This window comes from Paracoccus sp. SMMA_5_TC, assembly GCF_009696685.2.
Taxonomy (GTDB): domain Bacteria; phylum Pseudomonadota; class Alphaproteobacteria; order Rhodobacterales; family Rhodobacteraceae; genus Paracoccus.
Window position 1 is genome coordinate 1,166,704 of record NZ_CP102355.1, and the last position, 54,939, is coordinate 1,221,642.

Consider the following 54,939-nt stretch of genomic DNA (forward strand, 5'->3'; position numbering starts at 1 on the left):
TCCTTGGGGGCACCGGGCTGTGGCCATTCGCCCAGATCGTCGCGCGCCACCATCACCTGACCGACGATCTCGCCCGCGGTCAGATTGCGCACCAGTTTCTGCGTGCCCGTGTGGCAAAAGGAACAGGTCAGCGTGCAGCCCACCTGGGACGAGATGCACAGTGTGCCGCGGTTTTCTTCCGGGATGTAGACGGTTTCGACCTCGTGGCCGCCGGCGATACGCAGCAGATACTTGCGCGTGCCGTCGGCGCTGATCTGGCGGGTGACGATTTCCGGCACGGCAATCTCGAAATGCTGTGCCAGCCTGGCGCGGTAATCCTTGGCCAGGTTGGTCATCAGCGCGAAATCGCGCACCCCCCAATGATAGACCCATTGCCAGATCTGGCCCACGCGCATCCGCGCCTGGCGTTCGGGCGTGCCGGCGTCGATCAGGGCCTGATGCAGCTGATCGCGGGTCAGGCCGACGATATTCATGCGCGCGCCTTGCGGCAGCTTGCGCGGAAGGGTCAGCAGATCCTGCGTGATCGGGGCAGCGGGCAAGGGGGCGGTCATGACGGGGGTCCGGGCTTCAGGGCAAGGCCCCTATATAGGGCAAGGCGGCGCAAAAGAAAACAGGGGCCGCAGCCCCTGTCGCCCTGTGCTGGCCGTGCCTGACGGTTATTTGCAGGCGGCTTGGGCCTTGTTGGTGGCGGCGGTGATGCCCGACAGGCTGAAGGTGTCCTTGGTCACGGTGCCGCGCGCCGAACGCCCGGTCACCACCGCCGAGGAGCCCGCCCGCAGGGCCGAGACCAGCTTGCTGTCCTCGGCGGGCGATCCGGTCCAGGCGCTTTCGCCTTCGGTGAACAGCTTGAACACCTGGCCGCCGATATTGACCTCGACGGCAGAATCCGGCGCGAAGGGATAACCGCCCGAGAAGGAAACCTCGCCCGCCTGACCGGGGCGATAGGCGACATAAAGGCGGATGTCGCCGCGGGTCACTTCCTTGGGCTTGCCGCTGCTGTCCAGGTTCTGGGTCGATTTCGGCGCCGATACCGCCCAGCACTCCTTGGGATTGGATGCGGAAAACACGGTCCAGTCGCCTTCGGTGCCGATCACATTGGACGATCCCTGGGCCAAGACCGGGGTGGAAAGGAAGATCGCGAATGCGGTGGCTGCAGCCGCCACACGCGGCGCGGATGTGAACATGCTCTGGCCTCCTGCCAATGTCCGGTTTTGTCCGGGCTTGTTGCCGATGGAAGTGGTGTTTTCAACCGTCTGCGGGCAAGATAATGCGAAAAAAGGGTGGCAAAAAAGCCCCGTTTGCAGAAAATCGCGCAATTGTCAGAGGAAACAGGGCCGTGACCGCAGCCAGACTTGTCGAATTGTGGCGTGGAGGGCTGTGCGAAAGCGCCCACTACGGACATGTGGTGATCTGTGACGCCGGAGGCGTGGTCGAGGCCTGGGGCGATCCCGGCACGGTGATCTATCCGCGCAGTTCGTGCAAGATGATCCAGGCGCTGCCCCTGGTCGAAAGCGGGGCTGCGGATGCGGCGGGGCTGGGGCCGCGGCATCTGGCGCTGGCCTGTGCCAGCCACAACGGGGCCGAGGTCCATACCCGCACCGTCGGCGACTGGCTGGCCGGACTGGGCTATGAGGACGCAGACCTGCGTTGCGGGGCGCATCTGCCCAACGATCCCCTGGCGCGGCGCGCGCTGATCTGTTCCGACCATGCGCCCTGTCAGGTCCATAACAACTGTTCGGGCAAGCATGCCGGTTTTCTGACGCTGGTGCGGCATCTGCGGGCCGGCCCCGAATATGTCGAGATCGATCACCCCGTCCAGCGCGCCGTGCGCCGCGCCTTCGAGGAGGTCACGGGCGAGACCGCGGCGGGTTGGGGGATCGACGGCTGTTCGGCGCCGAATTTTGCCTGCACGGTGCACGGGCTGGCCCATGCCATGGCCGGCTTTGCCAATGCGCGCGGGGATGCGCGGGGGCAGGCGCAACGGCGTCTTGTTCAGGCCATGATGGCCCATCCCGATCTGGTCGCGGGCGAGGGGCGCGCCTGCACCGAACTGATGCGCGCCGCCGGTGGCCGGGCCGCGCTCAAGACCGGGGCCGAGGCGGTGTTTGTCGCCATCCTGCCCGATCGCGGGCTGGGCATCGCGCTGAAGATCGTCGACGGCGGCACCCGCGCCGCCGAAGCCGCGATCACCGCGCTGCTGCTGCATCTGGGCGTGCTGGACGCGGCAGATCCCGTGGTTGCCAAATACCTGACCGGGCCGATCCTGAACTGGCGCGGGCTGGCAACCGGCGAATTGCGCCGCGCCCGGGGCTTTCCCGCCTAGACGAGCTGCCAGATCAGCCGCAGCGCCAGCAGGGTCGAGGCCGCCACCAGCAGCGGCTTGATGATGCGCGCGCCGATGTGGATGGCCAGCCGCGACCCCAGCAGGGCGCCGGCCACCTGCGCCGCCGCCATGGCCGCACCCAGCAGCCACAGCGGCTTGCCCACCAGTGCAAAGGCCAGCAGGCTGCCCAGGTTCGAGGCAAAGTTCAGCAGCTTGGTATGCGCGGTGGCCTTCAGGATGCCGAAACCTGCCAGCAGCACGAAGGCAAGCATCAGGAAGGCGCCGGTGCCGGGCCCCATCAGCCCGTCATAGAATGCGATCACCGGCACCACCGTGGCGCTGACCAGCAAGGGGGACAGGCGCCGGCTGCGATCCTGGTCGTCAAGCCCCGGTTTCAGCGCAAAGAACAGCGCGATGGCGACCAGCAGCACCGGCAGGCCATAGCGCAGCGCCTCGGTCGGAATGCGGCTGACCAGCAGCGCCCCGGCCAGCCCGGCGCCAAAGGCGATCAGCGCGGTTCCGCCCTGGGCGCGCAGATCGACCAGCCCGCTGCGGGCATAGGACAGCGCGGCGGCGCCGGCGCCAAAGACGCCCTGCACCTTGTTGGTGGCCAGCGCCTGCGCCGGCGGCAGCCCCGCCAGCATCAGCGCCGGCACGGTGATCAGCCCACCGCCACCGGCAATCGCATCGACAAAGCCGGCGGCAAAGGCCGCCGCCACCAGCATCAGCACAAGCTCGATCGAGATTTCCAGCATCCGCCCCCATTGCGGCGCGGCGACGGAATTGTAAAGCCCGGTCCGGCAGGCTCAGCCGCGGGGATGGGCGGCGCGATAGGCCGCCAGCAGATGCGCGTCATCGACCCCGGTATAGACCTGGGTGGTGGACAGGCTGGCATGGCCCAGCAATTCCTGGATCGTGCGCAGGTCGCCGCCCGCGGCCAGCAGATGCGTGGCAAAGGAATGGCGCAGCGCATGGGGCGTCGCGGTGGGCGGCAGCCCCAGCGCCTGCCGCGCCTTGCGCACCACTGCCGCGACGATGGCGGGGTTCAGCGCCCCGCCGCGCGCGCCGCGAAACAGCGGCTGCTGCGGCGCCGGCCGGTAGGGGCACAGCTCCAGATAGCGCGCCAGCGCCGCCCGCGCCACCGGCAGCACCGGCACCTGACGCTCGCGCCCGCCCTTGCCGCGTATGGTCAGCGCCTCGGGCAGGGGCCATTGGCTGCCGGTCAGGCCCAGGGCCTCGGAAATGCGCAGGCCGCAGCCATATAGCAACGTCAGCACCGCCACGTCGCGGGCGGCGATCCAGGGCTCGGCATGGCCCTCGGCCGCCAGGTCCAGCAGGTCGCGGGCCTGGTCGGGGGCCAGCGGTCGCGGCAGGGAGCGGGCGTATTTCGGCCCGCGCGAGGCCAGCGCCCGCGACGCATCGAACCCGTGCCGATCCGACATCCAGCGCAGAAAGCTGCGCGTCGCCGACAGCCGCCGCGCCAGGGACCGCGCCGACAGCCCGCGCGCCCGTTCGGCGGCGGCAAAGGCGCGCATGTCGGTCTGGGTCAGGTCGGCCAGGTCGGCAGGCAGGGCCGGGGCGCCGCGATAGCCGCCCAGAAAGGCCAGAAAGGCCAGCAGATCGGCCTGATAGGCACGGATGGTGTGGTCGGATCGGTCCCGGGTGGCGCGTTCGCTGTCCAGCCAGCGCGCCATGGCATCGGCCATCATCGGGGCCAGGGCCAGGGGCGCTGGCCTGTCGCTCATTTCCGCAGCCAGGACAGCAGCACCAGCCGGAACACCTGGGAAAAGAAGCGCAGCAGGTCGGTGCCCTGCGCCGGTGTGAAGCGGCCCTGTTCGGTCGATCCCAGCAGCAACAGCGCCGACAACTGTCCGGGGCCCAGATCAATGGGCAGCAGCGCCTCGGAGCGCAGGGGCGCGCGCGCCGGCCCGTGCAGGTCGCGCGTCGCCTCGGCCAGCGGCCGCAGCACGATGTCATCGCCGCGCGGCATGCGTCGACCAGCCGCGAGCAGCCGCCCGACAGTTCCTTCGGGGCGCAGGACCAGCGGGCTGCCCGCGGCAGAGGCCTCGGCCATTGCCTGGCCATCGGGGCTTTCCATCACCAGCCGCAGGGTCTCGACCCGCAGGATCGGCGCCACGGCGCTACCCAGATTGTCCAGGAATCCGGCGAAATCGATCGGTTCAAGCAGGGCCAGCACGGCGCGGTGGATGGTGTGCATCCCCGACTGGTTGTCATAGGCGGCCGAGATCACCGATTCATGCGCGGCTTCCAGCCGGTCCAGCCGCGCCTCGAGCGCCTGCATGGCACGACCGCGAATATCGATGACATTGCTGCCGATTTCCGCCTCGCGCGCGCCGATCAGCGCGCGCATCAGGTCACGGTCGGCCAGTATCAGTTCGGGCTGCGCCAGCAGCCGTGCCCGCGTCTCGGCCGACAGCGGCTGCGATTCGGCCGACATCAGACGATCTTCTGGCCGGTCTTGGCCCAGTCGGCGTTGAACTGTTCCAGGCCCTTGTCGGTCAGCACATGATTCGCCATCGCCTTGATGACCGCGGGCGGGGCGGTGATGACATCGGCGCCGATGCGCGCGACATCGGTGATGTGGTTGACCGACCGGATCGAGGCGGCCAGGATTTCGGTATCGAAATCGTAATTGTCGTAAATCTCGCGGATCTGGGCGATCAGCTCGACCCCGTCCAGGTTGATGTCGTCCAGACGCCCGATGAAGGGGCTGATGAATGTGGCGCCCGCCTTGGCCGCCAGGATCGCCTGGGCAGGGCTGAAGCACAGGGTCACGTTGACCTTGTGCCCGTCCGAGGACAGCGCCTTGCAGGCCTTGAGCCCGTCCCAGGTCAGCGGCACCTTGACGGTGATGTTGGGGGCGATCTTGACCAGGCGCTGACCCTCGCGGATCATGTCGGCGGCCTCGCTGGCGACGACTTCGGCGCTGACCGGGCCCTCGACCAGGTCGCAGATTTCCTTGGTCACTTCCAGGATGTCGCGCCCCGATTTCAGGATCAGCGAGGGGTTGGTGGTGACGCCGTCCACCATGCCCAGGTCGTTCAGTTCCCGGATGGCGGCAACATCGGCGGTATCGACAAAGAATTTCATGCGCGGAACCCTTCTTGCGGTTTGGCTGCGGGTTTAGCGCATAACAGTCCGCGCGGAAAGGGTGCCCTGCTTGCGGTGGTCGCGCCGCCGGTGCAAGATCGCGACGCCTTGCCGGAGCCTGCCCTTGGAAAGCCTCAGCCCGCATCTGTCCGACATCCTGCCGCTGCTGGCGGCGGGGCCTCTGCTGGTCGCAGACTGGCCGCTGTGGCTGCTGGCGGGCGTGATCGGCTGGCCGGGCCCTGGGTGATGCCGCCATTCTATCCCGAAGGCGCCCGCATCGCCGTGCTGACGCAAGAGGTGGTGGGGATACTGGATTACCTGGCGCCGCCGGGCGGGGTGCGGCTGGGCCAGCTGGTGGTGGTGCCTCTGGGGCCGCGGCGGGTGATGGGCGCGGTCTGGGGGCCGGGGCAGTGCGATTTCGACGCCGCGCGGCTGCGCGGCGTCCAGCGGCTGGTCGATGCGCCGCCGCTGACCCCGGCGATGATGGAATTCCTGGCCCGTATGGGCGACTACACGCTGACGCCCATGCCCTTGATGCTGCGGATGGCGACCCGGGCGCCGGACCTGGACCAGCCGCCGTCGGCGCGGCGGATCGTGGAACTGGCCGGACCGCCCCCCGAGCGCATGACCGATGCCCGCGCCGCCGTGCTGCGGGTCATCGCCGAACACGGCGGCGCAGGCTTTGCCCCGTCCGAGCTGGCGCAGTTGGCCGGGGTGGGCGCCGGGGTCGTGCAGGGACTGGTCCGCGCCGGCACCCTGGCCGAGCGGCTGGCGCCGCGCGACACGCCCTATCCGCGGCTGGACCCCGATCTGCCCGGCAAGCCGCTGGCGCCCGATCAGGCGGCGGCGGCGGCCAGCCTGTGCGCCGACCTGCGGGCGGGCGGCTATGGCACCACGCTGCTCCGCGGCGTCACCGGCTCGGGCAAGACCGAGGTCTATCTCGAGGCGGTGGCGGAATGTCTGCGCCAGGGCCGGCAGGCGCTGGTGCTGCTGCCCGAAATCGCGCTGTCGGCCGAGTTCCTGAACCGGGTCGAGGCGCGTTTCGGCGCCCGGCCCGGCGAATGGCACAGCGGCATCACCCGCAGCGAACGCCGCCGGCTGTGGATGATGGCGGCACAACATCAGGTCGGCATGGTGGTGGGCGCGCGCTCGGCCCTGTTCCTGCCCTTTGCCGACCTGGGGTTGATCGTTGTCGATGAGGAGCACGATTCCAGCTACAAGCAAGAGGACGGGGTCTATTACAGCGCCCGCGACATGGCGGTGCTGCGCGCCAGCATCGAAAACGCGCAGGTGGTGCTGGCCTCGGCCACGCCCTCGCTGGAAAGCTGGGTGAATGCGGGGCAGGGGAAATATCGCCGGCTGGACCTGCCTTCGCGTTACGGCAGTGCCGAACTGCCCGAACTGGCCAGCATCGACCTGCGCGCGCAGGACATGGAAAAGGGGCGCTGGATCAGCCCGCGGCTGGCGGCCGAACTGACGCAACGCATCGGGCGCGGCGAACAGGCGCTGCTGTTTCTGAACCGCCGCGGTTATGCCCCCATCACCGCCTGCCGCGCCTGCGGCCAGCAGGTGGGTTGCGACCATTGCGACGCCCGCATGGTCGAGCACCGGTTCCAGAACCGGCTGGTCTGCCATCAATGCGGCGCCACCCGGCCGGTGCCCACCGCCTGCCCGGCCTGCGGCACCGAAGGCCGCATGACCGCCATCGGCCCGGGGGTCGAGCGGCTGGCCGAAGAGGTGGCGGCGCGGTTTCCCGACGCGCGCAGCACGGTGCTGTCATCGGACCTGTTCCAGTCGGCGCGGGCGCTGAAACAGGCAATCGCCGAGATTGCCGAGGGCCAGACCGACATCATCATCGGCACCCAGATCGTGGCCAAGGGGCACAATTTCCCGCGCCTGACCCTGGTCGGGGTGATCGACGCCGACCTGGGCCTGCAGGGGGCCGACCTGCGCGCCGCCGAACGCAGCTTTCAGCTGATGCGCCAGGTTGCCGGGCGCGCCGGGCGCGAGGGCGGCGGGCCGCAGGGGTTGGCCTTGCTGCAAACCTATCAGCCCGATCATCCGGTGATCCGCGCCATCCTGTCGGGCCGGGACGAGGACTTCTGGGATGCCGAGGCGGCGCAGCGCCAGGCGGCGGGGATGCCGCCCTTTGGCCGGCTGGCGGGGATCATCCTGTCCCATCCCGATCAGTCCGTGGTCGAGGATCACGCCCGCGAAATGGCGCGCCGCGCCTCGCCGCTGCAGGCGGTGGGGGCCGAACTGTTCGGTCCGGCCCCGGCGCCCATCGCCCGCATCCGCGGCCGCTGCCGGGTGCGCATGCTGATCCGCGCCCCCCGGCAGGCGCCGCTGCAGGGGGCGATAGCCGACTGGCTCGCGCAGGCGCCACGGCCGCCGGCGAACCTGCGGCTGGCGGTGGACATCGACCCGCAAAGCTTCCTGTGATCGCACGGCCGGGCGCGGCGCGGCTGGCAGGTGCGGCCCGCGGCTCTGTTCTGCCATATTGCCCGGCCCGTCGGTTTGCGGCCGGGCCAGGCACCCTTTTCAGACGGCGTGGCGGTCCAGAAACCCCGCCAGCAGCCCCGCCAGGCGTTCGGCCCACAGCCGCTGGCCCCCGGCATCGGCGATCAGGTCGTTGCGCAGTTCGATCAGCACGTTCGGCCGGCCATGCGCCAGGGCATGGCGGTCGATCGAATCGCCCTCGAGATGACCGGAATAGGGTTCGTTGTCGCCGGTGATCCAGCCCTGGTCGCGACATTCGCGGATCAGCGCCGGGCCCAGCCGCTCGTCTCGGTGCGAATACAGCACCCCCACCGCCCAGGGCCGGCGCGGGCGGCCCCGCAGCTGCGGGGTAAAGCTGTGGATGGCGCAGATGGCCCGTTGCGGATGCGCCGCCGCCAGCCGGGCATAAGCGTCATGATAGGGGCGATAAAGCCGCGCCAGCCGCTCTTCGCGCTGCGCCGGGCCGACATGGCGGTTTGCCGGGATCACCGTGCCGTCATAGATGCGCATGATCAGGGTCGGATCGTCCTCGCCCCGGTTGGGATCGATCACCAGGCGCGAGAAATCCGACAGGATCGCCGGCGCGTCCAGCCGCGCCGCCAATTCGCGCGCAAGCCCGGCCGCGCCCACGTCATAGGCGATGTGGCGGGCCATGTCCTCGGCGGCAATGCCGAGATCGCCGCCACCGATCCAGTCGGGAACGTGGTTGCTGGCATGGTCGCAGGTCACCAGCCAGCGCGACGGGCGCCGCGCGCCCAGGATCTGAAACGGGTCGGGGGTCATTCGTGCTTCGCCTTGCATGGGCCTGTGTTTAGTGCAAACGCTTGCCCGGGCACCAGTTGCCGCAGCGGCGCTTTCTGCGCTATAACACCGCCGATAGCGCAAACATGATGGGGGAAAGACGGATGAGACGGCATCGCAAGGTCAAGATCGTGGCGACACTTGGGCCATCCTCCAGCGATTTTGCCACCATCCGCGCCCTGTTCGAGGCCGGGGCCGACGTGTTCCGGCTGAACATGAGCCATGGCACCCATGACGAACAGCGCGCCCGCTATGACATCATCCGCCGGGTCGAGGCCGAATCAGGTCGCCCGATCGCGGTTCTGGCCGATCTGCAGGGGCCGAAGCTGCGCGTGGGAACCTTTGCCCAGGGGCCGCATGACCTGGCCGAGGGCCAGGCCTTCCGCTTTGACCTCGATCCCGCGCCGGGCAGTGCCGATCGCGTGCAACTGCCGCATCCCGAGATCTTTGCCGCGCTGCGGCCGCAGGCCGAGCTTTTGGTCAACGACGGCAAGATCCGCCTGCGGGTCGAAAGCTGCGGCCCCGATTTCGCCGATTGCGTGGTCACCGCCGGCGGGCCGATCTCCAACCGCAAGGGGGTCAATGTCCCCGATGTGGTGCTGCCGCTGGCCGCGCTGTCCGACAAGGACCGCGAGGATCTGGAGTTCGCCTGCGAGCTCGGGGTGGACTGGCTGGCGCTGTCCTTTGTCCAGCGTCCCGAGGATGTGCTTGAGGCGCGCGAACTGGCCCGGGGCCGTGCCGCCATCCTGTCCAAGATCGAAAAGCCGGCCGCGGTGCGGGCGTTCGCCGAAATCCTCAAGGTGTCGGACGGCATCATGGTGGCGCGCGGCGATCTGGGGGTGGAACTGCCGGTGCATTCCGTGCCGCCGATCCAGAAGCGGCTGGTGCGCGCCTGCCGCGCCGCCGCCAAGCCGGTGATCGTCGCCACCCAGATGCTGGAATCGATGATCGAAAGCCCGATGCCCACCCGCGCCGAGGTCAGCGACGTGGCCACGGCCATCTACGAAGGCACCGATGCGATCATGCTGTCGGCCGAAAGCGCCGCCGGCGCCTATCCGGTCGAGGCCGTCTCGACGATGGACAATGTGGCGCGGTCGGTGGAAAGCGATCCGACCTATCGCGACATCATCGAAAGTTCGCGCAGCGCCAAGCGTCAGACCGTCGCCGACGGCATCGTGGCCGCCGCCCGCGAGATCGCCGAAACAACCGATATCGCCGCGATCTGCGCCTTTACCTCTTCGGGAACGACCGTCAGCCTGGTGGCGCGCGAACGTCCGCGCGTGCCGATCATCGCCATGTCTGCCGAACAGGCAACACTGCGCCGGCTGTGCCTGACCTGGGGGGCGCATTGCGTCAAGACGCCCGAACTGGAACGCTTCAAGCAGGCGGTGGTGAACGCGGCCAAGGCGGCGCGCGATTTCGGTTTTGCCGACGAAACCAACCAAATCGTCGTCATGGCCGGTGTGCCCTTCAATGTGCCCGGCACTACCAACATCTTGCGTATCGCCCCCTGCGACGAGCGCTTGATCTATCGCACCGATCCGGAATAAGCCCCGCCCGGAACGCTGTTACGGAAAGGTATTCCGATGATCGACATCCTGCTGCTTGCCGGCGTCGCGCTGGCTGTGCTTTCGGTGGTGATGGCCGTGGTGTCGCTGGCGCGCACGCAGCCGCCGCGCGGCGCCGCCCTTGCGCTGGTGCTGGGCATCGCGCTGATGTTCGCGGGCAGCTGGCTGGGCCAGCGACCCTTCAGCCTGCAGACGCTGGGCGACAGCTGGCAGCGTTTGCTGAGCGGCCAGATATCGCTGGATCAGGACGCGACCCCGGTCGCGCCAGTGCCCGCGTCCGCGCCGCAAGCGGCCGCGGAAGCGCCGGCAGAGACGCCCGCCGAGCCCGCTGCCGCCGAACCCTCTGCTGACGCGCCTGCCGCGACGCCCGTGCAGCAGTGACTTGCCAAAACCGGCGCGCCCGTCTATAGGGCACGCTTCCACCCGCGCGGCCGGCCGATATGGCATTGCCGAGTCGCGCGTTCACTCTGACCGCAAGGAGAGTAAAATGCCGAAGATGAAGACCAAGTCGGCCGCGAAGAAGCGGTTCTCGATGACGGCCTCGGGCAAGGTCAAGGCTGGCCCGGCCGGCAAGCGCCACGGCATGATCAAGCGCTCGACGAAATTCATCCGCGATGTGACCGGGACCATGATCCTGTCCGACGCGGACGCGAAGATCGTCAAGAAATACATGCCCTACGACCGCTAAGGAGAATCGCAGATGGCACGAGTCAAATCGGGGAAAGTCACCCACGCCCGCCACAAGAAGGTTCTTGACGCGGCAAAAGGTTATTACGGCAACCGGTCGCGCAACTTCCGCACCGCCACCCAGGCGGTCGACAAGGCGAACCAGTATGCGACCCGCGACCGCAAGACGCGCAAGCGCAATTTCCGCGCTCTGTGGATCCAGCGCATCAACGCCGCCGTGCGCGCCGTCGATGCCGAAATGACCTATTCGCGCTTCATCGCCGCGCTGGCGAAGGCGGGGATCGAGGTTGACCGCAAGGTTCTGGCCGACCTGGCCGTGCATGAGCCCGAGGCGTTTGCCGCCGTGGTTGCGCAAGCCAAGGCCGCTGCCTGAACCACTGGCTATAGCCGGACACTACAAGGCCCGCGTCGCAGGACGCGGGCTTTTTCAGTTATGCCCCCCGGCTGTCCGCGCGCTCAGCGGAAATGCGCGCGGATGGCTTCGGGCAGGGCGATCATCAGCAGCAACGCGGCGGCCATCACGAAAAGCCAATGCCCCGCGATAGTAAAGAGCAGCGCCCCGATGACGCCGCCAAGGGCAAAGCATCCCAATGTCAGGCTGTGCAGCCGCAGCTTTGACAACGTCATCCTTCGCAGGCCGGGGTCATTGAGCAGCGTTGCCAGTTCGATGCCGATGTCGGTGGCCATGCCCGACACATGGGTGGTGCGCACCCGCGCATGAGAAATCAGCGTGGTGACGGCATTCTGCAACCCCATCACAAAGCTCAGCACCACGACCAGAAGCGCTTGCGACGCGGTCTCGGGCCACAGCGCAAAACCGGCCCCCATGGCCAGCAGGATCAGCGCCTGAAGCATTATCGCAAGCGCATAGATGCAGCGGATAGCGCGGCGTTCCCCGGCATGGATCAGCAAGGCGGCACCTCCCGCCCCTGCCACGAAGGCCACGACCAGCCCGCCGAAAGACAGGGCCAGGACAAGATCGCCATGGGCCAGGTGATCGGCAAAGGCCGAAATGTTCCCGGTCATGTTAGCCGTGAAGGAACCGGCGATCAGAAATCCGACCGCATTCAGGCCGCCCGCGACCAGCGACAGCAGCCCGGCCAGCGCCTGATCGATACCCTCGGTGCGATCGTCGCCGACCCGGATCAGCATTCCGTCCCCCCCCCCTGTTTCAGCTTGCCGCGCGGATGTTAGGCCGCAGGGAAACATGGGTAAAGCGGTGCCGCCCGATCGCGGAACCATGGGGCTGCTGACGGGTTGCTTCGGCATGAGCGGCGATGGTTTCAGGCAATATCCGGCCCGGGTCGCGCTGGGAAGGCGCCCCCTGGGGGTGATTGCCAGCGCCCTGACCGCTCGGCGCAACGTGCTCGAACTGATCCCCGAAATCGCGACCCGTCAGCCGATGGTGTCGGGCAAGACCGGCAAGCGCTGGCACATGGTCATGGACCCCCAGGCGCTGCGCGTGGTGCTGAAGGATCGGGTCGAGGATTATCCCAAGTCCCTTGTCACCAAGCTGATCCTCGGGCCTGCGGTCGGGCAATCGCTGTTCGTGGCCGAAGCTGCGCATTGGCGCTGGCAGCGGCGGGCCGCAGCGCCGGCCTTTGCCCAGCGTCATGTCGAGGCGCTGGGCCCGGTGATGACGGCTGCGGCCGAGGCCAGCGCCCGGCGGCTGGCCGCGGCTCAGGGTCCGGTCGATGTCTTTGCCGAAACCGTCGCCGCCACCTTCGAGGTGATTTCCGAGGTGACATTTTCCGGCGACGAAGGCTTCGATCGCGACGCGGTCCATCACGCCATCGATGCCTATATTGCCGGCACCGCGCGGATTTCGGTCATGGATATCCTGGGCCTGCCGGGCTGGGTGCCTCGGCCCGGTCGGCTGCGCACCGGCGCTGACCTGCGGCGGATGAAACGTGTCGCCGATCAGGCGATCCATGCCCGCGCCCGCTCTGGCCCACGCCCGGTGCCGGACCTGCTGGATCTGCTGCGCGCCGGTGTCGATCCCGAAACCGGGCGTCGGATGAGCGCGGCCGAGCTGCGCGACAACCTGCTGACCTTCATCGTCGCCGGACATGAGACCACGGCCCTGACCCTGGCCTGGGCGCTTTACCTGCTGGCCTTCGATCCGGGGGTCCAGCACCGCGCCGCCATCGAGGCGGACGCGGTGCTGGGCGGTCGCGCCGCGACCGCCGCCGACCTGCACCGCCTGCCCTATATCCGTCAGATCGTCGAGGAGGCGCTGCGCCTTTATCCGCCGGCGGCCCTGCTGTCGCGGACTGCGCTGCGCCAGGACGAGCTGGGTGGCCGCCAGATCCTGCCAGGCGACACCGTGATGCTGCCTATCTATGCCTTGCATCGCCACCATCTGCTGTGGGACGATCCCGACCGCTTCGATCCCGACCGTTTCGGCCCCGGGCAAGAGCGGGATCGTTTCGCATTCCTGCCCTTTGGTGCCGGGCCACGCATCTGCATCGGCGCCAGCTTTGCCCTGCAAGAGGCGGTGATCATCCTGGCCACGTTGCTGACGCGGCTGCGCTTCGATCTGGCCGGGCCTGTGCCGCAGCCCCGCATGATCCTGACGCTGCGACCGCATGGCGGGGTGTGGCTGCGAGTCACCGCCCGCCGGGGAAATCAGGGCATGGGTTGATCCGCTCACGCTGGCGTTACAAAATCGCCGACAGAACAGCGGAGGATACCCATGACCGCCATCATCGATTTCCTGAACACCATCTTCTGGGGCTATGTGCTGATCTATGGCCTGCTGGCCGTCGGCATCTACTTCACCATCCGGCTGGGCTTCATCCAGATCCTGCATTTCCGCGAAATGATCCGCTGCGTGCTGGGGTCTGACAGCCAGGACCGCAACGGCATCTCGCCCTTTCAGGCGCTGACCGTCAGCCTGGCCAGCCGTGTCGGCACCGGCAATATCGCCGGGGTGGCGGTGGCCATCACCCTGGGCGGTCCGGGCGCAGTGTTCTGGATGTGGATGGTGGCGCTGGTCGGCATGGCCACCGCCTATGCCGAATCGACGCTGGCGCAGCTTTACAAGGAAAACGGCCCCGGCGGCATGTATCGGGGCGGCCCGGCCTATTACATCCAGAAAGGCCTGGGGCAGGGCTGGCTGGCCGGCATCTTTGCCGTCGCCCTGATCATCGCCTTTGGCCTGATCTTCAACGCAGTGCAGTCGAATTCCATCGCCGAGGCCATGGCCGGCGCCTTCGGGGTCGAAAAGTGGATCACCGGTCTTGCCATCGCGCTGCTGACGGCGGTCATCATCTTCGGGGGCATCCCCTCGATCGCGCGGGTGGCCGAATTCGTGGTGCCGTTCATGGCCGGCGCATATCTGCTGGCCGCAGCCTGGGTGCTGGTCACCAACATCACCGAGGTGCCGGCGGTGCTGGGCCATATCGTCGCCTCGGCCTTCGGCTGGACCGAGGCTGCGGGCGGTGTCGTCGGCGGCATGACCGCGGCGATGCTGAACGGGGTCAAGCGCGGGCTGTTCTCGAACGAGGCGGGGATGGGCTCGGCCCCGAACATCGCCGCCGTGGCCACGCCCGACCCGCATCACCCCTCGAGCCAGGGCTTCGTGCAGGCGCTGGGCGTGTTCATCGACACCATCCTGGTCTGCACGGCGACGGCGGTGATGATCCTGCTGTCGGGCGCGATCCCCTCGGCGGAACTGACCGGTGTGGCGCTGACCCAGGCGGCGCTGGGCGAACATTTCGGCAGCTTTGGCCAGAACTTCGTCGCCATCGCCATCTTCTTCTTTGCCTTCACCTCGATCATCGGCAATTACGCCTATGCCGAAAACGCCATCGTGTTTCTGGGCCATGGTTCCAGCGGGCCGGTCGTGGCGCTGCGGGTCGCGGTGATGGGCATGGTGGTCTGGGGCGCGATCCAGACCGTGCAGACGGTGTTCGACTTTGCCGATGCCTCGATGGGGCTGATGGCGACGATCAACCTGATCGCCATCGTGCTGCTGTCGGGCACCATCGCCCATGTCACCCGCGACTACCTGCGCCAGCGCGCCGATGGCCGCAACCCCACCTTCCACATCGACGATCACCCCGGCATTGCGCCCGGCGTCAGCCGGACCATCTGGAAATAGTGCCGTGATCACCATCTATCACAGGCCGACCTGTTCGACCTCGCGCAAGGTGTTGCAGATGATCCGCGACGCCGGGCACGAACCGCAGATCGTCGATTACGTGCAGGCGGGCTGGACGCGGGCACAACTGCTGGGCCTGTTCGCGGCGGCGGATGTGACGCCGGCCCAGGCGCTGCGCAGCAAGGGCACCGATGCCGCCGAACGTGGCCTGCTGGATGCCGATGCCGAAACCATTCTGGACCACATGGTCCAGAACCCGCTGCTGGTGGAACGGCCCATCGTCTGCGGGCCGGGCGGCGTGCGGCTGTGCCGCCCGGTCGAACTGGTGCTTGAAACGCTGACCCGCTAGGCTTTTCCCGGGCGTTCCCGCGTGCTAATCCGCGCGGGAACCGCAAGGAAAGCCGACATGTCCGACCTGACCACCCTTCGCCGATCCTACCTTGACCGCATCATCGCGGCTGCCGATCTCGACTCGCTCGAACAGGTGCGCCTGGCCGCCCTGGGCAAGAAGGGCGAAATCAGCGGCATGATGAAGGAACTGGGCCGGATGAGCCCCGAGGAGCGCCAGACCCGCGGCGCGGAACTGAACCGCCTGCGCGACGAAATCGACAGCGCGCTGCGCGCCCGCAAGCAGGGGCTCGAGGACGCGGCGCTGGACGCGCGGCTGCGCGACGAATGGCTGGACGTGACCCTGCCGGGGCGGCCGCGGCCACAGGGCACCATCCATCCCGTCAGCCAGGTGACCGAAGAGGTCACCGCCATTTTCGCCGACATGGGCTTTCGCGTCGCCGAAGGGCCGCAGATCGAATCCGACTGGTTCAATTTCGACGCGCTGAACATCCCGCCCGAACACCCCGCGCGCCAGGAACATGACACCTTCTTCATGGCCCGGGCCGAGGGCGACCCGCGCCCGCCGCATGTGCTGCGCACCCACACCAGCCCGGTGCAGATCCGCGCCATGCAGGAACAGGGCGCGCCGATCCGGGTGATCGCGCCCGGCCGCGTCTATCGCATGGACATGGACCAGACCCATACGCCGATGTTCCATCAGGTCGAGGGGCTGGCGCTGGGCCGTGACATTTCCATGGCCAATCTGAAATGGACGCTCGAGGAATTCTGCCGCGCCTTCTTCGAGGTCGATGAGGTCGAGCTGCGCTTTCGCGCCAGCCATTTCCCCTTTACCGAACCCTCGGCCGAGGTCGATATCCGCTGTTCCTGGGAAGGCGGCAAGTTGAGCATCGGCCAGGGCAATTCCTGGCTGGAGATCCTGGGTTCGGGCATGGTCCATCCCAAGGTGCTGGCGGCGGGCGGCATCGACCCCGACCAGTGGCAGGGATTTGCCTTCGGCATGGGCATCGACCGCATCGCCATGCTGAAATACGGCATCCCCGACCTGCGCGCGTTCTTCGACAGCGACCTGCGCTGGCTGCGCCATTACGGCTTTGCCGCCGGCGACGTGCCCAGCGTCGCGGCCGGCCTGTCGCGCTGATCGCGGTGCGCTGCCGGGGTGGCACCGGCGGATGACAGCGGCGCAGGCGGCGGTTAATCTGCCCCGGCGATTCCCCGCCAGTGCCAAGGGTCCGTCATGTCCAACCCCACCACCCTTACCGCCTATGCCACGGCCTTTCTGGCCTCGATCAGCCTGTTCGGACTGGTCGATGCCGGGCGGCTGCGCCAGGACGCCGCCGTGGCCAGCGCCATCACCCAGGCCTATCTGCTGCCGGTCCTGTGGATCAGCGCCGCCACCTTCCTGGCGCTGATGATCATCAGCCTGTCGCGCAGCTATCTGACTCGGCCGCAGCGCTGGAACAGCGAAGCTGCCGAACGGCGGGTGCTGGAAATCGGGCTGGCGGTCGCCTGCTATTTCGGGCTGCTGGCGATGCTGAGCTATCTTCTGGCGCTGATGGCGCCGGGCTGGATCAGCGGCGCGGCGCCGGCGCTGGCCCGCCATGCGCCGTGGTTTCTGGCCGCGCCCTGCCTGGTGCTTGGGGCGCTGGCGCCGCGGCACAAGCCGGCCTGGCTGGCGGCCGGCGCGGTATTCGTGACCCTGGGGCTGGTCACCGGCTAGCCCGGTTCAGACCAGGTCCGAGCCCAGCCGGCGGCGCAGGTCGTTGTTGTCGTCACGGATCATGCCGGGGATCAGGAACAGGTCGATCAGCGCCCACAGGCAGACCAACCCGATCAGCGGCCAGCCGATCAGGATGGGCGCGGTCAGCCAGCCCAGTCCCCACATCGCCAGCATCACCAGCCCGCTGACCCAGCGGCCCAGATACATCCTGTGGGCGCCAAAGCCCCACAGAAAAATCGCCAGCAGATAGGCGACAAGGGGCGATTTCGCCTCGTTCGTCACCCGCTGTTCGATCAGCAATTCGCGCTGCGTGTCCATTGGCCTCCTGCCTGGGTTCGCGTCCATGTTAATGCCCATAACATATAGGATGCGGTCGGGCACCCACAAGGGCTGCCCCGCGCGGCATCGCCGCTGCACCCTACCAATCCGCCGCGCCATGCGCTAAGGGACGCGCAAACCGACGCCCGAACCCGGAGCCACGCCATGAAATTCACCCTCTCCTGGCTCAAGGAGCATCTCGACACCACCGCGTCCCTTGACGCCATCACCGAGGCGCTGACCGATCTTGGCCTCGAGGTTGAAGGCGTGACCGACCCGGCGGGCAAGTTGCAGGCCTTTACCCTGGCCAAGGTGATCGAGGCCGCGCCGCATCCCGATGCCGACCGGCTGCGGGTGTGCAAGGTGCTGACCGACGAAGGCGAAAAGCAGATCGTCTGCGGCGCGCCCAATGCCCGCGCCGGCATCACCGTGGTGCTGGCCAAGCCCGGCGATTACGTCCCCGGCATCGACACCACCCTGGGCGTGGGCCGGATTCGCGGTGTCGAAAGCCATGGCATGATGGCCTCGGAACGCGAGCTGGAACTGTCCGACGAACACAATGGCATCATCGAGCTGCCCTCGGGCGAGGTCGGGCAGAAATTCGTCGACTGGCTGGCGGCGAACCGCCCCGAGGCGATCGATCCGGTCATCGAAATCAAGATCACCCCGAACCGCCCCGATGCGCTGGGCGTGCATGGCATCGCCCGCGACCTGGCGGCGCGCGGCCTGGGCCAGCTGAAGCCGCTGGCCGAGGTGATGGTGCCCGGCAGCTTTCCGGCGCCGGTTGCAGTCGCCATCGATCCGGCCGTGGCGGAAAAGGCGCCATTCTTTTCCGGGCGGGTGATCCGCGGCCTGCGCAATGGCCCGTCGCCGGAATGGTTGCAGAAACGGCTGGCCGCCATCGGCCTGCGGCCCATCAATGCGCTGGTCGACATCACCAATTACTTCACCTTCGATCTGAACCGGCCGCTGCATGTATTCGACGTGGCCAGGCTGCACGGCAATCTGCGCATCCGCCCCTCGGTCGCGGGCGAGGAACTGCTGGCGCTGGACGGCAAGACCTATGCCTTTGCCCCCGGCACCATGGTTATCGCCGATGACAACGGTCCCGAAAGCATTGCCGGCATCATGGGCGGCGAGGCCACGGGCTGCGACGAGACCACGACCGAGGTGTTCCTGGAAAGCGCCTATTGGGATCCCATCGCCATCGCCACCACCGGCCGGGCGCTGAAGATCAATTCCGACGCGCGCTACCGGTTCGAGCGCGGCGTCGATCCGGCCTTTACCCGCAAGGGGCTGGAGCTGGCGACCCGGATGATCCTGGACCTGTGCGGCGGCGAGGCCTCGGATGTGGTGACGGCCGGCGCGATCCCCGACACCCGCCGCAGCTATCGGCTGGACCCGGCCCGGGTCAGCAGCCTTGTCGGCATGGACATCCCCGAGGCCGAACAGCGCCGCACGCTCGAGGCGCTGGGCTTTCGGCTCGAGGGCGACCAGGCCATCGTCCCCAGCTGGCGCCCCGATGTGCTGGGCAGCGCCGATCTGGTCGAGGAGGTGGCCCGCATCGCCAGCCTGACCCGGTTGCAGGGCCAGCCGCTGCCGCGTCCGCAGGCAGGGGTGCCGCAGCCGGTGCTGACGCCTTTGCAGCGGCGCGAGGCGCTTGCCCGTCGCATGGCGGCCAGCCTGGGCTATAATGAATGTGTCACCTACAGCTTTATCGACCAGGCGGCGGCGACGCTGTTCGGCGGTGGCGGCGATGCGGTGCGGATCGAAAACCCGATCAGCAGCGAAATGACCCATATGCGCCCCGATCTGTTGCCCGGCCTGCTGGCGGCGGCGGCGCGCAACCAGGCGCGCGGCTTCATGGACCTGGCGCTGTTCGAATGTGGCCCGGTGTTTTCGGGCGGCGAGCCGGGCCAGCAGGATCTGCACCTGACCGCGATCCTGGTGGGGGCCAGCGCCGCGCGCGATCCCCATGGGTCGCGGCGCAAGGTCGACATCTATGACGCCAAGGCCGATGCCGAGGCCATCCTGCAGGCGGTCGGCGCCCCGGCCAAGGCTCAGATCAACCGCAAGCTGGACGGCTGGTGGCACCCCGGCCGGGCAGGAAATATCGCGCTGGGACCGAACACCCTGGCCAGCTTTGGCGAGATTCACCCGCGGGTGCTGCGCCATTTCGGGCTCAAGGGCACGGTCGTGGGCCTGACCTTGCGGCTGGCGGCAGTGCCGCTGCCCAAGACGCGCAGCCCTTCGCGCCCGGCGCTGCAACTGTCGGACCTGCAGGCGGTGGAACGCGACTTTGCCTTTGTCGTCGATGCCGGGGTCGAGGCGCTGACCCTGGTCAATGCCGCGGCCGGCGCCGACAAGGCGCTGATCGAGCGGGTCAGCGTGTTCGACCAGTTCACCGGGCTCGAGGGCGGCAAGAAATCCATCGCCATCACCGCCCGTTTGCAACCCCGCGACAAGACCCTGACCGACGCCGAGATCGAGGCGGTCTGCGCCCGCATCGTGGACAAGGTCGGCAAGGCCACCGGCGGCGTGCTGCGCGGCTGATGGCTGCTTGCCGACGGGATGCGCGCCTAGGCCGCGCCCACCTCGATTCCGCGCTGGACGGCCGGGCGGGCCAGGAAGCGGTCCAGATAGGCCTGGACATTGGCCATGTCGGCCATGCCGGTTTCGGCCTCGGCCTGATAGTTGACGCGGATGGTGCGCAGCCAGGGGCCGACGGCCATGTCGGCGATCGAATATTCGCCGGTGATCCAGTCGCGGCCCTGCAACTGCCGGTCCAGCACCCCCAGCAGGCGGCGGGCCTCGGCGTAATAGCGCTCGCGCGGGCGGGGGTCGTCGATCTCGCGGCCCTTGTAGCGGTGGAAATAGCCGACCTGGCCGAACATCGGACCGACCCCGCCCATCTGCCACATCAGCCACTGGATGGTGTGATAGCGCGCCGCGCCGCCGGCGGGCAGAAAGCGGCCGGTCTTGTCGCCCAGATAGATCAGCATGGCGCCGGTCTCGAACAGGCCGAAGGGGCGGCCGTCGGGTCCGTGCGGGTCGATCATCGCCGGGATCTTGTTGTTGGGGTTCAGCGACAGGAACTCGGGGGTGAACTGATCCTCGGGGTCTGAAATGCTGATGCGATGCGCGTCGTAATCCAGCCCGCATTCCTCGAGCATGACCGATGTCTTGATCCCGTTCGGGGTGTTCAGCGTGTAAAGCTGGATCACATCGGGGCGGCGCGGTGGCCAGCGGCGGGTGATCGGGAAGTCGGAAAGTTCCGTCATGGCATTTCCTTGCACAATGGCTTGCGGCCGCAGCAGGTGCTGTGGCAGCCTGCGGCCTGACTGGCGCAACAGGTTGAAAAAGGTAATCCCATGTTCAACGAGTTCAAGCAATTCATCGCCCGGGGCAATGTCATTGACCTGGCGGTGGGTATCATCATCGGCGCGGCCTTTACCGCGATTGTCAATTCACTGGTCGCCGATCTGATCAACCCGATCATCGGCCTGCTGACCGGCGGCACCGATTTCAGCGGGCATTACCTGGTGCTGAAGGGCGACGTGCCCGATGGCGCCAGCCTGAAGGCCGCGCGTGATTCCGGCGCCTCGGTCTTTGCCTATGGCGCCTTCCTGTCGGCGGTCATCAATTTCCTGATCATCGCCTGGGCGGTGTTCCTGCTGGTCAAGGCGGTGAACAAGATTCAAAGCGCCGCGCTGCGCAAGCAGCAGGCAGCCGAGGCTGCGCCCGCCGGCCCCACCCAGGAAGAGCTGCTGCTGCAAATCCGCGACGAGTTGCGCGCCCAGCGCGGCGCCTGACCGCCGGCGTTCGGCCGGCCCGGCGCGGGGACGGGCCCACCGCGCCGGAGCGTCGGGGCTCAGTTTCCGATCACGGCTTCGGGCTCGGACCAGTCCAGCCCCTGTGCCTCGGCCACCGGGGCCGAGGTCAGCGTGCCGTCATGCGTGGCCAGACCCGCGCGCAGATGCGCGTCGTCGCGCAGCGCCTGCCGCCAGCCCTTGCCGGCCAGCGCCAGCACGAAGGGCAGCGTGGCATTGCCCAGCGCCCGGGTCGAGGTCTGTGCCACCGCGCCGGGCATGTTGGCGACGCAGTAATGCATGATGCCATCGACGGCATAGACCGGATCCTGATGCGTGGTCGGGCGCGAGGTCTCGAAACAGCCCCCCTGGTCGATCGCAACATCGACCAGCGCCGACCCCGGCTTCATGCTGGCCAGTTGCGCGCGGGTGATCAGCTTGGGCGCGGCCGCGCCGGGCACCAGCACCGCGCCGATGATCATGTCGGCCATGGGCAGCAGTTCGGCCACGGCGCCGGCGGTGGCATATTGCGTGGTCAGCCGACCCATGAACACATCGTCCAGATAGCTGAGCCGCGGCACCGAACGATCCAGCACGGTGACATTGGCGCCCATGCCCACGGCGACGCGCGCCGCTGCCGTGCCGACCACGCCGCCGCCGATCACCACCACATTGGCCGGCCGCACGCCGGGAACCCCGCCCAGCAGAACGCCCGAGCCGCCATTGGCCTTTTGCAACGTCCAGGCCCCGACCTGCGGTGCCAGACGGCCGGCGACTTCGGACATCGGCGCCAGCAGCGGCAGTCCGCCACGGGCGTCGGTCACCGTCTCGTAGGCGATGGCGGTGACGCCGCTGTCCAGCAACTCGCGGGTCTGGGCGGGGTCGGGGGCCAGATGCAGATAGGTGAACAGCACCTGTCCCTTGCGCAGCATCGCCCGCTCTGCGGCCTGCGGCTCCTTGACCTTGACGATCAGCTCGGCGGATTCGAACACGGCGGCGGCATCGGGCAGGATGCGCGCCCCCACGGCCACGTAATCCTGATCGGCGAAACCGGAGCCCTGTCCGGCACCGGTCTGGATCAGCACCTCGTGACCCTGGGCGACCGCCTCGCGCGCTGCATCGGGTGTCATGCCGACGCGGAACTCCTGCGGCTTGATTTCGGTGGGACAACCGATCTTCATGAGTCTCCTCCTTGTTCCTGGGGGCATGGTGACATGGCTTGGCGCAAAATTCCTGCTTAAACTGTGGTGAAAATGCGGTTATCTTCGAACAATTGACTTTCAACGGCGCCGATGGCGCGAGGTTGTTCAGCGATGGCGGAACTGGACGCAACGGACCGCCGCATTCTGGCGGTGCTGCAACGCGACGGGCGGATGACAAATGCCGATCTGGCCGCAGAGGTGGGGCTGTCGGCCAGTGCCTGCCACCGGCGCGTGCAGCGGCTTGAAGAGATGGCAGTGATCCGCGGCTATGTCGCCTTGCTGGATGCGCGCAAGCTCGAGCGGCCGACCACGGTCTTTGTCGAAATCACCCTGTCGGGGCAGGCCGATGATCTGCTGGAGGCATTCGAGCGCGAGGTGCGCAAGATTCCCGATGTTCTGGAATGCCATCTGATGGCCGGTTCGGCCGATTACCTGCTGAAGGTGGTGGCCCAGGATACCGACGATTTCGCCCGCATCCACCGGCAGCGGCTGGCCAAGCTGCCGGGTGTGGCACAGATGCAATCGTCGTTTTCGCTGCGCACCGTCGCCCAGACCACGGCGCTGCCGGTCTAGGCGCGGTCGCGGCGGCGGGACCGGGCGGCATCGCGGCTGCGATCCGCCCGGCCGAGATGTCGGTTCAGGCGCCGATCTTGCCGCCACCCTGGCGGGTGATGGCCACCACTGCCGGGCGCACCGGCATGTCGTCGCGGAAATCGGGCCAGCGCGTCGCCAGATCCTCGTAATAGGACGGGCGGCCGAATTCGGGCCAGTCGCTGCCGCCGTCGCCGGGGTGCTGGACGGCCACGAAGAAGGTGGTCAGGTCCGGCGTCGGGCAGGGCCCGCACAGTTCCGCCCCCACCGGCACCCGATAGAAGAGCCGCGAGGTGCCGCGCGCCGCGCCTTCGGTGTCCAGCGCCCACAGCCCGTCGGTGCGGCCGGTCTTGTCGGGCGAATTGCCGTCGGTCGATACCCACAGCCGGCCGTCGCTGTCGATGGCGCAATTGTCGGGCATGCCGAACCAGCCGTCGCGGCTGGTGGCGGTCGAGAAGGTCGCGCCGACCTCGGCGACCGAGGGATCGCCGCATTTGACCAGGATTTCCCAGCGCCCGCGGGTCGCGGCCAGATCGCCGCCGTCCTCGTGGATCTCGATGATATGGCCAAAGGCGTTCTCGACCCGCGGGTTTGCGGGGTTGGCCTCCTTGCGCTTGGTGTTGTTGGTCAGCATCACATAAGCACGGCCGGATTCGGCGTCAGGCTCGATATCCTCGGGGCGGTCCATCGGCGTGGCCCCCAGCAGATCGGCGGCGCGGCGGGTCTCGATCACCACATCCGCCTGCGAGGCAAAGCCGTTTTCGGCGGTCAGCGGGCCACTGCCCTGCACCAGCGGCAGCCATTCCATGCTGCCGTCGGCGTCGAAGCGCGCCACATACAGCGTGCCGTCATCAAGCAGGTCCATGTTGGCGGCGCGGTCCTGCGGATCATAGGGACGGCTGGTCACGAACTTGTAGACATAGTCGAAACGCTCGTCATCGCCCAGATACAGCACCACCCGCCCGTCGCGGGCCAGCGCGCTTGTCGCACCCTCGTGCTTGAAGCGGCCCAGGGCGGTGCGCTTGCGCGGAACCGAGGTGGGGTCGTTCACGTCCACCTCGACGATCCAGCCGAAACGGTTTGGTTCGTTGGGATGTTTCGAGATGTCGAAGCGTTCGTCGAACCGGCCCCAGGCATAGACGCCGTCCGGCACGCCGACGCGCTTGTAGTTTTCGGCCTCGGGGTGATCGGGTGGCAGTTCGCCGATGAAATAGCCGTGGAAATTTTCTTCGGCCATCAGATAGGTGCCCCAGGGGGTGATGCCGCCGGCGCAGTTGTTGATCGTGCCCAGCACCTCGCGGCCGGTCGGGTCGGCGGCGGTCTGCATCCGGGGATGGCCGGCGGCGGGGCCGTGAATGGTCATCGGCGTGGTGGCGGTGATGCGGCGGTTCAGCTTGCCGTCCAGCACCGGTTGCCACTTGCCGGCTTCGCGCCGGATCTCGATGATGGTGCCGCCATGGGCGGCCATCTCGATGGCGACGCGTTCGGCGGTGGGTTCGGCCAGCGCCAGCTCGCCGTCCTTGACGGTGACGATACCCGGAAACATCAGATGCGGGTCGGTGTATTCGTGGTTGACCACCAGCAGTCCGCGATCGGCCGAGCCGTCCAGCGGGATGAAGCCGACGAAGTCATTGTTGTAGCCGAACTGCCGTTCCTGGGCCGCGGCGCTCTGGCGCGTGGGGTCGAATTCGGGCGCGTCGGCAAAGACCTTGTCGCCCCAGCGCAGCAGCACATCGGCATCATAGCCCTGGGCGACGTGATGATCGGCATCGACCCCGGCGGTCACTTCCGGGAAGTCGAAGGCAGAACCGCTGCCGGCGGCGCGGGCTTCGGGGGCGCCCAGCAGGGCCATGGGACTGACGGTGGCGCTGATCGCGGTCACCGCCATGGCGCCGCGCATGAAACCGCGGCGCGAGAATCGGGTGGCGATGATTTCGCCCATGGTCGGGTTTGCCGTCGGGTTCAGACCGGGGCCGTCGGCCTGCTCCAGCTGGCTGGTCGCGAAGGGCGAGTGACGGGGGGGCTGTCGGGTCATGGTGGCTCCTGCCGGGTAGGTGGGTCTTCTGCGGCGTTGCCATAAGCTGCGCGTATGACAGGGCGGTGACGGCGGCGCAGGAATTTTGCCGCCGGCTGCAACTTTCCGGTCGGCTTGCGCGTGCCATTCATGACCGCAAACGGAGACCGCGCCATGCAAAACCTGATGCTATATGCCGCCACGCTGGTGATCTTTCTGGTCATCGACATCCTGGGCATCACCCTGATGATCCGCCCCCTGTTCGAGCGTCACGTCGGCCATCTTCTGGCCGAGCCGCTGCGCATGGTCCCCGCGATGGGATTCTATGCCGCCTATGTGGTGGGGGTGCTGATCTTTGTCTCGGTTCCGGCGCTGACCGCGGGGCGGCCGTTGCAGGCCTTGGCGATGGGGGCGCTGCTGGGCCTGATGTGCTATGGCACCTACGAGATGACCAATTACGCCACCCTGCGCGACTGGTCGATCCAGCAGGTGGTGGTGGATACGCTGTGGGGCGCGGTGCTGACCGGGTTTTCCGCCTGGGCCGGTGTGGCGCTGATGCTGCAATGGCAGGGGCGCTGATCCTGGGCGCCAGCGGCGGCATCGGCGGGGCGATGCTGCGGCTGCTGGCGGCGCAGGGCTGGCAGGTCTGTGGCCTGTCGCGGTCGCGCGACGGGCTTGACGTGACCCGGCCCGACAGTCTGGCGCGGCTGGCCGAGGGGTTGCAGCCGCGCCGCTTTGACCTGATCGTGAACACGATCGGGGCGCTGACCATCGACGGCCACGGGCCCGAAAAGACCATCGCCGCGCTGGATGCCGGGGTGATGGCCCGCCAGTTCGCGGTCAATGCCATCGGCGCGGCGCTGGTGCTGCGCCATTTCAGCCCGCTGCTGCCGCGCGACCGGCGGGCGGTGCTGGCGACGCTGTCGGCGCGGGTGGGCTCGATCGGAGACAACCGGCTGGGCGGCTGGATCAGCTATCGCGCGGCCAAGGCGGCGCTGAATCAGATCGTCCGCACCGCCGCGATCGAACTGGCGCGCAGCCATCCGCAGGCGGTGGTGGTGGCGCTGCATCCGGGCACCGTGGCGACCGGGCTGAGCCGCGACTATCTGGCGCGCCACCCAGCGATCACGCCGGCGGTGTCGGCGCAGGCGCTGCTGGATGTGATGGCGCGGCTGACGCCGGATCAGACCGGCAGCTTCTGGGACTGGCGCGGCCAGCCGGTGCCCTGGTAGCGGGGCTCAGGCGCGCCCGCGCCAGATGTATTGCCCCGTCAGTGCCAGGATCCCCAACCCGGCCAGCGCCAGCACCGGCGCATTGGCCGGCGCCAGATTGGCCGCGATCACCCCGGTCAGCGCCCAGCCTACCGCCAGCGGATAGGCCCACTCCTGCGGCCGGCGCGCCTGCACCCACAGGGCCAGCGCCAGCACTGCGACCAGGGCGATCATTGCCGCCATCTGGCTTGAGACCAGCCCGTAGCCGCCCGCGACCACCGCCGTGGCCACGCCGCTGGCGGCTGTCAGCCAGCCCGCATACAGCGCGACCGGTCGGCGCTGCCACCAGACATCGTTGGTGCCGCTGCGCAGAAAGGCTGCCAGCGCCCCGGCCAGCATGGCCAGGATCATCGCCGTGGCGATCACCGGCTGGCGGTTGGCGACGGCGATCCAGAAACAGCCGATCAGCAGGCTTGCGGCCAGCGGCCCGCGCATCGCCTGCCATTCCGGATCGCGCGCCCGCCGCCACAGGCCAAAGCCGGCGCCGGCGATCAGCCAGGCATAGATCAGCCCCCAGATGGAAAACGCCCAGCCGGCCGGCTGCACCGGCCAGCGTTGCTCGACCACGGGGAACTGCTGCGGGGTAAATCCGTTGAAGCCGTCGCTGAACAGCGGCGACAGGGCAAAGCCCAGCGCCAGGGCCAGCACCAGCAGGGCGGGGAAACGGTCGGTCATCATCGCACAAGCCTTCTGGTCAGGGGCAGCGACAGCCCATAGGGCAGTGCCGCCAGCAGTTTCAGCGCCAGGCTGAGGCGGGCTGGAAAATGCACCTCGAACCCTCGGCGGTCCAGCCCGCGCAGGATATGGGCGGCGGCTTGCTCGGGCTCGAGGATGCCGGGCATTTCGAAATCGTTGCGGGCGGTCATGCGGGTGCGAACAAAGCCCGGGCAGATCAGCCGCACATCGACCGCGCCCGCCAGCTCCGCGCGCAGGCTTTCGGCCAGGTTGATGACGCCGGCCTTGGTCGCGGAATAGATCTGGCCCTGCGGCAGGCCCAGGTAACCGGCGATCGATCCGGTCAGCGCCAGTTGCCCGCGCGGTCGCAGCAGCGGCACTGACGCCTGGGCAAAGATCAGCGTGCCGGTCAGGTTCACCGTGACGATCTGTGCGGCGCGGACAGGGTCGGCCTGCATCGCCTGGCCCGGATCGTAAAGCGCCGCCAGCGTCAGCGCCCGGTCCAGAGGCTGGCCGATCCGGCCGGCAGCCTCGGCCAGGGCCGCGGCGTCGGTGGTATCGACGGGCAGGGCGGTCGCGCCCAGCTCGTCGGCCAGCCGCCGCAGCGGCTCGGGATTGCGCGCCGACAGGTATAGCCGCGCCCCGCGCCGGGCATAGGCACGCGCCACAGCCCCGCCGATGCCTTCGGATGCCCCCATGATCCAGATGGTTTCGCTCATATCCTTCCCCGACGATGGTTGACGAACAACAGCACCACCGCCAGCCCGCGCAGCGCCAGCGGCAGGGCCGCATAGAGGATCAGCAGCAGGCGCAGCGCCTCGGGGCTGTTGGGTTGGGCCGGGCGAAAGCCCGCCAGCTGAAGCAGCGGCAGCGCCAGCGCCCCGGCCAGGGCCAGCGCCGCCTTGGTCAGAAAGCCCAGCAGAGCAAAGGCGCGGGCGGCGGCATGGCGCGCGCCCGCGGCCTCGATCCGGGCGAACAGGATCGCGGGCGGCAACACCAGATCGGCCCCGAAGCAGAACCCGGTCAGCAGGCAGATGGCCAGGAATTCCGTGCCCTCGCCCGGGCCAAGCCGCAGGCAAAAGGCAAAAGCCGCCATCGACAGGATCAGAGCCGCGATCCAGACCGGCACCGCGCCCCAACGCGCCGCCAGCCATCCCGCCGCCAGCGTGCCGGGCAGCGCGGCGAGGAAATAGGTCAGCAGGAACAGCCCCGCCAGATCCGGCAGCCCCAGCAGGTCGCGCACCAGCATCAGGATCAGTGCCGCGGGCAGCGCCGCCGACAGCAGCACCGGCAACACCGCCAGGTAAAACGGGCGCAGCCTGTCCCAGGCGATGGGCGCCGGCGCTGCCATGGCCTCGGCCGCGGGTCGTGTGCGGCGATACCAGCGCGCGAATACCGGCACCGCGAACATCAACAGCACCGCCAGCAGCCCCGCCATCACTGCCAGCGCCGGCCCGCGCCCGATCCAGGGGGCCAAGGCCGCAGGCAGCACCACCGCCAGCACCAGCCCGGCCAGGCCAAAGGCCTCGCGCATGGCGCTGATGCGGGCGCGCAGCCCGGCCTCGGGCCGCCAGGCACCGCCAAGCGTCAGCAGGTTGACCGAAACCAGGCTGTGGCCCAGGCTGGCCAGCGCCATCGCCGCCGCAAACCAGGTCAGCCGTGCGCCAGCCGGCGGCAGGAACAGCGCCAGCACCCCCAGCGCCAGTGCCGCCGCCCCCAAGACCACCCAGGCAAGCCGCGCCCGCGGCCAGCGATCGCTGAGCCAGCCCGCCAGCGGATCAAGACCGGCATCCAGCAGCCGCAGCCCGGCCAGCGTCAACCCCAGCGCCGCCAGCGGCAGGCCGAGGTCGGCGGCATAGAAATCCGGCGCATGGACGTAAAGCGGCAGCCCCCCGAATGCCAGCGGCAGTGCCAGCAGCCCATAGCCTGCCATGCTGCGCGCGGTGGGCGCCGCGCCGCTAGCCATGCGCCAGCCGGTATTGGACCACATCGGTGCGCGACACGGTGAAGGCGGCGGCGCAGGCCGCCAGATAAAAGCGCCAGACGCGAATGAAGGCCTCGTCAAAGCCCATGGCCAGCACCTCGGCCCGGCGCGCATCAAAGCGCTGCAACCAGTCCCCCAGGGTGCGGGCGTAATCGGCGCCGAAGCCGAAGGCGTCCTCGATGCGCAGGCCGGCCCGTTTGGCCTCGGCGCGGAAGCGGCTGTCCGAGGGCAGCATGCCGCCGGGAAAGATGAAGCTGCGGATCATGTCGCCGCCGCTGCGATAGCGGTCGAAATAGCGATCGGCGATGGTGATGGTCTGGATCATGGCGCGGCCGCCTTCCGCCAGCAGCTCGCGCAGCTTGCGGAAATAGACCGGCCAGAACCTCTCGCCCACCGCCTCGAACATCTCGATCGACACGATATGGTCGAAGCGGCCGGTTTCGTCGCGATAATCCTGCAACGCGATTTCGGCCCCATCGCCCAGGCGGTCGCGCGCATAGCTGGCCTGGGCCTGCGACAGCGTCAGCCCCTTTGCGGCGAAATCGCCGCGTTCGAGCGCGCGGGCGGCAAATCCGCCCCAGCCGCAGCCGATTTCCAAGAGCCGCCCCGAGGGCGCGGCCAGCCCGTCCAGGATCCGGTCGTATTTGCGCCGCTGCGCCGCCGCCAGATCATCGCCCCCGGCATAAAGGGCGGATGAATAGGTCATGGTCTCGTCCAGCCACAGCCGGTAGAAATCATTGCCCAGATCGTAATGGGCGGCGATGTTGCGCCGTGCCCCGCGCCGGGTGTTGCGGTTCAGCAGATAAAGCAGCCGCACCGCCATGGCCTGCAATGGCCGGCCGTAGATATAGCGGTCCAGGACCTCTTCGTTGCGCAGGCCAAAGGTCAGCAGCGCGGTCAGGTCGGGGGTGTCGCACCAGCCGTCGCGATAGGCCTCGGTCAGGCCGATGTCGCCGCGTGCCGCCAGCGCGGTGATGGCCCGCCAGTCATGGACATGAAACTCGGCCCGCGGGCCAGGGCGGGGGGCGGAGAATTCGTGCCGGCTGCCGTCGGGCAGGCTCAGCAGGATCTGGCCGTCGCTGATCCGCTCCATTGTTTTCAGGAATTCGCTGCGCAGGCGTTGGTCAAACATGATGCGGCCTTTCCCCCGTCAGGGCCTGGGACTGAACGGTATCGAGCTGGGCGGGCTTGCGGCGATAGGGCACACCACGCGCCGCCAGCCGCAGCGCGTGCCAGTGGATCAGCACCATGACCCGCTGGCATTGCAGCGGCCGGCGCAGCGCAGCGGCCCAGAAGTTGCCCCGGTTCAGCGGTCGGGCCGCGCCGGTCATGGCGGTCTGAAGGCGCGGCCGTCCCTGATCGTCCAGCCAGTCCACCCAGGCGCCGAACCGTCCCGGTCCGGGATCAAAGCGGAACACATAGCTTCCCGCGCGCGGCAGGAAGGGCGAGACATGGAACAGCTTGCGCCCCTGTAGCCGGTCGCCGGCGGCGATCGGGCGCAGATCGTCGTGGCGGCACAGGTAAAGATGACGTTCGCCGAAGGTGTTCGACACCTCGGCCAGAACGGCGCGCAGGCCCTGATCGTCGCGCGCCAGCCAGAAGCTGACCGGGTTGAAGCCGTAGCCGCAGCTGCGCGGCAGCGTCACCAGACTGACGCGGCAGGCCCCAAGGCCCAGCGGGTCGAGTTGCGCGCGGGCGAAATCGGCCAGGCTGCGGCCGTCGCGCCAGCCATAATCGCGCGCGCGCAGGTGCCAGAGCCCAGGCCGGTCCGGGCGCAGCGGCAGCGCGCCAACTTCCAGCAGGTCCAGCGGCAGCGCGGCATAGGTCAGCCGGTAACGGAACTGGCGCGCGACATCGCCGCTGCGGCGGTGCCAGACCGCGCAGTCGATCAGCGCGCCGTGCCACAAATCGGTGCTCATGCCATGACCCCGACCGTTTCGGCCCAGGGATCGGCCCCCAGCGGCCAGTCCACTCCCAGGCTTTGGGCGACGCGCAATGCCGACAGCAGCCCGTCTTCGTGAAAACCGTAACGCGTCCAGGCGCCGCAGTAATGAATGCCGCCCCGTCCCTGAATCTGGGGCAAATCCGCCTGTGCCGCAATGGCTGCGGCGTCGAATTGCGGATGAGCCAGCCAGGTTTCGTCGTGAATGGCCTGCGGTTCGGTTTCGGGGTTCAGCGTCACGATCAGCGGTTGCGGGGTTTGCAGGTTCTGCAGCCGGTTCATCCAGTAGGACAGGCTGATCGGCTGGTCCTCGGGCAGGTTGTGATGACGGGTGACAAAGTTCCACGATGCCCAGGCGGCGCGGCGGCGCGGCATCAGCGCGGGGTCCGAATGCAGCACCACCCGGTTCAGCTGCGTGCGCAGCGCCCCCAGGATCGCGCGTTCCTGCGCGTCGGCCCGGTCCAGCAGTGCCAGCGCCTGCGGGGCGTGCGTGGCCAGGATCACCCGGTCAAAGCTTTCGACGCCGCGATCGGATACCACCTGTGGCCCCTGGGCGCCGCGCAGGATCGCCCGCACCGGACAGTTCAGCCGCACCTGCCCGCGCAACTGCCCCAGAATCGCCTGCACATAACGCCGCGAGCCGCCCGTCACCGTCAGCCATTGCGGCTGACCCTTGACCGACAGCAGCCCGTGATTGTCGAAAAAGCGCACGAAGGTGCCCGCGGGAAAGTCCATCATGTCGCGCGCGGGCGTGGACCAGATCGCGCCCGAAATCGGCAACAGGAAGCGGTCGCGGAACTCTTGCCCCAGGCGCAGCCGCCCCAGCAACTCGCCGATCGAGCCATCGTGCCGGTGATGGGCCGGCGCCTCGCGGAAAAAGCGCAGGATGTCGCGGATCAGCCGCCAGTGGCCGGCATCGACCAGGCACATCGGCTGGGCAAACATCGCGCGGGTGGAAAAGGTGCCGTACTCGTAGCTGCCCCCGCCGAAGCTTGCGGAGAATGACATGTCGCTGGGTTCCAGCGCGACGCCCAGATGATCCATCAGCGGCGCAAACAGCGGATAGGTGCGCCGGTTGCAGACGATGAAGCCCGTGTCCACATCGACGCCCAGCGCGCGCACGGTGCGGGCATGACCACCGGGTCGTGGCTCGGCCTCGAACAGGACGACATCGTGATGCGGGTCCAGAAGCCATGCGGCGCCCAGACCCGAAATGCCGCTGCCGATGATCGCGATGCGCTGGCGCCTGTGGCCGTGCATGAACATGTCTGCCCCCTTTCGTGTTGACCATAGTCACGGCTATGCCTCATGCAGGGTTGCGCATATCACGGGTTTGTGAACTCTGTGACCGCCCATGGTGATGTTGCAGCCCGCCCCCGGCTGCGGCAAGTTCGCGTCCGAAAAGCGAGGTATTGCGTCGATGACCACCCATCCGGCCGACCTGAACGACCTGCTGGGCCGAGTGGTCCTGCGTGACCGCGCCGCATTCCGCAATCTTTACGCCGCCGTTGCGCCGAAACTTTTCGGGCTGTGCCTTCGTATCCTCAAGGACAGACAAGAGGCAGAGGACGCCTTGCAGGAGGTTTTCGTCAAGATATGGCATAATGCCGACCGCTATCGGCCCGGGGTCGCCAGCCCGCAGGCCTGGTTGAACACGCTGGCGCGCAACCATGCCATCGACCTGTTGCGGGCGCGTCGGCCGGGCGGGGGGGATCTGTCCGAGGTCGAAGCCCTCGGCGATGCCGGCCAGACCCCCGAGGAATCGGCCATTACCCGGTCCGAAGGCCGCCGCATCGATCTGTGCCTGCACGAACTGCCCCCGCCCCGGGCCGAGGCGGTGCGCCGCGCCTATGTCGAGGGCGAAAGCTATCTGGAACTGGCCGAACGCTTTGCGATCCCGGTCAATACCTTGCGCAGCTGGCTGCGCCGCAGCCTGATCCAGCTGAGGGAGTGTCTGTCGCGATGACCGATCCCGCACGCCCCGAGCCCGATCCCACCGACATCGCCACGGCCGGCGAATATGTTCTGGGCACGCTACCCCTGGCTGAACGGTTGGCGTTCCAGCAGCGGCTGCTGGTCGAACCGGCGCTGGTCGCCGAAGTCACGCGCTGGCAGGCGCATTTCGATCCGATGGCGGAAGAGGTGCGGCCGGTGACGCCGCCGGCTTCCGTCTGGCGCGGGATCGAGGCGCGGCTGTTTCCGCCCGCCGTGGGGCAGGGGCAGGCGTCGTTCTGGCGCTGGCTGGCCTTCGGATCAAGCGCGGTGGCGGCGGTCTTTGCCGCGCTGGTGTGGCTGGGCCCGGTCGCCCCGCCCGCGTCCTCGCCGCTGTGGGTGTCGGACATGGTGTCGCAGGACGGCAGCGTGCGCCTGGCCGCGATCTATGACGAGGCGCGGGGCGAGATGCGGGTTTCGGTCGGGGGCAGCGCGCCGGCCAGCGGCCGAGATTACGAATTGTGGCTGATCCAGGGCGATCGGGCGCCGATCTCGCTGGGGGTGATGCCGCATCAGGGCCAGGCTGCCATGCCCATCGATCCGGCGCTGCGGGCGCTGGTGGCCAATGCGACGCTGGCGATCACCGACGAGCCGCAGGGCGGATCGCCCGCCGGCGTGGCGACAGGCCCCATCGTCGCCGCCGCGCCGCTGCGCCGGATCTAGCGACGGGAAAGCGGGTCGCCGGTCGGTCCGGCAAGTGTTGACATCTCGCTTTGGCCGTCTGCCGCCGGGCCAGTCGGATTCCGCGCGGATGGCTGGCCAGGGGCAGCCGGATGCAGGCGCGCGGTTGACGGCGTTCGAAACTTTCTGCGAGCAATCCGGCAGCGCAAGGGCCTGCTGCCCTCATCCGGGCCTCTTGCACGTGCGGAAGGTTTCGCGATGCCCGGCGCCTGGGGGGGGGCGCCATCGCTGACCACCCGCCCGGCGGCGCCGGCCTTGTGGATTGTCTGCAGTGCTGCCGGTCCCGCCGCCGCGCCGTCCGGGCCGCCAGCAGGTCAATCGATCGGACTGCGCTGGCGTCGCCATCCTTGAACGATCCTGTCAGCTCAAGTCGCCCGGCTGAAAATCCGCGCCGGATCGCCCGCCACAAGGAAGCTTGCCTGCCGTCAGCGTCGCGCGATCGCCTTCGGCTGTGAACTAGCCGCCGGACGCGGCGACCTTCATCGCCTTCATCCGGCAGGGCAGAAATCGCCTTGGAGTCACTTTCTTCTCGACAATCCTGTCCGCCAGATCGGGACCGTTCAGGCGCAGGAATGCGGCAATGGATCGCGCATGTGCGCGCTTCGGATCCGGCGCGCGCCACCAAGAATATCGGCCAGTCTGGCGCGAGCATCATTGCTGGCTGCCGCTTCAGTGATGGCCCCGAACTGGCCGGCGCCGCTTTCCTGGAGAAACAAAGACATCTCGGTGATGGCCATGCCAACGCGCCAGGCAGCCTATCCTGCCCGCGTTCAGCGCCCCGGCAATGCGGGCAAGCATGCACGCGGCATCACGGCACGGGGGCACCCTCATGCACAGCAAGCGGCCGGCCGGCGAGGCGCTGCCGGCCCCGCCCCCGTTTACGGATAGATGAAGATCGGCACCCCCGGTTGCAGCATGGCAAAGATCTCTTCCATCTCTTCGTCGGTAACGGCGATGCAACCGGCGGTCCAGTCGCGGCGCTGCTGCACCAGCTTGCGGCCTTCGGGGCCAAGGCCGTGGATCATGATGTCGCCGCCGGGGCGCAGGCCCATCATCGCCGCCTGCGCCACGTCCTGGGCCGAGGGATAGGAAATGCCCACCGACAGGTGATAGCGGCTGGCTGGGTTCTTGCGGTCGATGAAATACATCCCCTCGGGCGTGCGACCGTCGCCCTCGAATCGCTTCGGGCCATTGGGATCCGTCCCAAGACCGATGTCGTAGCTTTTCAGCACCTGCCGGCCGCTGAGCAGATACATGCGACGTTCGCCCTTCTTGACCACGACCTGGGTCACAGGCGGTCCGTGATAGGTCTTGAACTTGCTGGAGGACGGCTTGCTGCTGTCGCCGCCGCAACTTGCCACCAACGCGATGGCCACCACCGCGATCAAAGCGCGAATTGCCCGAATCATCACTGCCCTCTAGGCGCCTGAAGGCGCTGTTGATTTTCCCCACGATTAGCACATCGCGGGCAAATTCGCTAGCTTCGGCGAAATTCCGCCACGGTTTCGACATGCGGCGACCAGCGGAACTGATCGACCACGAACAGGCGCGTCATCCGCCAGCCGCCGGTGGCGAGAATCCGCGCATCGCGGGCAAAAGTGACCGGATCGCAGCTGACCCAACCCAAGGTTGTGGCCGCCGCCCCCGCCAGTTCGCGGGCCTGTGCCTCGGCCCCGGCGCGCGGCGGGTCGATCACGATTGCGTCATAGGCCAGTTCGTCCGACAGCAAGGGCCGGCGCGCAAGGTCGCGGACCTCGGTCGTGATTCGCTGCAGGCCGGGGGCATGGCGGGCTGCGGCGGTCAGCGCCTCCAGCGGTGCGGCCAGCCCCTCGACCGCATGGACGCGGGCGGTTTCGGCCAGTGGCAGGGAAAACGTGCCGCAGCCCGCGAACAGGTCGAGGATGCTGCGCGCGCCGCGGGTGATGTCGCGCAGCGCCGCGGTCAAGGCGGCTTCGCCCTCGGCGGTGGCCTGCAAAAAGCCGCCGGGCGGCGGCACCACCTGGGCGCGGCCCATCGGCAGGGCGGGCGGCCGGCGGGTGATCGACTGCCCGTCCCAGGTCAGCCGGGCCAGGTCGCCCGTCTCGGCCAGGGTGGCCAGATGCTGAAACAGCTCGGGCTCCATCGGTCGGCCGCCGGTCACCGCGACATCCAGCCCCGCCGGCCCGGCGATCACCGTCAGCGACACTTCCCCCGCGCGCGAGGCACCGGCCCGCACCAGTTCGCGCAACAGGTTCAGCCGGTCCTGAATCTGCGGGCGCAGTACATGGCAATCGGCCAGATCGACGATCACATCCGAGGCGCGGGCGTGAAAGCCCAGAAGCACGCCCTTGCGGGTGCGGCGGCCCGACAGCACCGCCCGCCGGCGCGACCGCGGCGGCGACACATGCACCCCCGCCACCGGCGCCTCGAGCCCCTGGGCCCGCAGCGCCTGCACCACCACGTCGACCTTCCAGTCGCGCAGGAAGCCGTCGCTGGCATGCATCAGCGAACAGCCACCGCAGGCACGGTAATGGCCGCAGGCCGGCCGCACGCGCTGCGGCGACGGTTCCAGGATGCGCGGGCTGGCGATGCGACCGTCCGATGCCTCGCCCTCGATGCGTTCGCCGGGCAGGACCAGCGGCGCCAGGGCCTGCTGCGAATCCGAACGGGCGACGCCATCGCCCTTGCGACCCAGCCGTTCCACGGTCCAGATCATTGCGCGGCCTCGGCGCTGTCGTCCTCGGTGCCCAGAAAGCCGCCAGACTGGCGGTTCCAGTAACGGGCATAGGTGCCTCCGCGCGCCAGCAACTCGGCGTGGCGGCCGGATTCGACGATGCGCCCGGCCTCGAGCACGACGATCCGGTCCAGTTCGGCGATGGTGGACAGCCGGTGCGCGATCGCCAACACGGTCTTGCCCTGCATGGCGCGGTGCAGCGCCTGCTGGACCTGGGCCTCGACCTCGCTGTCAAGGGCGCTGGTCGCCTCGTCCAGCACCAGGATCGGCGCGTCCTTCAGAAGGGCGCGGGCCAGGGCGATGCGCTGACGCTGACCGCCCGACAGCTTGACGCCGCGTTCGCCCAGATGCGCGTCATAGCCGCGCCGGCCCATGTGGTCCTGCAACCCCAGGATGAAATCATGCGCCTCGGCGGCGCGGGCGGCGGCGATGATCTGGTCCTCGGTCGCGTCGGGCCGGCCGTAAAGGATGTTGTCGCGGGCCGAGCGGTTGAACATCGCGGTTTCCTGGGTGACCATGGCGATGTTGCGGCGCAGGCTTTCCTGGGTCACGGCGCGCACGTCATGGCCATCGACGCGCACCGCGCCGGCCTCGACATCGTAAAGCCGCAGCAGCAGCGACACCAGCGTCGATTTGCCCGCCCCCGAGGCGCCGACGATGCCGACCTTTTCCCCAAGCATGACATGCAGGCTGAGATCGTCAAGCCCGCCCGTCGTCCGACCATAGGCAAAGCTGACATGGTCGAAGTCGATGTCGCCCCGCACCCGGCCCAGGGCCAGCGCATCGGGGGCGTCGGTCAGGGCATGGGGCGGCGACAGGGTGCGCATGCCGTCCTCGACCTCGCCGATGCTGCCCCAGACCCCCATCAGCGCCATGCTGACCCAGCCGGTCATCTGCGCCAGCCGCATGGCAATGGCGCCCGAGGCGGCGATGTCGCCGGCGGTGGCCAGCCCCTCGCGCCACAAAAGCAGCGTGCCCCCGATCAGCACCACCGGCAGCGCGCCGGCGACCAGCATCAGCGAGAACCGGAACCAGGTCGAGACGCGGCCGAAATCCAGCGCCCTTTCGCGAAACCCCGCCATCGCGCCCAGGGCGGCGCGGTCCTCGTGTTCGGCATGGGCGAACAGCTTGACGGTCTTGATATTGGTGATCGTATCGACCACCTGGCCCGTCACCATCGCCCGTGCCGAGGCCCGGCTGGCCGAGCGGCTGCGGATGCGCGGCAGGAAAAAGCGGATCAGCACCACATAGCTGGCCAGCCAGGCCAGCATCGCCACCGCCCCCCAGCCATCGACCGAGACCAGAAACGCCGCCGATCCCAGGATCGAGGCCAGGGCAAAAGCCACGACGTTCACGAATTCGCTGGCCACATCGGTGACGGCGCGCGCGGTCTGGGTCTGTTTCTGGGCGATGCGGCCGGCGAAATCGTTGTCAAAGAAGGTGACCGCGTGCCCCATCGTCCAGCGATGCAGCCGCGACAGCACCAGCGGAAACAGGTTCGGGCCGATGATGACGCTGGAACTGGCGGTGGACAGGCCAAAGATTGCCGGTCGGATCACCAGAAAGAACAGCACGAATCCGGCGATCAGCCCGCCCTTGTCGGCGATCAGCCGATCAGGAGTCGTGGTCACCACCGCGTCGATCACCCAGCCCAGCAGCACCGCCGAAACGATGTCGGCCAGCCCGCTCAAGGCCGAGGCCACGGCGGCAATCGCCAGCCCCGGCCAGGCGCCCGACAGGCACCAGCGGAAAAACGCCAGCAGGCTGCGCGGCGGCGGGCCCTCGGCGGGTCGGAAGGCGTCGATCAGGCGGGCAAGGACGGCATGCATCACGCATTCCCTTCGGGGGCCAGGGCGATGCGGCGCAATTCCTCGCGTGGCAGTTCAAAGCCGCTGTCGATCCAGGCGGTTTCGGCCCGGCGCAGCGCCTGACCCAGTTCCGGACCGGTCAGATCGGGCATCAGGTCGCGCGCCGCCAGCGGAAAGCGCGCCGCCGCGCCCCGCGCCAGGTCGTGGCACCAGCCGAATTGCGGCGGCTGGCCACGCGCGGCGCGGATCAGCACCGCCTGCGCCGCGGCGTGGCGGCCCAGGCGATAGGCGGCTTCGGGTGCGGGCAGGCGCAGCGCCTGGGCAATCTGGTCCTGTTCGCGGATCTCGTCGCGCGACAGCCGCAGGTCGCGGCCCGGATCCTTGGCGCCCAGCAGTGCCAGCCGTCGCGGCCAGACCGGCAGCGCCCCGCTGCCCAGGTCCTGTTCGCATTGCACCAGATCGGCCATGTCGCCGGGATCGGCACCGGGCAGGACCAGTTCCAGCACCCCGGCCTCGGCCATCAACGCCAGCGCCGGTGCGGGATCGGGCGCGGCCAGCAGCTTGCGCATTTCATGGCCGATGCGCTCGCGCGAAATTCCCGCCAGCCCGTGACGCTGCGCGCCGCAGGCCGCCAGCGCATGCAGGTCGGCCTCGCGTCCATACCAGGCCAGAAAGCGGAAAAAGCGCAGGATGCGCAGGTAATCCTCGGCAATGCGGCGCTGGGGGTCGCCAACAAAGCGCAGCCGGCGCGCGGCCAGGTCGGCCAGCCCGCCCACCGGGTCCAGCACCCGGCCCGACAGATCGGCATAAAGCGCGTTGATGGTAAAGTCGCGACGCCGCGCATCCTCGTCCAGGCGGTCGGAATAGGCGACGACCGCGCGTCGGCCATCGGTGGCCACGTCGCGGCGAAAGGTGGTGACCTCGTAGCCGCGGCCCTGCGCGACCACGGTGACGGTGCCGTGGTCGATGCCGGTCGGCACCGCGCGCAGGCCGGCCGCCTCGGCCAGGGCGATGCAGTCCTGCGGCAGGGCCGAGGTGGCGATGTCGATGTCGCTGACCGGTTCGCCCAGCAGGGCATTGCGCACCGCGCCGCCGACCACCAGCGCCTGATGTCCGGCCCCGGTCAGTGCCGTGACCACCTGGCGCAGCCCGGGATCGGACAGGAAACCGGCCTGCAGCCGGGGGGCACGGCTCATGACGCCAACCTCTGCGCCAGCGCGTGCAGCACCCGCGCGGTCGCGCCCCAGATGTAATAAGGCCCCCAGGGCGCGACATAATAGTCGCGGCGGATGCCCCGCCACAGCCGACCCTCGACGCGGTAGCTGGCAGGGTCGGCCACATGGGCAAAGGGCACGGCAAAGACCTCTTCGACCTCGCCCGCCTCGGGGATCGGGGTGAAGGTGCCGTGGATCAGCCCGACCACCGGGGTCATGGCGTAATTGGTGATGGTGCGATGCGGCGGCAGGCAGCCCAGAACCTCGACCTGTGCGGGCGGCAGGCCGATTTCCTCCTGCGCCTCGCGCAGGGCGGCGGCGGTTTCGTCGCGGTCGCCGGGATCGACCTTGCCGCCGGGCAGGGCGATCTGGCCGGGATGGTTGCGCAGACTGCTGGCGCGCTTGGTCAGGATCAGCCGCCCGTCGGCGGCGTCAAAGGCCGCCAGCACCGCGGCCGGGCGCAGGCCAGCCGGCTCGGGGCCCGGCCCGCCCAGGTCGAAATCCGACGAAGGCGAGGCCGGACGGGCCAGCGCGGACAGCAGACGGGCGCGGATCGACACGCTCAAGGCGCCGCACGGCTTTCGGCGCCGTCGCTGCCCACAGCCAGGGGATTGCCCTGCGCGTCCAGGGTGGCCTCGAACCCCAGGCTGCGCGGGTCGAATTCGTAATGGGCACCGCAGAACTGGCAGTCTGCCGTGACCACGCCGGCCTCGTTGGTCATGTGGGCGATGTCCTTGGCCGAATAGATCGACAGCGTGCCGCGCACCCGATCCGCGTTGCAGGAGCAGCCAAAGACCAGCGGCTGCGGGTCGAAGGCCAGCGGCTCTTCCTCGTGGAACAGGCGATAGACCAGGTTCGGCAGCGGCAGCGACGAATCGACCAGTTCCATCGCCTCGACGGTGCCTAGCAGCATGGTCGAGCGGTTCCAGTCCTCGGACTGGGCGCCTTGCAGGATATCGGCGGCTTCGATTTCCTCGCCGGTGACGGCAGACTGGCTGCTGGCGGGCAGGGTTTGCAGCATGATGCCGCCCGCACGCCAATGCGGATCGTGCTGGCCCGGTGCCTGTGCGCGACCGACCGTCAGTTCGAAACGGGTCGGCAGCTGTTCCGAGCGGGCGAAATAGGTCTGCGCGCAGCTGGCCAGCGATCCGCCCGCAAGCGGCGTCATGCCCTGATAGGGGGTCGTGCCTTCGCCCTGGTCGATCAGCACCGCAAAATAGCCCTGGCCCAGCTGGTCGAAGCCTGCGGCGCCCGGTTGCAGCCTTTCGGGATCGAAGCTAGCCCAGGCGCGCATCCGCGCCGGGCCGCCGTCGGTTTCGGGCGCGTAGTAATCGGTGGCGATGGTGCGGATCGCGCCATTGCCGCGCACCTGCAAGGACAGCTTCCAGCGCAGCTTGATCGTCTGGCCGATCAGCGCCGTCAGCAGCGCCAGTTCGGCCACCATGGCGCTGACCGCTACCGGATAATCGTGGCGCGACAGGATATGTTCCAGCAGCGGACCAAGCCTGGCGGCGCGGCCGCGCATGCCCGATCGCTCTAGCTGAAAGGGCAATACGCTGTCGTCGCGGGAAAGCTCCATCGTCTCGGTCATGCTGTGTCCTTCGGAACAGGGATGCGCGGGCGGCGAGGCGCCCGGGCCTTGGCAGCAATATATAGGGGTTGCGATGCAAAGCCCAAGGGGGCGGCGGTGGCCTGCGCAGCCTGAACGATGGCGCAGTGGCGGCGGTTGACGCGCGGGCGGTTTCGCGGCTAACCCGATGCGACCGCCAAACGGAGCCCTGCCATGACCTTCGACCGCCGCATCAAGATCGCGCCCTCGATCCTGTCCGCCGATTTCGCGAATTTCGGCCAGGAGTGCCGCGCCGTCGAGGAGCAGGGCGCCGACTGGGTTCATGTCGATGTGATGGACGGCCATTTCGTCCCCAACCTGACTTTCGGCCCGGCGATGTGCAAGGCGATCCGGCCGCATATTCGCGGGGTGATGGACGTGCATCTGATGATTGCACCCGTCGATCCCTATATCCAGGCTTTTGCCGAGGCCGGCGCTGACATCATCACCGCCCATGCCGAGGCCGGCCCCCATATCCACCGCACCTTGCAGGCGATCCGCGCCAGCGGCGCCCGCGCGGGGCTGGCGCTCAATCCCGGCACCCCGGCCGAGGCGGCGGCCCCGGTTCTTGATGACATCGACCTGATTTGCGTGATGACGGTGAACCCCGGCTTTGGCGGGCAGAAGTTCATCCGCTCGATGATCGACAAGGTGCGGGTGCTGCGCGCCATGATCGGCGACCGTCCCATCCATATCGAGATCGACGGCGGCGTTGATGCGCAGACCGCGCCCTTGGTGGCGGCAGCGGGGGCAGATGTGCTGGTGGCGGGATCGGCGGTGTTCCGGGGCGGCTCGGTTGCCGATCCCGCGCCCTATGGCGCGAACATACGCGCCATCCGCGAGGCCGCCGAGGCCGCGCGGCGGTGATCTGGCGCGGCGCCACGGCGCTGGCGGGCGCGGCGCTGGACCTGATCGCGCCCCTGGGCAGCCCCGATTGGCGCGAACGTCTGGCGCTGGAGGGGCCGGTCATCGCCCCCGGGGGCGTCTGGCTGCATGCCGCCAGCCTGGGCGAGCTGGCCTCGGTCCGGGTGCTGGCCAGCGATCTTGCCCGCGATCTGCCGCTGGTCGTCACCACCAACACCACCAGTGGCCGCGATCTGGCGCGGCGGATGGGCCATGCCTGTGCGCTGGCGCCGCTGGATCTGCCGCAGGCGTTGCGGCGGTTTCTGGATCGCACGCGGCCATCGGTCCTGGTGACGGTGGAAAACGAACTCTGGCCCAACCGCTCGGCGATGACGGCGGCTCGGGGGGTGGCGCAGGTCGTCGTCGGCGCGCGCATCTCGGCGCGGTCGGCGGCACGCTGGCGGCGGCTGCCGGGTTTGATCGCGCCGATGCTGGGGCGTATCGACGCACTGTCGGCACAGGACGCGGACAGCGAGGCGCGGCTGCTGGAGCTGGGGTTGCCCCCGCAGGCGCTGACCCCGCGGCTGAACCTGAAGCTGCTGGCGCCGTCGCAGACCCGACCGGACCCCGAGGCCCCCGATCGCGCGCGGGTGATCCTGGCCGCCTCGACCCATGACGGCGAGGACGCAGTTGTGCTTGATGCCTTTCTTGCAGCCCGGGCGCGGCAGGGGGATCTAAGGCTGATCCTGGCGCCGCGTCATCCGGCGCGCGGTGATGCGGTGGCCGCGCTGATCGCGGCGCGCGGACTGCCGCTGGCGCGGCGCAGCCAAGGGGCGGACGCGCAGGCGCCGGTTCTGCTGGCCGACACGCTGGGCGAGATGGAGCGCTGGTATCGTGCTGCCGGCATCTGCATCACCGGCGGTTCGCTGGTGGATCACGGCGGTCATACCCCCTGGGAGCCCGCCGCCTGGCGTTGTGCCATAGTGCACGGCCCCCATGTCGCCAATCACGCTGCCGATTATGCCGATCTGGATGCGGCCGGCGCGGCAAGCCCGGTTCGGCCGGCAGAGCTGGCGGATTTGTTGCCGCAGCTGGCCGGGGATGTGGCCTGTCAGCGCCGCATGGGGGCCGCTGCGCGCGCGATTCTGGTGGCAAGGGCTGGCGATCCTGCCACGTTGCTGGCGCAGATTCGGCACCTGGCGCGGGGCGATCTTGTATCCGGCGCGGCGCGGACAGATATCTGACAGGGAAAGGAGTCGCTGTCGACATGATCCGTTATGCCCTGCGTTGTGACCATGGCCATGACTTCGATGGCTGGTTCAGATCCTCGGAGGCCTTCGATTCCCTGCGTTCTGCGGGGCAGGTGACCTGCGCGCATTGCGGCAGCCCGCATGTCGACAAGGCGCTGATGGCGCCGCTGGTCGCGCATGGCTCTGGCGACGACGCGCCCTTGCGCAGCCCGCGCGATCCGCATGAAGAGGCGCTGGAACGCCTGCGTCGTCATGTCGAGGAAACGTCGGATTACGTCGGCATGTCCTTTGCCGCCGAAGCGCGCGCCATGCATGAAGGCCGCGCGCCCGAGCGGCCCATCCATGGGGAAGCGCGTCTGGACGAGGCGCGTCGCCTGCTCGAGGATGGTATTCCGGTCGCGCCCCTGCCTTTCCGCGCCCGCCAGCGCGTCAACTGAACCCTGCCCAGACAGTTCACGCCTGCTGCCCGGGCGTCGGTGCGGCGGTTTCGGCCAGGCGGCGTCCCAGTTCGGATGCGATCAGCAACACCCCGTCCGGATGCAGGAAGTCTTGATGCGCCAGCGGAACCGGGACCGCCTCGATCGCTTCGGCATAGGGCGCCCAGCTGTCGGGGGGCGGCACCTGGCTGGCATCCTGCGGCAGGCCCTGGAAATGGATCAGCTTGCCTTGATACCGGCGGTGGTGATGGGCGCGAATCTGCTCGGTCAGGGCGCGGGCACTGTCCAGCGCCCGCTCGAGCATGGGCGACGCCAGGGTGCTGGCGTCGCGCTCATCCGTCATCTCGCCTGACGAGGGCAGGAACCCCGCCTGTATCAGCAGTTCCGAGGCCGAAGTCGGTGCCGCTGCCCGGTCGCGCCAGAGCTCGGCCGGATAGCTGTCAAGCAGCGCCACCATGCCGGGCCTGCGGCCCTGCGCCATCAGGATCACTGCCACCTCTTGCGCCAGGATGCCGCCTGCTGCCCAACCTGCCAGGTGCAGTGGACCGTCCGGCGCCAGTTCGCAGATCTGTGCCGCGTAATGGCGCGCAAGCGCCGGCAGACTGGCAGGCAGGGTATCGTCCTGCATCAGCATGGGGTGTTGCAAGCCATAGACGCGCCGGGGCGGATGCAGACCTTGCGCCAGCGCGCGATAGGCCCAGCTCAGCCCTGCTGCCGGGGGCAGCAGAAACAGCGGTGCCATCTGCGCGGGTCCGGGGGCCAGAAGCAAGGCGGGTCCGAAACCCGCGCTTTGCGGCGACGCGGTGTCCAGCTCGGCTGCCAGCCGTCCCAGCATCGGGTAGGCGAAAATGGTTCCCAGTCCCGGTGTCCGACCCATCGCCACGCCGATTTCGCGCGCAAGGCGCACCGCGGCCAGTGAATCGCCGCCCAGGGCAAAGAAATCGTCCTGTGGTCCGGGTGGAGCCGGCAGGCCCAGGATCCGGGCCACAAGCTGGCCAAGAAGAGTCTCGGTTGCGCCATGAGCCCGCGGCGGCGGCGCAAGCGTCGCCGGGGGTGCCGGGCCGACGACACGCTGCGGGGGTCGGGGCAGCGGCAGATCCTTCAGCCGGCGCGCGCTGGGCAATGCCTCGATCACCGCCTCGATCCCGTCGGCCAGACCTGTCAGGGCCGCGATATCGTGAACGCCATTCTCGCCGGTCAGGGACAGCGACAGGCCCGTGTCGGGCCGGCCGTGAAAGCCGACCAGCAGCGGTGCGGGCACCCACCCGCCCATCGGCTGCAACCGAAGGGACATCTGGGGCAGGTTAGGCGGAACATTCTGCGGTTGCAGGTCGATCACGGCACCAAACAGCCGCCGACCGCTGCCCACCATTCCCAGATCACGGCGCAGATGTTCGCTGCGATAGCGACCATGGGCCCGAGCCTCTGCCAGTTGCCGGGATTGTTCGGTCAGCCAGGATTGCACGGATGTTTCGGGCGAGGAACTGTCCGGCGCATGGGGCAGGATGTTCGCGGACATGCAGGGCAGGCTGGCGCGGTCCTTGTCTGCAAGGGCCGAATGGCCGATGCCCAGCAACGCGCAGTCCATCCAATGGCTCAGATACCGCGTGGCGATCGCGGCAAGCAGATCTGGCCAGGCGAGGGCGTTGCTGGCCGCCTGATCGGCCACGATGGCGGAAATCCGCGCGGGCAGGGGCCGGTGCAGCACCTCGAACCGCCCGATGCCCGAGACAGGACGGGCGGGCGCGCCCGTCCCGGATCGCTGATCGCCATGCTCTGCCGGGATCGCCGGCGATCCGGTCAGACGCTGCAGCCAGAAGGCGCGCTCGACCTGGCGTCGGGGTGAGTGGCGCCAGAAGCGGTCCTGGTCGATGGCATGGGCCCAGGCGCGAAACGGGCGCGGTGCCCGCCCAAGGCCCAGCATGGCCAGGTAATGTCCGGCCATCTGATGCAGGATGGCCATGATGCCGGCGTCGTCGCAGGCCAACTGATGCAGACGCAGATACATCAGGTGATGATCGGGGCCCAGGACGAACAGCGTCACCGCCCCGGCCGGATCCTGCGCCAGATCCAGCGGCCGGTTCAGATCGGCCTGCATTTGCGCATGAGCCTGCTGAAGCGGCTGCGACCGCGCCGAGACATCGACATATCCCAGCATCGGCGGCCGGCCGGGCCATTGCCGTGGCCCCGCCGCGCAGCTGCGAAAGCGCAACGCCAAGGCCGGGGTTTCGGCAATGGTGCGGGCGACAGCCTGGGCCCAGACATCTCGGTTCAGCGGCCCGCGCAGATCCAGAACATGCGCCCTGTTCATGGCCGGATTCGCCGGCTCCAGCGCCTGCGCATACCACAGCCCCTCTTGCGCTTCGGTAAGCGCCAGCCCCCATGCAGGGCCGTCCTGTGCTGCGTCCGCCGCGAACATGGCGGGCCGCCTGCGCGAATCCGGCTGTGTCAACGGTCCTCTACCCTTGTGCCGCCGCAATGCGGCAGGTCTGACAACACAAACCCTGGCGCGCCGATTGGCGACGAGCCCGGATGTCCCCCTCTGTCTGTCGCAGACATTCTGCCACAGAGGCCGGGCGGATGCCAGCAGCAGCCGTCGCGGCAATCCGGTGCCTGGCGTGTTTTCCATTGATCGCCTGTGCCGGCGGTGTCACCATCGGCTCATGATGAACGCGCCGACCGGGTTTTCTGCCGACCATGACCGCGTGGCCTTTGACCGGGCCGAGCTGGGGGCGATCCTGTCGGTCTATGGCCGCATGGTGGCGGCCGGGGAATGGCGCGATTATGGCATGTCGTTCCTGCGCGACATGGCAGTGTTTTCGATCTTTCGCCGCGCGGCCGAGCACCCGCTGTATCGGATCGAAAAGCGCCCGCGGCTGCGCCATGCCCAGGGCCAGTATGCGGTGATTGCCATGGACGGTCGCATCCTGAAACGCGGCCACGACCTGCCCACCGTGCTGCGGGTTCTGGAAAAAAAGCTGATCCGCCCGGTCGATTAATCCGCCGCGCTGCCCGCCAGCCGCGCCAGAACGGCGGCGGCGGCGGTGGTGCCGCCGGGCTGGTGCGGGATGTCCAGCGCCAGCATCGCGGCTTCGATCCCGGCCAGTGCGCCCAGGATCTGCTGCCCGCTGGCATGGCCCATATGGGCGATGCGCAGCGCATGCTCGGGCTGGGCCGCGCCCAGGCCCACCCCCAGCGTCAGACCCAGGTGATTTTCGGTGAACTGGCGCAGGGCGCTGGCCTGCGGCAAGGTCACCGCCGTCACCGACCGCGCGCGCGCCGCCGGATCGGCGACCACCGCGGCAATGCCGTGACGTCCTTCCGCGTCCTAGGTCGCCAGTGCGGCCCAGACCGCCTGTGCCAGCCCGTGGTGGCGGGCCCAGGCCGCGGGCAGGGTTTCTTCCTCCAGCAGCATGGTCAGCGCCTCGTTCATGCCGAATATGTGCTGCACCGGCGGCGTGCCGCCCCAGAACTGCCACAGTTCGACCGCGTCCGCCCGCGGCGCCCAGTCCCAATAGGGCGTGGCCAGCCCCGCCCGCCCGCGCGCCCGCGCCCGGTCGGAAAACCACACCAGCCCCAGCCCCGGCGGCACCATCAACCCCTTCTGGCTGGCCGAGATCAGCACATCGATGCCCCAATCGTCCATCAGCAGCGGCTCGCAACCCAGCGAGGCGATGGCATCCACCGCCAGCAGGGCCGGATGGCCCGCCATGGCCGCCCGCAGCGCCGGCAGGTCGGCGCGCACCGAACTGGCGGTATCGACATGGCAGACCATGACGGCGCGGATGCGTTGCTGCCGGTCCCGGGCCAGGTGCTGGGCGAGCCGGTCGGGTTCGGGGGCCGCGGGCCCGAAATCGATTTCCTCGACCTCGACCCCCAGCCGGCGCGCGTGGGCGGCCCAGCTGCGGCCGAAATGCCCCGATACCAGCGCCAGGGCGCGATCGCCCGGGTCGAAGATATTGGTGATCGCCGCCTCCCATCCGGCGTGGCCGTTGCCGATATAGGGGGCCAGATGCGCCCGCGTTCCCGCAAGCTGCTTCAGACGGGCGATCATGCGCCGGTTTTCCTGCGCCAGGGCGGCGCCATAGATGTCGGGCGCGGCGCGGTGCATGGCGCGCAACACCCGGTCGGGAACCGCGGACGGACCTGGTATGGCAAGGACGGGATGGCCCTGGGCAAAGTTCATGCGCTTGTCTTTCCGTTTGCGCCCATCGGTATGCCGGCGTCAAGGCGCGGTCAACGGCCTCGATCTGCGGCCGCTTGCCCTGACCTTGCGGGCACCGTATCCCTTGGCCAACGCGACACCCGGAGTCCCGATGGCGGAAAACCTGCAACGCACGGCCAACCTGTTTGCGCGGATGTGGCGCGACTATCTGCATCCCTACTGGGGCCGCATCCTGCTGGCGATGCTGTTCCTGATTGTCGAGGGCTCGACGCTGGGCCTGCTCAGCTGGATGCTGAAGCCCCTGTTCGACCGCGTCTTTGTCGGCGGCGACACCGGCGCCATGTGGTGGGTGGGCGGCATCATCTTTGGTCTGTTCCTGCTGCGCGCGACCACATTCGTGATAAACCGCAGCCTGATGACCTCGGTCTCGCTGGCGGTGTCGACGACGATGCAGACCGACCTGTTGCGCCACATCATGCGGCTGGACAACGACTTCTTCCAGAAGAACCCGCCCGGCGCGCTGATCGAGCGGGTGCAGGGCGATTCCATCGCCGTGCAGGGGGTCTGGTCCACCTTCATTTCCGGCATGGGGCGCGACATCGTTTCGCTGGTGTCGCTGTTTGCGGTGGCGATTGCCGTCGATCCGGAATGGACGCTGGCGGCGCTGATCGGTGCGCCCATCCTGATCCTGCCAACCTTGATGGTGCAGCGCTACATGCGCCGCAAGATGCGCCAGAACCGGGTGAACGCCAGCGACCGCGCCACACGCCTCGACGAGGTTCTGCACGGCATCAACGCCGTCAAGCTGAACCGGATGGAGAACTATCAGGCGCATCGCTTTGCCGAGATCGTCGATCGCATCCGGCTTGCCGAAATCAAGATGTCGGGCATCGGCGCCACGGTGCCTGCCTTGATCGACGTGGTCACGGGGCTTGGCTTTGTCGGGGTGCTGTGGCTGGGCGGGGCCGAGGTTACCGCCGGCCAGCGCACCGTGGGCGATTTCATGTCGTTCTTTTCGGCCATGGCGCTGGCCTTTCAGCCGCTGCGGCGGCTGGGGGGGGTGGTCGGCACCTGGCAGACCGCCGCCGCCAGCCTCGAGCGCATCTATGCGGTTCTGGACCAGCGCCCCAGCATCATTTCGGGCCCGCGCGAGCAGCCGCCGCCCGACACCACCATCACCTTTCAGGACGTGTATCTGGACTATGACGGCCATCCGGTGCTGAACGGGCTCAGCTTTACCGCCGAGGCCGGACAGACCACCGCGCTGGTCGGGCCTTCGGGCGCGGGCAAGTCCACGGTGTTCAACGTGCTGACCCGGCTTGTCGATCCGCGCGCCGGGCAGGTCACGCTGGGGGGCGTGCCGCTGGCAGAATTCGACCTGGCGGTGCTGCGCGACCAGTTTTCGGTCGTCAGCCAGGACGCGGCGCTGTTCGACGAGACGCTGCGCGAGAACATCCTGCTGGGCCGCCCCGAGGACGACCAGGCCCTGCGCCGCGCCATCGTCGCCGCCCATGTCGCCGATTTCACCGATGCCCTGCCTGCGGGGCTTGATACGGCGGCGGGGCCGCGCGGCTCGGCCCTGTCGGGGGGGCAACGTCAGCGGGTGGCGATCGCGCGCGCGGTGCTGCGCGATGCGCCGGTGCTGCTGCTGGACGAGGCAACCAGCGCGCTGGACGCGCAAAGCGAACGGCTGGTCCAGCAGGCGCTGGACGATCTGTCGGCCGGGCGCACGACCCTGGTCATCGCCCATCGCCTGGCCACCGTGCGCCAGGCCGACAAGATCGTGGTGATCGAGGCGGGCCGGGTTGTCGAACAGGGCAGCCATGACCAGTTGATTGCCCGGGACGGTGCCTATGCCGCCCTGGTCAAACTGCAATTCGGAGACAGGTGATGCGGCGTATTCTGGCGGTCGGCGGCGAGGATAGGGTTGCCTTCCTGCAAGGTCTGGTGACGAACGACCTGCGGCGCCTGCCCTGTTGGGCGGCGCTGTTGACGCCGCAGGGCAAGTATCTGGCCGATTTCCTGATCGTTGCCGATGGCGAGCGGTTGCTGATCGATGTCGATGCGCGACTGGCCGAGGATCTGTTGCGCCGTCTGAGCATGTATCGGCTGCGCTCGCGCGTAGATCTGGCGGCGCTGGACATGACGGTGGCGCGCGGCACAGGGCCCATGCCCGCCGGCGCCATCGCCGATCCGCGCCACCCGGCGCTGGGCTGGCGGCTTTATGGCGGCCAGGGCGACGACGGCAGCGACTGGGACGCGATCCGCGTCGCCCATTGCATCCCCGAAACCCTGGTGGAACTGATCCCAAACGAAACCTATATCCTCGAAGCCGGGTTCGAGCGGCTGAATGGGGTCGATTTCCGCAAGGGCTGCTATGTCGGCCAGGAGGTAACTGCCCGCATGAAGCACAAGACCGAGCTGAAAAAGGGGCTGATGACGGTCGGCATCGACGGCGCGGCCCCGGTCGGCACCCCGATCCTGATGCCCGACGGGCGCGAGGCCGGGGTGCTTTACACGCAATCGGGCGGCCGGGCGATTGCGTATCTGCGGTTTGACCGGCTGGGGCCCTTTGCCGATGGCGGCGCGCTGACGGCGGCGGACGCGCGCATCCTGCCATGACCGCGCCGCCGGGGCCGGCCGGCATCCGCCGCATCGTGCATGTGGACATGGATGCCTTTTTCGCCTCGGTCGAACAGCGCGACGACCCGCGCCTGCGCGGGCTGCCGGTGGCGGTCGGGGGGATCGAACGCGGCGTGGTCGCGGCCGCCAGCTATGAGGCGCGGCGCTTTGGCGTGCGCTCGGCCATGCCGTCGCGCCAGGCGCTGCGGCTGTGCCCCGACCTGGTGTTCGTCAAGCCGCGCTTCGATGTCTATCGCGCCGTCAGCCGGCAGATCCGCGAGATCTTCGCCGAATATACCCCGCTGATCGAGCCGCTGTCCCTTGACGAGGCCTATCTGGACCTGACCGATCATCTGCACGGCCGCACCGCCACCCGCATCGCCCAGGAAATCCGCGCCCGCATCCGCGCGGCGACGGGGCTGACGGCCTCGGCCGGGGTCAGTTACAACAAGTTCCTGGCCAAGCTGGCCTCGGACCAGCGCAAGCCCGACGGGCTGTTCGTGATCCCGCCCGAGGCGGGCCCGGATTTCATCCACGGCCTGCCGATCGGCCGCTTTCACGGCATCGGCCCGGCCACGGCCGCACGGATGCAGGCGCATGGCATCCATACCGGCGCCGATCTGGCCCGACAGAGCCTGGAGTTCCTGACCGCCCGTTTCGGCAAGTCCGGGAATTATTACTGGAATATTGCCCGCGGCATCGACAACCGCGAGGTGCGCCCCGACCGTATCCGCAAAAGCATCGGTGCCGAAAATACCTATTTTCAGGATCTGCGCGACCTGGCCGCGGCCGAAACGGCCCTGGCCGAACTGGCCGAAAAGGTCTGGCGCCATGCCAGCAATGCCGGCCGCAGCGGGCGCACCGTGACGCTGAAGGTGAAATACGGCAATTTCCGTCAGATCACCCGCGCCCGCACCTTGCCCGTCCCCGCTGCCGGGCCCGGCGATCTGCTTGCGGTGGCGTGCGAACTTTTGGGACCGGTGTTTCACGACCCGCATGGCGTAAGGCTCTTGGGCATCACGCTTTCGGGGCTGCAAACGGCGGGGGCGGTGGACGCCCCACGCCAATTGGGTCTGTTCGATCAGGCGTAAAGGTTGACCACGCCGACCTGCTGGTGGATGCCGTTCACGGTGTCGCGGTCAAGCCCGAGACCCTCGGCCAGCTGATGCAGATATTCGGCTTCCTTGCGGTTGTCGAAATCGATCGCCATCAGCGACATCAGATAGACCTGCGGGCCCAGTCCCTGGGGCACCTCGCGCACCAGGCCGGCGACATCGACGGGCGCGGCCATCTGTTCGCGGATGAATGCACGTTCATCCTCGTCCAGATCTCCGAACTGATCCATAAGCCGGGCCTTTTCCTGTTCGTCGATCTCGCCATCGGCCTTGGCGGCCTGGATCATCGCCTTCAGCATCAGCCCGGCGACGGCATTCTGTTCGGCCGTGGGCGGGGTCGAGGGCTCGTTGCCCGTGGCCAGCGCCTCGTTCAGCAACTCGCCAAAGCTGGAATCGTTCTGCGCCTGGGCACCTTTCTGCGCAAGCCCACCGGTCTGGGCACCTCCGGCCTGGGCGCTGCCGCGCCCGCCCAGCAGGTCGCCCAGGATACCGCCCAGGCTGCCTGCGGCCGCACCACCCAGGATGCTGCCCAGTCCGCCGGCGGATCCCGCCTGACTGCTGCCCTGACCCGCGCGGGTCAGCTGATCCAGGATGCCGCCCAGCCCGCCCGAGGCCCCGGCCTGGCGCGGCGAATGGCTGCCGCCATAGCTGCTGCCGCTGCCGGCGCCGGGGCTGCGGCCGCCCAGCACCTGACCCAGCAGATCCCCAAGCCCGCCCGAACCTGCGCTGCGGCTGCCTGCCTGGCCGGTATTGTTGCCAAGAAGCTCGTCCAGCAGCCCACCCGAGCCTTGCCGGCCGGCGGTTTGTCCTGAACCATGCGGACGGTTCTGGGCATTCTTCATCATCGTGCCGATCCCCTTGGCCAGCATCACGCCGGCAGCGACACGGGCAAGGGATTTCATCAGGCTCATCTTGGCTTCTCCGAACTGTTGCGGGGCGGCGGACTTGACGCCTTGGTGACGACAGGGGCAACGCGGGCGCAGCGGCATGGTTCCGCCGCGATTCCTGCCCGACCAGCCTACACCCGAACGGGCCGGGCGCACTTGATTTTTCTGCGGCAGGATTATAAGTCGCGGCGGATGTTTCACGACGGGGCTGTCGCGCGGGTGGCCCCCCGATAGGAGGCCATGATGGCAAAGGCAAAGTTTGAGCGTACGAAACCGCACGTCAACATCGGGACGATTGGTCACGTTGACCACGGCAAGACGACGCTGACGGCTGCGATCACCAAGTATTTTGGCGAATTCAAGGCCTATGACCAGATCGACGGCGCGCCGGAAGAGCGTGCGCGCGGGATCACGATCTCGACCGCGCATGTGGAATACGAATCGGATTCGCGCCACTATGCGCATGTGGACTGCCCCGGCCACGCGGACTATGTGAAGAACATGATCACCGGCGCGGCGCAGATGGACGGCGCGATCCTGGTGGTGAACGCGGCCGACGGCCCGATGCCGCAGACGCGCGAGCACATCCTGCTGGGCCGTCAGGTGGGCATTCCCTACATGGTCGTCTACCTGAACAAGGTCGACCAGGTTGACGATCCCGAGCTGCTGGAACTGGTCGAGATGGAAGTGCGCGAGCTGCTGTCGTCCTACGACTATCCCGGCGACGACATTCCGATCGTGAAGGGTTCGGCGCTGGCGGCGCTGGAAGGCCGCGACCCCGAGATCGGCGAGAATTCGATCCGCGAACTGATCAAGGCGGTTGACGAATACATCCCGACGCCGGAGCGTGCGGTGGACCAGCCGTTCCTGATGCCGATCGAGGACGTGTTCTCGATCTCGGGCCGTGGCACGGTTGTGACCGGCCGGGTCGAGCGTGGCGCGGTGAACGTGGGCGACGAACTGGAAATCGTCGGCATCCGCCCGACGAAGAAGACGACCTGCACGGGCGTCGAGATGTTCCGCAAGCTGCTGGATCGCGGGGAAGCCGGCGACAACATCGGCGCGCTGCTGCGCGGGATCGAGCGTGACGGCGTCGAGCGCGGTCAGGTGCTGTGCAAGCCGGGTTCGGTGAAGCCGCACACCGAGTTCGAGGCCGAGGCCTATATCCTGACCAAGGAAGAGGGCGGCCGCCACACGCCGTTCTTTGCGAACTATCGCCCGCAGTTCTACTTCCGCACGACGGACGTGACCGGGACGGTGAAACTGCCCGAGGGCACCGAGATGGTGATGCCGGGCGACAACCTGAAGTTCACGGTCGAGCTGATCGCGCCGATCGCGATGGAAGAGAAGCTGCGCTTCGCCATCCGCGAAGGCGGCCGCACCGTCGGCGCCGGCGTGGTGTCGAAGATCCTGAAGTAAGGGCTGCCGGGCGCAGCTGCTGCGCCCGCACCCCCCTTCGCAGGCGCGCGCAACCCCTGCGCCCGCCCCCATCACCGCCGGATGATCCCCCGGGATATCACGGCAAGACCAGGGCCGCCCCAAAAGGGCGGCCTTCGGTATGTCGACGCGCAGCATTTCGTGCTAGGCTGGTCCGATCCAGCAGGGGTACGGGCATGGCTGACCGCAAGAAGGCATCCGATTTTCATCCGCGCATCCTGGAAATCTATGACGGCTATGTGCATGGCCGGATCAGCAAGCGCGATTTCATGGTGCAGGCGGCGCAGTTCGCCACCGCCGGCGTGACAGGCGCAGCCCTGCTTGAGGCGCTGCGCCCCGATTATGCGCTGGCCCAGCAGGTGGCGCCGGACGATCCCGAAATCCGCACCGAGACGGTCGCTTATGACAGCCCCCGTGGCCATGGCCGCATCAGCGGCCTGATGGCCCGACCCAGCGCCGCCGCGGGCAAGCTGCCCACCGTGCTGGTGGTGCATGAGAACCGCGGTCTCAATCCCTATATTGCCGATGTCGTCCGTCGTCTGGGCAAGGCCGGTTATCTGGCCCTGGGACCGGACGGGCTGAGCCCGCTGGGCGGTTATCCCGGCGATGACGACAAGGGCCGCGAGATGCAGGCCAGCATGGATCCGGCCCGATTGATGGAGGATTTCTTCGCAGCGCATGAGTTCCTGCGCGACCACCCCGACGGCACGGGCCGCAGCGGCGCTGTGGGGTTTTGCTATGGGGGCGGCGTCTGCAATGCGCTGGCGGTGGCCTATGCGGATCTGGCGGCCTCGGTGCCGTTCTACGGCCGCCAGCCCCGCGACGAGGAGGTGGCGCGGATCCGCGCGCCCTTGCTGTTGCATTACGCCGAACATGACGAACGCGTGAATGCCGGCTGGCCCGCCTATGAGGCGGCGCTGAAGGCTCATGGCAAGGACTATCAGGTGCATTTCTATCCCGGCACCCAGCACGGGTTTCATAACGACAGCACGCCGCGCTACGATCCGGATGCCGCCGAACTGGCCTGGCGCAGGACGCTGGAGTTTCTGAGCCGACATTTGTCCTGAGCAGCTGCCCGCAGGCAGATCGGATCAGGCGCCCCGCTACCCTTTCCCATGCGCGGCGGGAAAGCACTGGGCAGGCATATTGTTTCAACAGCTTGCGGGCGACGTTTTCATATCGTCCGCCCCCGGTGTCG

55 protein-coding genes and 1 pseudogene (1 of these 56 only partly in view) are annotated in these 54,939 nt (G+C 68.4%); 28 read left to right on the forward strand and 28 right to left on the reverse strand.

What is annotated here, in order from left to right:
- Positions 1-551, reverse strand: the 5' end (the start) of a protein-coding gene (gene rlmN / locus GB880_RS05840) for a 23S rRNA (adenine(2503)-C(2))-methyltransferase RlmN (RefSeq protein ID WP_154493749.1). Its footprint begins 676 nt before the window's first position; 551 of the gene's 1,227 nt are visible here — the first part of the coding sequence; its start codon is at positions 549-551; its stop codon lies off the left edge, out of view.
- 105 nt (positions 552-656) lie between these two features.
- Complete coding sequence (locus GB880_RS05845; protein WP_154493748.1) at positions 657-1,184, reverse strand: invasion associated locus B family protein; 528 nt, start codon at positions 1,182-1,184, stop codon at positions 657-659.
- A gap of 152 nt (positions 1,185-1,336) precedes the next feature.
- On the opposite strand from GB880_RS05845, the gene GB880_RS05850 reads away from it, so the two are divergent.
- Positions 1,337-2,323: an asparaginase gene (locus GB880_RS05850; protein ID WP_263467352.1), complete on the forward strand. Its 987-nt coding sequence runs from the start codon at positions 1,337-1,339 to the stop codon at positions 2,321-2,323.
- Here GB880_RS05850 and GB880_RS05855 read toward each other — a convergent pair.
- Genes GB880_RS05855 through fsa form a run of 4 tightly spaced genes read right to left on the reverse strand, consistent with a single transcriptional unit; the run spans position 2,320 to position 5,434 of the window.
- Entirely contained in the window at positions 2,320-3,078 is a 759-nt protein-coding gene (locus tag GB880_RS05855) for a TSUP family transporter (protein WP_154493746.1), read from the reverse strand. The two genes, GB880_RS05850 and GB880_RS05855, sit on opposite strands and share 4 nt — an antisense overlap.
- 51 nt (positions 3,079-3,129) lie before the next feature.
- On the reverse strand, positions 3,130-4,068 hold the full coding sequence (locus GB880_RS05860) for a tyrosine recombinase XerC (protein WP_263467353.1): 939 nt from the start codon (positions 4,066-4,068) through the stop codon (positions 3,130-3,132).
- A complete protein-coding gene (locus GB880_RS05865; protein WP_154550779.1) occupies positions 4,065-4,781 on the reverse strand; it encodes a DUF484 family protein in 717 nt (238 codons plus the stop codon). The genes GB880_RS05860 and GB880_RS05865 overlap by 4 nt, the downstream gene beginning before the upstream one ends.
- Entirely contained in the window at positions 4,781-5,434 is a 654-nt protein-coding gene (gene fsa, locus GB880_RS05870) for a fructose-6-phosphate aldolase (protein WP_154494613.1), read from the reverse strand. The genes GB880_RS05865 and fsa overlap by 1 nt, the downstream gene beginning before the upstream one ends.
- 124 nt (positions 5,435-5,558) lie before the next feature.
- Between fsa and GB880_RS05875 the strand changes: the two genes are divergently transcribed.
- Both GB880_RS05875 and GB880_RS05880 read left to right on the forward strand, forming a co-directional pair.
- Positions 5,559-5,681: a hypothetical protein gene (locus tag GB880_RS05875; protein WP_256376887.1), complete on the forward strand. Its 123-nt coding sequence runs from the start codon at positions 5,559-5,561 to the stop codon at positions 5,679-5,681.
- Complete coding sequence (locus GB880_RS05880) at positions 5,681-7,876, forward strand: primosomal protein N' (protein ID WP_263467355.1); 2,196 nt, start codon at positions 5,681-5,683, stop codon at positions 7,874-7,876. Before GB880_RS05875 ends, GB880_RS05880 begins: the two co-directional genes overlap by 1 nt.
- A 99-nt stretch (positions 7,877-7,975) precedes the next feature.
- Here GB880_RS05880 and GB880_RS05885 read toward each other — a convergent pair whose 3' ends face one another.
- Entirely contained in the window at positions 7,976-8,716 is a 741-nt protein-coding gene (locus GB880_RS05885) for an N-formylglutamate amidohydrolase (protein WP_154494585.1), read from the reverse strand.
- A 122-nt stretch (positions 8,717-8,838) separates the two neighbouring features.
- Between GB880_RS05885 and pyk the strand changes: the two genes are divergently transcribed.
- The 4 genes from pyk (at position 8,839) to rplT (ending at position 11,362) form a co-directional block, all read left to right on the forward strand.
- On the forward strand, positions 8,839-10,284 hold the full coding sequence (pyk, locus tag GB880_RS05890; RefSeq protein ID WP_154494584.1) for a pyruvate kinase: 1,446 nt from the start codon (positions 8,839-8,841) through the stop codon (positions 10,282-10,284).
- Between the two features lie 36 nt (positions 10,285-10,320).
- Complete coding sequence (locus GB880_RS05895; protein ID WP_154550663.1) at positions 10,321-10,683, forward strand: hypothetical protein; 363 nt, start codon at positions 10,321-10,323, stop codon at positions 10,681-10,683.
- 106 nt (positions 10,684-10,789) lie between these two features.
- Entirely contained in the window at positions 10,790-10,990 is a 201-nt protein-coding gene (gene rpmI, locus GB880_RS05900) for a 50S ribosomal protein L35 (protein ID WP_154494193.1), read from the forward strand.
- A gap of 12 nt (positions 10,991-11,002) precedes the next feature.
- On the forward strand, positions 11,003-11,362 hold the full coding sequence (gene rplT, locus GB880_RS05905) for a 50S ribosomal protein L20 (protein WP_028721130.1): 360 nt from the start codon (positions 11,003-11,005) through the stop codon (positions 11,360-11,362).
- Between the two features lie 83 nt (positions 11,363-11,445).
- On the opposite strand, the gene GB880_RS05910 is transcribed toward rplT, so the two are convergent.
- Positions 11,446-12,141, reverse strand: a complete 696-nt coding sequence (locus GB880_RS05910; RefSeq protein WP_154494192.1) for a YoaK family protein — start codon at positions 12,139-12,141, stop codon at positions 11,446-11,448.
- 115 nt (positions 12,142-12,256) lie between these two features.
- On the opposite strand from GB880_RS05910, the gene GB880_RS05915 reads away from it, so the two are divergent.
- From GB880_RS05915 to GB880_RS05935, 5 genes are all read left to right on the forward strand, one after another.
- Complete coding sequence (locus tag GB880_RS05915; RefSeq protein ID WP_154494194.1) at positions 12,257-13,633, forward strand: cytochrome P450; 1,377 nt, start codon at positions 12,257-12,259, stop codon at positions 13,631-13,633.
- A 51-nt stretch (positions 13,634-13,684) separates the two neighbouring features.
- Positions 13,685-15,094, forward strand: a complete 1,410-nt coding sequence (locus tag GB880_RS05920; protein ID WP_154494191.1) for an alanine/glycine:cation symporter family protein — start codon at positions 13,685-13,687, stop codon at positions 15,092-15,094.
- A gap of 4 nt (positions 15,095-15,098) precedes the next feature.
- Positions 15,099-15,443, forward strand: coding sequence for an arsenate reductase family protein (locus tag GB880_RS05925; RefSeq protein WP_263467356.1), 345 nt, complete (start codon positions 15,099-15,101; stop codon positions 15,441-15,443).
- A gap of 66 nt (positions 15,444-15,509) precedes the next feature.
- Positions 15,510-16,583, forward strand: coding sequence for a phenylalanine--tRNA ligase subunit alpha (pheS, locus tag GB880_RS05930; protein WP_442793773.1), 1,074 nt, complete (start codon positions 15,510-15,512; stop codon positions 16,581-16,583).
- A 96-nt stretch (positions 16,584-16,679) separates the two neighbouring features.
- Entirely contained in the window at positions 16,680-17,162 is a 483-nt protein-coding gene (locus tag GB880_RS05935; protein ID WP_154494188.1) for a hypothetical protein, read from the forward strand.
- Between the two features lie 6 nt (positions 17,163-17,168).
- Here GB880_RS05935 and GB880_RS05940 read toward each other — a convergent pair whose 3' ends face one another.
- Positions 17,169-17,480, reverse strand: coding sequence for a TM2 domain-containing protein (locus tag GB880_RS05940; protein ID WP_154494187.1), 312 nt, complete (start codon positions 17,478-17,480; stop codon positions 17,169-17,171).
- 165 nt (positions 17,481-17,645) lie between these two features.
- Between GB880_RS05940 and pheT the strand changes: the two genes are divergently transcribed.
- Positions 17,646-20,033, forward strand: a complete 2,388-nt coding sequence (pheT, locus tag GB880_RS05945; protein WP_154494186.1) for a phenylalanine--tRNA ligase subunit beta — start codon at positions 17,646-17,648, stop codon at positions 20,031-20,033.
- Positions 20,034-20,059: 26 nt separating this feature from the next.
- On the opposite strand, the gene GB880_RS05950 is transcribed toward pheT, so the two are convergent.
- On the reverse strand, positions 20,060-20,761 hold the full coding sequence (locus GB880_RS05950; RefSeq protein WP_154494185.1) for a glutathione S-transferase C-terminal domain-containing protein: 702 nt from the start codon (positions 20,759-20,761) through the stop codon (positions 20,060-20,062).
- 90 nt (positions 20,762-20,851) lie between these two features.
- Here GB880_RS05950 and mscL point away from each other — a divergent pair, with 90 nt between their 5' ends.
- The gene (gene mscL / locus GB880_RS05955) at positions 20,852-21,292 is read left to right on the forward strand and encodes a large conductance mechanosensitive channel protein MscL (RefSeq protein WP_154494184.1); all 441 of its coding nucleotides are present in this window, start codon (positions 20,852-20,854) and stop codon (positions 21,290-21,292) included.
- A gap of 59 nt (positions 21,293-21,351) precedes the next feature.
- On the opposite strand, the gene ald is transcribed toward mscL, so the two are convergent.
- Positions 21,352-22,470: an alanine dehydrogenase gene (ald, locus tag GB880_RS05960; RefSeq protein ID WP_154550713.1), complete on the reverse strand. Its 1,119-nt coding sequence runs from the start codon at positions 22,468-22,470 to the stop codon at positions 21,352-21,354.
- A 132-nt stretch (positions 22,471-22,602) separates the two neighbouring features.
- Here ald and GB880_RS05965 point away from each other — a divergent pair, with 132 nt between their 5' ends.
- Entirely contained in the window at positions 22,603-23,064 is a 462-nt protein-coding gene (locus GB880_RS05965) for an Lrp/AsnC family transcriptional regulator (protein ID WP_154494382.1), read from the forward strand.
- A 64-nt stretch (positions 23,065-23,128) separates the two neighbouring features.
- Here GB880_RS05965 and GB880_RS05970 read toward each other — a convergent pair whose 3' ends face one another.
- Positions 23,129-25,117 (reverse strand): PhoX family protein, encoded by a 1,989-nt coding sequence (locus GB880_RS05970; protein ID WP_154494381.1) that lies wholly within the window; start codon positions 25,115-25,117, stop codon positions 23,129-23,131.
- Between the two features lie 153 nt (positions 25,118-25,270).
- Between GB880_RS05970 and GB880_RS05975 the strand changes: the two genes are divergently transcribed.
- Together GB880_RS05975 and GB880_RS05980 are read left to right on the forward strand one after the other, a co-directional pair.
- Positions 25,271-25,675 (forward strand): DUF2177 family protein, encoded by a 405-nt coding sequence (locus GB880_RS05975; protein WP_154494380.1) that lies wholly within the window; start codon positions 25,271-25,273, stop codon positions 25,673-25,675.
- The gene (locus tag GB880_RS05980) at positions 25,660-26,328 is read left to right on the forward strand and encodes an SDR family NAD(P)-dependent oxidoreductase (protein ID WP_154494379.1); all 669 of its coding nucleotides are present in this window, start codon (positions 25,660-25,662) and stop codon (positions 26,326-26,328) included. The genes GB880_RS05975 and GB880_RS05980 overlap by 16 nt, the downstream gene beginning before the upstream one ends.
- 6 nt (positions 26,329-26,334) lie before the next feature.
- Here the strand turns inward: GB880_RS05980 and GB880_RS05985 are convergent, their stop codons facing one another.
- From GB880_RS05985 to GB880_RS06010, 6 genes are read right to left on the reverse strand one after another with little or no spacing between them, the layout of a single operon-like run.
- A complete protein-coding gene (locus GB880_RS05985; protein ID WP_154494378.1) occupies positions 26,335-27,042 on the reverse strand; it encodes a hypothetical protein in 708 nt (235 codons plus the stop codon).
- Positions 27,042-27,761 (reverse strand): SDR family NAD(P)-dependent oxidoreductase, encoded by a 720-nt coding sequence (locus tag GB880_RS05990; RefSeq protein WP_154494377.1) that lies wholly within the window; start codon positions 27,759-27,761, stop codon positions 27,042-27,044. The genes GB880_RS05985 and GB880_RS05990 overlap by 1 nt, the downstream gene beginning before the upstream one ends.
- Positions 27,758-29,008 (reverse strand): MFS transporter, encoded by a 1,251-nt coding sequence (locus GB880_RS05995; RefSeq protein WP_263467357.1) that lies wholly within the window; start codon positions 29,006-29,008, stop codon positions 27,758-27,760. Before GB880_RS05995 ends, GB880_RS05990 begins: the two co-directional genes overlap by 4 nt.
- Complete coding sequence (locus GB880_RS06000; protein ID WP_154494387.1) at positions 29,001-30,158, reverse strand: SAM-dependent methyltransferase; 1,158 nt, start codon at positions 30,156-30,158, stop codon at positions 29,001-29,003. Before GB880_RS06000 ends, GB880_RS05995 begins: the two co-directional genes overlap by 8 nt.
- Entirely contained in the window at positions 30,151-30,945 is a 795-nt protein-coding gene (locus GB880_RS06005; RefSeq protein WP_154494388.1) for a DUF1365 domain-containing protein, read from the reverse strand. The genes GB880_RS06000 and GB880_RS06005 overlap by 8 nt, the downstream gene beginning before the upstream one ends.
- Positions 30,942-32,234, reverse strand: coding sequence for an NAD(P)/FAD-dependent oxidoreductase (locus GB880_RS06010; protein ID WP_229774475.1), 1,293 nt, complete (start codon positions 32,232-32,234; stop codon positions 30,942-30,944). The genes GB880_RS06005 and GB880_RS06010 overlap by 4 nt, the downstream gene beginning before the upstream one ends.
- Positions 32,235-32,388: 154 nt before the next feature.
- On the opposite strand from GB880_RS06010, the gene GB880_RS06015 reads away from it, so the two are divergent.
- Together GB880_RS06015 and GB880_RS06020 are read left to right on the forward strand one after the other, a co-directional pair.
- Positions 32,389-32,934, forward strand: coding sequence for a sigma-70 family RNA polymerase sigma factor (locus GB880_RS06015; RefSeq protein WP_154494389.1), 546 nt, complete (start codon positions 32,389-32,391; stop codon positions 32,932-32,934).
- Entirely contained in the window at positions 32,931-33,623 is a 693-nt protein-coding gene (locus GB880_RS06020; protein WP_154494390.1) for an anti-sigma factor, read from the forward strand. The genes GB880_RS06015 and GB880_RS06020 overlap by 4 nt, the downstream gene beginning before the upstream one ends.
- A 578-nt stretch (positions 33,624-34,201) precedes the next feature.
- Here GB880_RS06020 and GB880_RS06025 read toward each other — a convergent pair.
- The 7 genes from GB880_RS06025 to hslO form a co-directional block, all read right to left on the reverse strand.
- Positions 34,202-34,378 (reverse strand): hypothetical protein, encoded by a 177-nt coding sequence (locus tag GB880_RS06025; protein WP_154494391.1) that lies wholly within the window; start codon positions 34,376-34,378, stop codon positions 34,202-34,204.
- Between the two features lie 141 nt (positions 34,379-34,519).
- Complete coding sequence (locus GB880_RS06030; RefSeq protein WP_154494392.1) at positions 34,520-35,050, reverse strand: L,D-transpeptidase family protein; 531 nt, start codon at positions 35,048-35,050, stop codon at positions 34,520-34,522.
- Positions 35,051-35,118: 68 nt separating this feature from the next.
- Entirely contained in the window at positions 35,119-36,336 is a 1,218-nt protein-coding gene (locus GB880_RS06035; protein WP_263467358.1) for a class I SAM-dependent RNA methyltransferase, read from the reverse strand.
- Positions 36,333-38,183 (reverse strand): ABC transporter ATP-binding protein, encoded by a 1,851-nt coding sequence (locus tag GB880_RS06040; RefSeq protein WP_154494591.1) that lies wholly within the window; start codon positions 38,181-38,183, stop codon positions 36,333-36,335. The genes GB880_RS06035 and GB880_RS06040 overlap by 4 nt, the downstream gene beginning before the upstream one ends.
- Positions 38,183-39,358, reverse strand: coding sequence for a CCA tRNA nucleotidyltransferase (locus tag GB880_RS06045; RefSeq protein ID WP_263467359.1), 1,176 nt, complete (start codon positions 39,356-39,358; stop codon positions 38,183-38,185). The genes GB880_RS06040 and GB880_RS06045 overlap by 1 nt, the downstream gene beginning before the upstream one ends.
- The gene (locus GB880_RS06050; protein WP_154494557.1) at positions 39,355-39,942 is read right to left on the reverse strand and encodes a CoA pyrophosphatase; all 588 of its coding nucleotides are present in this window, start codon (positions 39,940-39,942) and stop codon (positions 39,355-39,357) included. The genes GB880_RS06045 and GB880_RS06050 overlap by 4 nt, the downstream gene beginning before the upstream one ends.
- Positions 39,939-40,967 (reverse strand): Hsp33 family molecular chaperone HslO, encoded by a 1,029-nt coding sequence (hslO, locus tag GB880_RS06055; RefSeq protein ID WP_154494556.1) that lies wholly within the window; start codon positions 40,965-40,967, stop codon positions 39,939-39,941. Before hslO ends, GB880_RS06050 begins: the two co-directional genes overlap by 4 nt.
- 192 nt (positions 40,968-41,159) lie before the next feature.
- Here hslO and rpe point away from each other — a divergent pair, with 192 nt between their 5' ends.
- From rpe to GB880_RS06070, 3 genes are read left to right on the forward strand one after another with little or no spacing between them, the layout of a single operon-like run.
- On the forward strand, positions 41,160-41,852 hold the full coding sequence (gene rpe / locus GB880_RS06060; protein ID WP_154494555.1) for a ribulose-phosphate 3-epimerase: 693 nt from the start codon (positions 41,160-41,162) through the stop codon (positions 41,850-41,852).
- Complete coding sequence (locus tag GB880_RS06065) at positions 41,849-43,072, forward strand: 3-deoxy-D-manno-octulosonic acid transferase (RefSeq protein ID WP_263467361.1); 1,224 nt, start codon at positions 41,849-41,851, stop codon at positions 43,070-43,072. The genes rpe and GB880_RS06065 overlap by 4 nt, the downstream gene beginning before the upstream one ends.
- Before the next feature lie 23 nt (positions 43,073-43,095).
- Entirely contained in the window at positions 43,096-43,515 is a 420-nt protein-coding gene (locus tag GB880_RS06070; RefSeq protein ID WP_154490482.1) for a DUF1178 family protein, read from the forward strand.
- A 16-nt stretch (positions 43,516-43,531) separates the two neighbouring features.
- Here the strand turns inward: GB880_RS06070 and GB880_RS06075 are convergent, their stop codons facing one another.
- On the reverse strand, positions 43,532-45,934 hold the full coding sequence (locus GB880_RS06075) for a thioesterase domain-containing protein (RefSeq protein WP_195840841.1): 2,403 nt from the start codon (positions 45,932-45,934) through the stop codon (positions 43,532-43,534).
- Positions 45,935-46,181: 247 nt separating this feature from the next.
- Here GB880_RS06075 and GB880_RS06080 point away from each other — a divergent pair, with 247 nt between their 5' ends.
- The gene (locus GB880_RS06080; protein WP_154490478.1) at positions 46,182-46,514 is read left to right on the forward strand and encodes a DUF2794 domain-containing protein; all 333 of its coding nucleotides are present in this window, start codon (positions 46,182-46,184) and stop codon (positions 46,512-46,514) included.
- On the opposite strand, the pseudogene GB880_RS06085 reads toward GB880_RS06080, so the two are convergent.
- Positions 46,511-47,701: pseudogene (locus tag GB880_RS06085) on the reverse strand (pyridoxal-phosphate-dependent aminotransferase family protein). The gene GB880_RS06080 and the pseudogene GB880_RS06085 sit on opposite strands and share 4 nt — an antisense overlap.
- Before the next feature lie 130 nt (positions 47,702-47,831).
- Between GB880_RS06085 and GB880_RS06090 the strand changes: the two are divergent.
- The 3 genes from GB880_RS06090 to dinB are packed head-to-tail and all read left to right on the forward strand — an operon-like array spanning position 47,832 to position 51,393.
- Positions 47,832-49,571 carry an ABC transporter ATP-binding protein gene (locus GB880_RS06090; RefSeq protein ID WP_263467362.1) on the forward strand — a complete coding sequence of 580 codons (1,740 nt, stop codon included), beginning with the start codon at positions 47,832-47,834 and terminating at the stop codon, positions 49,569-49,571.
- On the forward strand, positions 49,571-50,302 hold the full coding sequence (gene ygfZ, locus GB880_RS06095) for a CAF17-like 4Fe-4S cluster assembly/insertion protein YgfZ (protein WP_154490476.1): 732 nt from the start codon (positions 49,571-49,573) through the stop codon (positions 50,300-50,302). The genes GB880_RS06090 and ygfZ overlap by 1 nt, the downstream gene beginning before the upstream one ends.
- Complete coding sequence (gene dinB / locus GB880_RS06100; RefSeq protein WP_263467363.1) at positions 50,299-51,393, forward strand: DNA polymerase IV; 1,095 nt, start codon at positions 50,299-50,301, stop codon at positions 51,391-51,393. The genes ygfZ and dinB overlap by 4 nt, the downstream gene beginning before the upstream one ends.
- Here the strand turns inward: dinB and GB880_RS06105 are convergent.
- Entirely contained in the window at positions 51,384-52,328 is a 945-nt protein-coding gene (locus GB880_RS06105) for a tellurite resistance TerB family protein (protein ID WP_263467364.1), read from the reverse strand. The two genes, dinB and GB880_RS06105, sit on opposite strands and share 10 nt — an antisense overlap.
- A 219-nt stretch (positions 52,329-52,547) precedes the next feature.
- Between GB880_RS06105 and tuf the strand changes: the two genes are divergently transcribed.
- Together tuf and yghX are read left to right on the forward strand one after the other, a co-directional pair.
- A complete protein-coding gene (tuf, locus tag GB880_RS06110) occupies positions 52,548-53,723 on the forward strand; it encodes an elongation factor Tu (RefSeq protein ID WP_154490446.1) in 1,176 nt (391 codons plus the stop codon).
- Between the two features lie 194 nt (positions 53,724-53,917).
- The gene (gene yghX, locus GB880_RS06115; RefSeq protein WP_154490474.1) at positions 53,918-54,808 is read left to right on the forward strand and encodes a YghX family hydrolase; all 891 of its coding nucleotides are present in this window, start codon (positions 53,918-53,920) and stop codon (positions 54,806-54,808) included.
- Positions 54,809-54,939: the final 131 nt, after the last annotated feature.

Coding starts and splice junctions, on each gene's coding strand:
- GB880_RS05975 (WP_154494380.1), top strand. CDS start 25,271: ATGCAAAACCTGATGCTATATGCCGCCACGCTGGTGATCTTTCTGGTC.
- GB880_RS06080 (WP_154490478.1), top strand. CDS start 46,182: ATGAACGCGCCGACCGGGTTTTCTGCCGACCATGACCGCGTGGCCTTT.
- GB880_RS06070 (WP_154490482.1), top strand. CDS start 43,096: ATGATCCGTTATGCCCTGCGTTGTGACCATGGCCATGACTTCGATGGC.
- rpmI (WP_154494193.1), top strand. CDS start 10,790: ATGCCGAAGATGAAGACCAAGTCGGCCGCGAAGAAGCGGTTCTCGATG.
- GB880_RS06015 (WP_154494389.1), top strand. CDS start 32,389: ATGACCACCCATCCGGCCGACCTGAACGACCTGCTGGGCCGAGTGGTC.
- pyk (WP_154494584.1), top strand. CDS start 8,839: ATGAGACGGCATCGCAAGGTCAAGATCGTGGCGACACTTGGGCCATCC.
- GB880_RS05970 (WP_154494381.1), bottom strand. CDS start 25,117: ATGACCCGACAGCCCCCCCGTCACTCGCCCTTCGCGACCAGCCAGCTG.
- yghX (WP_154490474.1), top strand. CDS start 53,918: ATGGCTGACCGCAAGAAGGCATCCGATTTTCATCCGCGCATCCTGGAA.
- GB880_RS06010 (WP_229774475.1), bottom strand. CDS start 32,234: ATGTTCATGCACGGCCACAGGCGCCAGCGCATCGCGATCATCGGCAGC.
- ygfZ (WP_154490476.1), top strand. CDS start 49,571: ATGCGGCGTATTCTGGCGGTCGGCGGCGAGGATAGGGTTGCCTTCCTG.
- GB880_RS06030 (WP_154494392.1), bottom strand. CDS start 35,050: ATGATTCGGGCAATTCGCGCTTTGATCGCGGTGGTGGCCATCGCGTTG.
- GB880_RS06075 (WP_195840841.1), bottom strand. CDS start 45,934: ATGTTCGCGGCGGACGCAGCACAGGACGGCCCTGCATGGGGGCTGGCG.
- rpe (WP_154494555.1), top strand. CDS start 41,160: ATGACCTTCGACCGCCGCATCAAGATCGCGCCCTCGATCCTGTCCGCC.
- GB880_RS05855 (WP_154493746.1), bottom strand. CDS start 3,078: ATGCTGGAAATCTCGATCGAGCTTGTGCTGATGCTGGTGGCGGCGGCC.
- GB880_RS05950 (WP_154494185.1), bottom strand. CDS start 20,761: ATGACGGAACTTTCCGACTTCCCGATCACCCGCCGCTGGCCACCGCGC.
- GB880_RS06035 (WP_263467358.1), bottom strand. CDS start 36,336: ATGATCTGGACCGTGGAACGGCTGGGTCGCAAGGGCGATGGCGTCGCC.
- GB880_RS05860 (WP_263467353.1), bottom strand. CDS start 4,068: ATGAGCGACAGGCCAGCGCCCCTGGCCCTGGCCCCGATGATGGCCGAT.
- GB880_RS05920 (WP_154494191.1), top strand. CDS start 13,685: ATGACCGCCATCATCGATTTCCTGAACACCATCTTCTGGGGCTATGTG.
- GB880_RS06000 (WP_154494387.1), bottom strand. CDS start 30,158: ATGTTTGACCAACGCCTGCGCAGCGAATTCCTGAAAACAATGGAGCGG.
- dinB (WP_263467363.1), top strand. CDS start 50,299: ATGACCGCGCCGCCGGGGCCGGCCGGCATCCGCCGCATCGTGCATGTG.
- GB880_RS05865 (WP_154550779.1), bottom strand. CDS start 4,781: ATGTCGGCCGAATCGCAGCCGCTGTCGGCCGAGACGCGGGCACGGCTG.
- GB880_RS05935 (WP_154494188.1), top strand. CDS start 16,680: ATGTCCAACCCCACCACCCTTACCGCCTATGCCACGGCCTTTCTGGCC.
- GB880_RS06040 (WP_154494591.1), bottom strand. CDS start 38,183: ATGCATGCCGTCCTTGCCCGCCTGATCGACGCCTTCCGACCCGCCGAG.
- ald (WP_154550713.1), bottom strand. CDS start 22,470: ATGAAGATCGGTTGTCCCACCGAAATCAAGCCGCAGGAGTTCCGCGTC.
- GB880_RS05940 (WP_154494187.1), bottom strand. CDS start 17,480: ATGGACACGCAGCGCGAATTGCTGATCGAACAGCGGGTGACGAACGAG.
- GB880_RS06105 (WP_263467364.1), bottom strand. CDS start 52,328: ATGAGCCTGATGAAATCCCTTGCCCGTGTCGCTGCCGGCGTGATGCTG.
- GB880_RS06045 (WP_263467359.1), bottom strand. CDS start 39,358: ATGAGCCGTGCCCCCCGGCTGCAGGCCGGTTTCCTGTCCGATCCCGGG.
- GB880_RS05995 (WP_263467357.1), bottom strand. CDS start 29,008: ATGGCTAGCGGCGCGGCGCCCACCGCGCGCAGCATGGCAGGCTATGGG.
- GB880_RS05965 (WP_154494382.1), top strand. CDS start 22,603: ATGGCGGAACTGGACGCAACGGACCGCCGCATTCTGGCGGTGCTGCAA.
- rplT (WP_028721130.1), top strand. CDS start 11,003: ATGGCACGAGTCAAATCGGGGAAAGTCACCCACGCCCGCCACAAGAAG.
- GB880_RS05915 (WP_154494194.1), top strand. CDS start 12,257: ATGAGCGGCGATGGTTTCAGGCAATATCCGGCCCGGGTCGCGCTGGGA.
- pheT (WP_154494186.1), top strand. CDS start 17,646: ATGAAATTCACCCTCTCCTGGCTCAAGGAGCATCTCGACACCACCGCG.
- GB880_RS06025 (WP_154494391.1), bottom strand. CDS start 34,378: ATGGCCATCACCGAGATGTCTTTGTTTCTCCAGGAAAGCGGCGCCGGC.
- GB880_RS05985 (WP_154494378.1), bottom strand. CDS start 27,042: ATGACCGACCGTTTCCCCGCCCTGCTGGTGCTGGCCCTGGCGCTGGGC.
- hslO (WP_154494556.1), bottom strand. CDS start 40,967: ATGACCGAGACGATGGAGCTTTCCCGCGACGACAGCGTATTGCCCTTT.
- GB880_RS05880 (WP_263467355.1), top strand. CDS start 5,681: ATGCCGCCATTCTATCCCGAAGGCGCCCGCATCGCCGTGCTGACGCAA.
- GB880_RS05895 (WP_154550663.1), top strand. CDS start 10,321: ATGATCGACATCCTGCTGCTTGCCGGCGTCGCGCTGGCTGTGCTTTCG.
- mscL (WP_154494184.1), top strand. CDS start 20,852: ATGTTCAACGAGTTCAAGCAATTCATCGCCCGGGGCAATGTCATTGAC.
- GB880_RS06090 (WP_263467362.1), top strand. CDS start 47,832: ATGGCGGAAAACCTGCAACGCACGGCCAACCTGTTTGCGCGGATGTGG.
- GB880_RS05980 (WP_154494379.1), top strand. CDS start 25,660: ATGGCAGGGGCGCTGATCCTGGGCGCCAGCGGCGGCATCGGCGGGGCG.
- fsa (WP_154494613.1), bottom strand. CDS start 5,434: ATGAAATTCTTTGTCGATACCGCCGATGTTGCCGCCATCCGGGAACTG.
- GB880_RS05910 (WP_154494192.1), bottom strand. CDS start 12,141: ATGCTGATCCGGGTCGGCGACGATCGCACCGAGGGTATCGATCAGGCG.
- tuf (WP_154490446.1), top strand. CDS start 52,548: ATGGCAAAGGCAAAGTTTGAGCGTACGAAACCGCACGTCAACATCGGG.
- GB880_RS05845 (WP_154493748.1), bottom strand. CDS start 1,184: ATGTTCACATCCGCGCCGCGTGTGGCGGCTGCAGCCACCGCATTCGCG.
- GB880_RS06005 (WP_154494388.1), bottom strand. CDS start 30,945: ATGAGCACCGATTTGTGGCACGGCGCGCTGATCGACTGCGCGGTCTGG.
- GB880_RS05885 (WP_154494585.1), bottom strand. CDS start 8,716: ATGACCCCCGACCCGTTTCAGATCCTGGGCGCGCGGCGCCCGTCGCGC.
- GB880_RS05990 (WP_154494377.1), bottom strand. CDS start 27,761: ATGAGCGAAACCATCTGGATCATGGGGGCATCCGAAGGCATCGGCGGG.
- GB880_RS06020 (WP_154494390.1), top strand. CDS start 32,931: ATGACCGATCCCGCACGCCCCGAGCCCGATCCCACCGACATCGCCACG.